The sequence below is a fragment of the Brevibacillus sedimenti genome (assembly GCF_020923495.1).
Taxonomy (GTDB): Bacteria; Bacillota; Bacilli; order Brevibacillales; family Brevibacillaceae; genus Brevibacillus; species Brevibacillus aydinogluensis.
This window is the reverse complement of sequence record NZ_CP064048.1, coordinates 2,890,588-2,946,207: the sequence shown is the minus strand read 5'-3', so window position 1 is coordinate 2,946,207 and position 55,620 is coordinate 2,890,588. Positions and strand designations below refer to the sequence as shown.

Annotated in this window: 61 protein-coding genes, 2 tRNA genes, 1 pseudogene and 1 other annotated feature (2 of these 65 cut by a window edge); of the genes and pseudogenes, 9 read left to right on the top strand and 55 right to left on the bottom strand. The window is 56.9% G+C overall.

Features of this window, described 5'->3' with window-relative positions:
* From trpE to IRT44_RS14390, 25 genes are all read right to left on the bottom strand, one after another.
* Window positions 1-1,322, bottom strand: partial view of an anthranilate synthase component I gene (trpE, locus tag IRT44_RS14510; RefSeq protein ID WP_171564975.1) — the 5' portion only. The gene continues 196 nt to the left of window position 1, outside the view; the window shows 1,322 of its 1,518 coding nt (coding positions 1-1,322); it begins with the start codon at window positions 1,320-1,322; its stop codon lies beyond the left edge, outside the window.
* Window positions 1,323-1,606: 284 nt separating this feature from the next.
* Entirely contained in the window at window positions 1,607-1,978 is a 372-nt protein-coding gene (gene aroH, locus IRT44_RS14505; RefSeq protein ID WP_171564976.1) for a chorismate mutase, read from the bottom strand.
* A gap of 4 nt (window positions 1,979-1,982) precedes the next feature.
* Entirely contained in the window at window positions 1,983-3,083 is a 1,101-nt protein-coding gene (aroB, locus tag IRT44_RS14500; protein ID WP_171564977.1) for a 3-dehydroquinate synthase, read from the bottom strand.
* The gene (gene aroC, locus IRT44_RS14495; protein ID WP_171564978.1) at window positions 3,083-4,243 is read right to left on the bottom strand and encodes a chorismate synthase; all 1,161 of its coding nucleotides are present in this window, start codon (window positions 4,241-4,243) and stop codon (window positions 3,083-3,085) included. The genes aroB and aroC overlap by 1 nt, the downstream gene beginning before the upstream one ends.
* A gap of 192 nt (window positions 4,244-4,435) precedes the next feature.
* Entirely contained in the window at window positions 4,436-4,600 is a 165-nt protein-coding gene (locus tag IRT44_RS14490) for a hypothetical protein (RefSeq protein WP_171564979.1), read from the bottom strand.
* A gap of 86 nt (window positions 4,601-4,686) precedes the next feature.
* Window positions 4,687-5,460: a CheR family methyltransferase gene (locus tag IRT44_RS14485; protein WP_212132014.1), complete on the bottom strand. Its 774-nt coding sequence runs from the start codon at window positions 5,458-5,460 to the stop codon at window positions 4,687-4,689.
* Window positions 5,461-5,692: 232 nt separating this feature from the next.
* Entirely contained in the window at window positions 5,693-6,136 is a 444-nt protein-coding gene (ndk, locus tag IRT44_RS14480) for a nucleoside-diphosphate kinase (RefSeq protein ID WP_029099606.1), read from the bottom strand.
* A gap of 103 nt (window positions 6,137-6,239) precedes the next feature.
* Complete coding sequence (locus IRT44_RS14475; protein WP_171564981.1) at window positions 6,240-7,205, bottom strand: polyprenyl synthetase family protein; 966 nt, start codon at window positions 7,203-7,205, stop codon at window positions 6,240-6,242.
* Between the two features lie 9 nt (window positions 7,206-7,214).
* Entirely contained in the window at window positions 7,215-8,078 is an 864-nt protein-coding gene (locus tag IRT44_RS14470; RefSeq protein ID WP_171564982.1) for a menaquinone biosynthetic enzyme MqnA/MqnD family protein, read from the bottom strand.
* Between the two features lie 3 nt (window positions 8,079-8,081).
* Window positions 8,082-8,678: a UbiX family flavin prenyltransferase gene (locus IRT44_RS14465; RefSeq protein ID WP_171564983.1), complete on the bottom strand. Its 597-nt coding sequence runs from the start codon at window positions 8,676-8,678 to the stop codon at window positions 8,082-8,084.
* Window positions 8,675-9,544: a UbiA-like polyprenyltransferase gene (locus IRT44_RS14460; RefSeq protein WP_171564984.1), complete on the bottom strand. Its 870-nt coding sequence runs from the start codon at window positions 9,542-9,544 to the stop codon at window positions 8,675-8,677. The genes IRT44_RS14465 and IRT44_RS14460 overlap by 4 nt, the downstream gene beginning before the upstream one ends.
* A 42-nt stretch (window positions 9,545-9,586) precedes the next feature.
* Window positions 9,587-10,306 (bottom strand): demethylmenaquinone methyltransferase, encoded by a 720-nt coding sequence (locus IRT44_RS14455; protein ID WP_326838919.1) that lies wholly within the window; start codon window positions 10,304-10,306, stop codon window positions 9,587-9,589.
* Between the two features lie 6 nt (window positions 10,307-10,312).
* Complete coding sequence (locus IRT44_RS14450) at window positions 10,313-11,146, bottom strand: heptaprenyl diphosphate synthase component 1 (RefSeq protein WP_171564985.1); 834 nt, start codon at window positions 11,144-11,146, stop codon at window positions 10,313-10,315.
* A 114-nt stretch (window positions 11,147-11,260) separates the two neighbouring features.
* Window positions 11,261-11,776 carry a hypothetical protein gene (locus IRT44_RS14445; protein WP_171564986.1) on the bottom strand — a complete coding sequence of 172 codons (516 nt, stop codon included), beginning with the start codon at window positions 11,774-11,776 and terminating at the stop codon, window positions 11,261-11,263.
* Window positions 11,777-11,832: 56 nt separating this feature from the next.
* Window positions 11,833-12,063: a trp RNA-binding attenuation protein MtrB gene (gene mtrB, locus IRT44_RS14440; protein ID WP_029099598.1), complete on the bottom strand. Its 231-nt coding sequence runs from the start codon at window positions 12,061-12,063 to the stop codon at window positions 11,833-11,835.
* A 34-nt stretch (window positions 12,064-12,097) separates the two neighbouring features.
* Window positions 12,098-12,781, bottom strand: coding sequence for a lytic transglycosylase domain-containing protein (locus tag IRT44_RS14435; protein ID WP_230076882.1), 684 nt, complete (start codon window positions 12,779-12,781; stop codon window positions 12,098-12,100).
* A gap of 133 nt (window positions 12,782-12,914) precedes the next feature.
* Window positions 12,915-12,991: transfer RNA gene (locus IRT44_RS14430), tRNA-Pro, on the bottom strand.
* 218 nt (window positions 12,992-13,209) lie between these two features.
* A tRNA-Pro gene (locus IRT44_RS14425) sits at window positions 13,210-13,286 on the bottom strand.
* Between the two features lie 80 nt (window positions 13,287-13,366).
* Window positions 13,367-13,933 (bottom strand): GTP cyclohydrolase I FolE, encoded by a 567-nt coding sequence (folE, locus tag IRT44_RS14420; RefSeq protein WP_171564988.1) that lies wholly within the window; start codon window positions 13,931-13,933, stop codon window positions 13,367-13,369.
* 164 nt (window positions 13,934-14,097) lie between these two features.
* Window positions 14,098-14,370 carry an HU family DNA-binding protein gene (locus IRT44_RS14415; RefSeq protein ID WP_029099595.1) on the bottom strand — a complete coding sequence of 91 codons (273 nt, stop codon included), beginning with the start codon at window positions 14,368-14,370 and terminating at the stop codon, window positions 14,098-14,100.
* A gap of 249 nt (window positions 14,371-14,619) precedes the next feature.
* Entirely contained in the window at window positions 14,620-16,098 is a 1,479-nt protein-coding gene (spoIVA, locus tag IRT44_RS14410; protein WP_171565025.1) for a stage IV sporulation protein A, read from the bottom strand.
* Between the two features lie 283 nt (window positions 16,099-16,381).
* Window positions 16,382-17,107 (bottom strand): hypothetical protein, encoded by a 726-nt coding sequence (locus IRT44_RS14405; protein ID WP_212132018.1) that lies wholly within the window; start codon window positions 17,105-17,107, stop codon window positions 16,382-16,384.
* Between the two features lie 18 nt (window positions 17,108-17,125).
* Window positions 17,126-17,470 (bottom strand): 2Fe-2S iron-sulfur cluster-binding protein, encoded by a 345-nt coding sequence (locus IRT44_RS14400; RefSeq protein WP_171564990.1) that lies wholly within the window; start codon window positions 17,468-17,470, stop codon window positions 17,126-17,128.
* Between the two features lie 15 nt (window positions 17,471-17,485).
* Window positions 17,486-17,782 carry a 2Fe-2S iron-sulfur cluster-binding protein gene (locus IRT44_RS14395; RefSeq protein ID WP_171564991.1) on the bottom strand — a complete coding sequence of 99 codons (297 nt, stop codon included), beginning with the start codon at window positions 17,780-17,782 and terminating at the stop codon, window positions 17,486-17,488.
* A gap of 13 nt (window positions 17,783-17,795) precedes the next feature.
* A complete protein-coding gene (locus IRT44_RS14390) occupies window positions 17,796-17,984 on the bottom strand; it encodes a DUF2768 family protein (RefSeq protein ID WP_171564992.1) in 189 nt (62 codons plus the stop codon).
* Window positions 17,985-18,120: 136 nt separating this feature from the next.
* On the opposite strand from IRT44_RS14390, the gene IRT44_RS14385 reads away from it, so the two are divergent.
* A complete protein-coding gene (locus tag IRT44_RS14385; RefSeq protein WP_171564993.1) occupies window positions 18,121-18,585 on the top strand; it encodes a hypothetical protein in 465 nt (154 codons plus the stop codon).
* A gap of 119 nt (window positions 18,586-18,704) precedes the next feature.
* Here IRT44_RS14385 and IRT44_RS14380 read toward each other — a convergent pair whose 3' ends face one another.
* From IRT44_RS14380 to prsW, 15 genes and pseudogenes are all read right to left on the bottom strand, one after another.
* Window positions 18,705-18,974, bottom strand: coding sequence for a stage VI sporulation protein F (locus IRT44_RS14380; RefSeq protein WP_212132019.1), 270 nt, complete (start codon window positions 18,972-18,974; stop codon window positions 18,705-18,707).
* A 90-nt stretch (window positions 18,975-19,064) separates the two neighbouring features.
* The gene (locus IRT44_RS14375) at window positions 19,065-20,093 is read right to left on the bottom strand and encodes an NAD(P)H-dependent glycerol-3-phosphate dehydrogenase (RefSeq protein WP_171564995.1); all 1,029 of its coding nucleotides are present in this window, start codon (window positions 20,091-20,093) and stop codon (window positions 19,065-19,067) included.
* Between the two features lie 20 nt (window positions 20,094-20,113).
* A complete protein-coding gene (gene plsY / locus IRT44_RS14370; RefSeq protein ID WP_171564996.1) occupies window positions 20,114-20,719 on the bottom strand; it encodes a glycerol-3-phosphate 1-O-acyltransferase PlsY in 606 nt (201 codons plus the stop codon).
* A gap of 14 nt (window positions 20,720-20,733) precedes the next feature.
* Window positions 20,734-22,047 (bottom strand): ribosome biogenesis GTPase Der, encoded by a 1,314-nt coding sequence (gene der / locus IRT44_RS14365; RefSeq protein ID WP_171564997.1) that lies wholly within the window; start codon window positions 22,045-22,047, stop codon window positions 20,734-20,736.
* 53 nt (window positions 22,048-22,100) lie between these two features.
* Complete coding sequence (locus tag IRT44_RS14360; RefSeq protein WP_171564998.1) at window positions 22,101-22,283, bottom strand: capping complex subunit for YIEGIA; 183 nt, start codon at window positions 22,281-22,283, stop codon at window positions 22,101-22,103.
* Window positions 22,284-22,286: 3 nt separating this feature from the next.
* The gene (locus tag IRT44_RS14355; RefSeq protein ID WP_171564999.1) at window positions 22,287-23,192 is read right to left on the bottom strand and encodes a YIEGIA family protein; all 906 of its coding nucleotides are present in this window, start codon (window positions 23,190-23,192) and stop codon (window positions 22,287-22,289) included.
* Between the two features lie 5 nt (window positions 23,193-23,197).
* Window positions 23,198-23,833, bottom strand: a complete 636-nt coding sequence (locus tag IRT44_RS14350) for a YphA family membrane protein (RefSeq protein ID WP_230076881.1) — start codon at window positions 23,831-23,833, stop codon at window positions 23,198-23,200.
* Between the two features lie 66 nt (window positions 23,834-23,899).
* Window positions 23,900-24,964 carry a type 2 isopentenyl-diphosphate Delta-isomerase gene (gene fni / locus IRT44_RS14345; protein ID WP_212132022.1) on the bottom strand — a complete coding sequence of 355 codons (1,065 nt, stop codon included), beginning with the start codon at window positions 24,962-24,964 and terminating at the stop codon, window positions 23,900-23,902.
* A gap of 115 nt (window positions 24,965-25,079) precedes the next feature.
* Window positions 25,080-26,252, bottom strand: a complete 1,173-nt coding sequence (rpsA, locus tag IRT44_RS14340) for a 30S ribosomal protein S1 (protein ID WP_171565002.1) — start codon at window positions 26,250-26,252, stop codon at window positions 25,080-25,082.
* 156 nt (window positions 26,253-26,408) lie between these two features.
* Window positions 26,409-27,005 (bottom strand): lysophospholipid acyltransferase family protein, encoded by a 597-nt coding sequence (locus tag IRT44_RS14335; protein ID WP_212132023.1) that lies wholly within the window; start codon window positions 27,003-27,005, stop codon window positions 26,409-26,411.
* Window positions 27,002-27,673, bottom strand: a complete 672-nt coding sequence (gene cmk / locus IRT44_RS14330) for a (d)CMP kinase (protein WP_171565004.1) — start codon at window positions 27,671-27,673, stop codon at window positions 27,002-27,004. The genes IRT44_RS14335 and cmk overlap by 4 nt, the downstream gene beginning before the upstream one ends.
* A 145-nt stretch (window positions 27,674-27,818) precedes the next feature.
* Complete coding sequence (locus IRT44_RS14325) at window positions 27,819-28,001, bottom strand: hypothetical protein (RefSeq protein WP_171565005.1); 183 nt, start codon at window positions 27,999-28,001, stop codon at window positions 27,819-27,821.
* Window positions 28,002-28,027: 26 nt separating this feature from the next.
* Window positions 28,028-28,711 carry a flagellar brake protein gene (locus tag IRT44_RS14320; protein WP_171565006.1) on the bottom strand — a complete coding sequence of 228 codons (684 nt, stop codon included), beginning with the start codon at window positions 28,709-28,711 and terminating at the stop codon, window positions 28,028-28,030.
* Between the two features lie 118 nt (window positions 28,712-28,829).
* A pseudogene (gene ypeB / locus IRT44_RS14310) lies at window positions 28,830-30,195 on the bottom strand (germination protein YpeB).
* 581 nt (window positions 30,196-30,776) lie between these two features.
* Entirely contained in the window at window positions 30,777-31,451 is a 675-nt protein-coding gene (prsW, locus tag IRT44_RS14305) for a glutamic-type intramembrane protease PrsW (RefSeq protein WP_171565009.1), read from the bottom strand.
* Between the two features lie 86 nt (window positions 31,452-31,537).
* Here prsW and IRT44_RS14300 point away from each other — a divergent pair, with 86 nt between their 5' ends.
* The gene (locus IRT44_RS14300; RefSeq protein ID WP_230076880.1) at window positions 31,538-32,506 is read left to right on the top strand and encodes an asparaginase; all 969 of its coding nucleotides are present in this window, start codon (window positions 31,538-31,540) and stop codon (window positions 32,504-32,506) included.
* 108 nt (window positions 32,507-32,614) lie between these two features.
* Here IRT44_RS14300 and IRT44_RS14295 read toward each other — a convergent pair whose 3' ends face one another.
* A complete protein-coding gene (locus tag IRT44_RS14295) occupies window positions 32,615-33,907 on the bottom strand; it encodes a Glu/Leu/Phe/Val family dehydrogenase (RefSeq protein WP_171565011.1) in 1,293 nt (430 codons plus the stop codon).
* 301 nt (window positions 33,908-34,208) lie between these two features.
* Here IRT44_RS14295 and IRT44_RS14290 point away from each other — a divergent pair, with 301 nt between their 5' ends.
* The gene (locus IRT44_RS14290) at window positions 34,209-34,955 is read left to right on the top strand and encodes a PIG-L deacetylase family protein (protein ID WP_212132028.1); all 747 of its coding nucleotides are present in this window, start codon (window positions 34,209-34,211) and stop codon (window positions 34,953-34,955) included.
* 66 nt (window positions 34,956-35,021) lie between these two features.
* Here the strand turns inward: IRT44_RS14290 and IRT44_RS14285 are convergent, their stop codons facing one another.
* From IRT44_RS14285 to IRT44_RS14255, 7 genes are all read right to left on the bottom strand, one after another.
* Window positions 35,022-35,624, bottom strand: a complete 603-nt coding sequence (locus IRT44_RS14285; RefSeq protein ID WP_171565523.1) for a genetic competence negative regulator — start codon at window positions 35,622-35,624, stop codon at window positions 35,022-35,024.
* 254 nt (window positions 35,625-35,878) lie between these two features.
* Window positions 35,879-36,346 (bottom strand): hypothetical protein, encoded by a 468-nt coding sequence (locus IRT44_RS14280; protein WP_230076879.1) that lies wholly within the window; start codon window positions 36,344-36,346, stop codon window positions 35,879-35,881.
* 115 nt (window positions 36,347-36,461) lie between these two features.
* Window positions 36,462-37,367, bottom strand: a complete 906-nt coding sequence (locus tag IRT44_RS14275; RefSeq protein WP_230076878.1) for an NAD(P)/FAD-dependent oxidoreductase — start codon at window positions 37,365-37,367, stop codon at window positions 36,462-36,464.
* Between the two features lie 61 nt (window positions 37,368-37,428).
* The gene (locus IRT44_RS14270) at window positions 37,429-38,130 is read right to left on the bottom strand and encodes a LysM peptidoglycan-binding domain-containing protein (protein ID WP_230076877.1); all 702 of its coding nucleotides are present in this window, start codon (window positions 38,128-38,130) and stop codon (window positions 37,429-37,431) included.
* Window positions 38,127-38,708, bottom strand: a complete 582-nt coding sequence (locus IRT44_RS14265) for a CPBP family intramembrane glutamic endopeptidase (RefSeq protein ID WP_171565527.1) — start codon at window positions 38,706-38,708, stop codon at window positions 38,127-38,129. The genes IRT44_RS14270 and IRT44_RS14265 overlap by 4 nt, the downstream gene beginning before the upstream one ends.
* Window positions 38,705-40,282, bottom strand: coding sequence for a RecQ family ATP-dependent DNA helicase (locus IRT44_RS14260; protein ID WP_230076876.1), 1,578 nt, complete (start codon window positions 40,280-40,282; stop codon window positions 38,705-38,707). Before IRT44_RS14260 ends, IRT44_RS14265 begins: the two co-directional genes overlap by 4 nt.
* Window positions 40,279-41,358, bottom strand: a complete 1,080-nt coding sequence (locus IRT44_RS14255) for a YpbB family protein (protein WP_230076875.1) — start codon at window positions 41,356-41,358, stop codon at window positions 40,279-40,281. Before IRT44_RS14255 ends, IRT44_RS14260 begins: the two co-directional genes overlap by 4 nt.
* 108 nt (window positions 41,359-41,466) lie before the next feature.
* Here IRT44_RS14255 and IRT44_RS14250 point away from each other — a divergent pair, with 108 nt between their 5' ends.
* The 6 genes from IRT44_RS14250 (at window position 41,467) to IRT44_RS14225 (ending at window position 48,082) form a co-directional block, all read left to right on the top strand.
* Complete coding sequence (locus IRT44_RS14250; protein WP_230076874.1) at window positions 41,467-42,384, top strand: hypothetical protein; 918 nt, start codon at window positions 41,467-41,469, stop codon at window positions 42,382-42,384.
* Between the two features lie 103 nt (window positions 42,385-42,487).
* Window positions 42,488-42,697 (top strand): ferredoxin, encoded by a 210-nt coding sequence (locus tag IRT44_RS14245; protein WP_171565530.1) that lies wholly within the window; start codon window positions 42,488-42,490, stop codon window positions 42,695-42,697.
* Between the two features lie 133 nt (window positions 42,698-42,830).
* Window positions 42,831-43,328: an inorganic diphosphatase gene (locus IRT44_RS14240; protein WP_171565531.1), complete on the top strand. Its 498-nt coding sequence runs from the start codon at window positions 42,831-42,833 to the stop codon at window positions 43,326-43,328.
* A 295-nt stretch (window positions 43,329-43,623) separates the two neighbouring features.
* Window positions 43,624-43,869: a binding site (T-box leader), on the top strand.
* Window positions 43,870-43,940: 71 nt separating this feature from the next.
* Window positions 43,941-45,095, top strand: coding sequence for a pyridoxal-phosphate-dependent aminotransferase family protein (locus IRT44_RS14235; protein WP_171565532.1), 1,155 nt, complete (start codon window positions 43,941-43,943; stop codon window positions 45,093-45,095).
* Window positions 45,088-46,671: a phosphoglycerate dehydrogenase gene (serA, locus tag IRT44_RS14230; protein WP_171565533.1), complete on the top strand. Its 1,584-nt coding sequence runs from the start codon at window positions 45,088-45,090 to the stop codon at window positions 46,669-46,671. The genes IRT44_RS14235 and serA overlap by 8 nt, the downstream gene beginning before the upstream one ends.
* Before the next feature lie 127 nt (window positions 46,672-46,798).
* Window positions 46,799-48,082: an ArsB/NhaD family transporter gene (locus IRT44_RS14225; protein ID WP_230076873.1), complete on the top strand. Its 1,284-nt coding sequence runs from the start codon at window positions 46,799-46,801 to the stop codon at window positions 48,080-48,082.
* A gap of 116 nt (window positions 48,083-48,198) precedes the next feature.
* Here the strand turns inward: IRT44_RS14225 and IRT44_RS14220 are convergent, their stop codons facing one another.
* The 7 genes from IRT44_RS14220 to IRT44_RS14190 all read right to left on the bottom strand — a co-directional run.
* Window positions 48,199-49,335, bottom strand: a complete 1,137-nt coding sequence (locus IRT44_RS14220; protein WP_230076872.1) for an HAD family hydrolase — start codon at window positions 49,333-49,335, stop codon at window positions 48,199-48,201.
* A gap of 20 nt (window positions 49,336-49,355) precedes the next feature.
* Entirely contained in the window at window positions 49,356-51,137 is a 1,782-nt protein-coding gene (locus IRT44_RS14215; protein WP_230076871.1) for an ATP-binding protein, read from the bottom strand.
* A gap of 1 nt (window position 51,138) precedes the next feature.
* A complete protein-coding gene (locus IRT44_RS14210; protein ID WP_171565537.1) occupies window positions 51,139-51,855 on the bottom strand; it encodes a response regulator transcription factor in 717 nt (238 codons plus the stop codon).
* Window positions 51,856-51,950: 95 nt separating this feature from the next.
* A complete protein-coding gene (ccsB, locus tag IRT44_RS14205) occupies window positions 51,951-53,180 on the bottom strand; it encodes a c-type cytochrome biogenesis protein CcsB (RefSeq protein WP_171565538.1) in 1,230 nt (409 codons plus the stop codon).
* A 25-nt stretch (window positions 53,181-53,205) separates the two neighbouring features.
* Window positions 53,206-54,861, bottom strand: a complete 1,656-nt coding sequence (locus tag IRT44_RS14200) for a cytochrome c biogenesis protein ResB (RefSeq protein WP_171565539.1) — start codon at window positions 54,859-54,861, stop codon at window positions 53,206-53,208.
* A 12-nt stretch (window positions 54,862-54,873) separates the two neighbouring features.
* Window positions 54,874-55,398: a thiol-disulfide oxidoreductase ResA gene (resA, locus tag IRT44_RS14195; protein ID WP_171565540.1), complete on the bottom strand. Its 525-nt coding sequence runs from the start codon at window positions 55,396-55,398 to the stop codon at window positions 54,874-54,876.
* A 115-nt stretch (window positions 55,399-55,513) separates the two neighbouring features.
* Window positions 55,514-55,620, bottom strand: the 3' portion of a protein-coding gene (locus IRT44_RS14190; protein WP_212132036.1) for a pseudouridine synthase. Its footprint extends 643 nt past the window's final position; the window shows 107 of its 750 coding nt (coding positions 644-750); its start codon lies beyond the right edge, outside the window; its stop codon occupies window positions 55,514-55,516.

Sequence of the window (55,620 nt, the reverse complement as noted above, 5' to 3'; positions counted from 1 at the left end):
GTCCCGTCAAAGCCGAAATAACCGATCGCCCCGGCGTACAGATGGCGCGCGTCCGGCTCCAGTTCGGCAATGATTTCCATCGCTCTCAGCTTGGGCGCGCCGGACACCGTTCCCGCCGGGAAAGCGGCGAGCAGCGCGTCGAACGGATGCAGTCCCTCGCGCAGCTCTCCGGTCACGTGGGAGACCATATGCATGACGTGGGAGTAATGTTCGATGACCAGTGCTTCCTCGACGCGAACGCTGCCGTACCGGGCGACACGTCCCACGTCGTTGCGTCCCAGGTCAAGCAGCATGTAATGCTCCGCCCGCTCCTTGGGATCAGCGAGGAGATCGGCGGCCAGGGCCTCGTCATCTTCCGCTGTGCGCCCTCGCCTGCGCGTGCCGGCGATCGGCCGCATCTCCACCCGGTTGTTTTCGACCCGGACCAGCAGTTCTGGCGACGTACCGACGACCGTCTCGCCTTCGTATTGCAGGTAGTACATGTACGGCGAAGGGTTCAGCGTGCGCAGCAGCCGATAGACGGCAAACGGATCGACGTCCGTGCGCACGCGGAAACGCTGGGAGATCACTACTTGAAAAATGTCACCGGCCGCGATGTACGCCTTGGCACGCTCCACCATCTGTTCAAACTGCTCCCGGCTCATGTTGGGCTCTGGCTTTAGCTCGCCTTGCGCGCCGGTGCCAACGGAAATTCGACTGCCGTCCGTCTCGACCGGAGCGGTCACCTGTGCGGCAAGTTGCTCCAGCCGGCTGCAGACCTGTTGGTATTTGCGGGCGATCGTCTCCGGCGAATCATCCGGGTCGACGTGCAGATTCACGATCACCTGGATCTCCTGCTTGAGATGGTCAAACGCGATCAATTCATCCACGAACCAAAATCGCATGTCCGGCACATCCAGGCTTTCCTGACGGTGGTAGGGCAGATTTTCAAAGTAGTGCAGGGTGTTGTATCCAAAGAACCCCACGGCCCCACCGCACAATCGGGGTGCTCCCTGCAGTTTGGGACTGGTGTAGCGGGACGTCTCTTCGCGTAAAAAGTGAACGGGATTGCCGTAAAACGTCAGCCTATCCCCTCCGCGGCGGCGGACAGTAATCTGCTCCCCGCGGGCCTCCACCGTTTGAAACGGATTCATGCCGATGAACGAGTATCGGGCCCAGCGTGTTCCGCCTTCCACGCTTTCCAGGAGAAACGAATCATGCGTGCGAATTTTCTGGTAGATTCGGATAGGCGTCTCCTCATCTGCCAGCACGGTCAAGCGTACGGGTATCAGGGAATGGTTGGCCGAAAGAGATTGGACTTCAGCCAGGGTAGGGGAATACATCTCTTTTCTCACCTCTCGCCGCGTGGTGCCCTGCACGCCTGAAAACACAGGCTTTACATGCACCCGCACGTTTGTCAGGTGAAGAGATAGGGGGAGAAAAAGAAAAAAATCCAGGAAGAGTCCTGGATTGGTCTGTACGAATCCATCCGGCTCGCTCTTCTCTCCTCTGCCCAACTCTTCTCAACTCTGCTCTGCTCACTCTCAACTCTCAGCCGGTATTTTGCATTACCGGTAAAACGAGGCGTTCTCGTTTCGTTTTATGGTAATCGAGAACGCCCACATTGTCAACCACGATTTGACAAATCGGGACGAAGCTGTACGGCATCGCGCATGAACACGTGATGGATTTCCGAGGCCGCCTTGCTCGTGTTGACGTGCATCATTACGCGGATACAGCGAGGCAGACTGCCCGGCACGGGAATTTCCCGGGCGCACATCAGCGGCACGTACTGCCACCCGTCCAAGAGGCGCGCCGCCTGCGCCGGAAATGCCGCCTTGATGTCCTCCGTCGTGGTGATGAAAACGCTGGCGATGTCGTCAGCCCGTACGCCGTTTCGACTGACCATCTCCTCCAGCAGCAGCTTGGTGGCGGAAACGATCTCTGCCTGTGTGTCGTTTTCAATCGTGATCGCTCCCCTGATTCCTCGCACTCCCATCTCTCTATGCCCCCGCTTCTTTTTTCATCGCTGTCAATATCTCTTGTTCATCCACGTCTTTGACCAGTTCCACCTTCCCGATGGCCCGCGGCAGCACCAGGGCCAGCTTGCCGCCGACGGCCTTTTTGTCCCGCTTCATGACATCCAGCACCGCTTCCGGCTCCAGGCCGTCTGGCCAGTCAGTGGGCAGGTGGAAGAGGTGAAGCAGCCGTTTTGTCCGTGCATAAACGCCTGCTTCAGCAAAACCGATGCGCTCAGCCACTTTGGCCGCCAGGCACATGCCGATGGAAATCGCCTCTCCGTGGTTCAACACGGCGTATTCGCACAACGCTTCGAACGCGTGGCCAAAGGTGTGCCCCAGGTTGAGCAGCGCGCGCTGTCCCTGCTCTGTCTCGTCAGCCGAGACGATCGCTGCCTTGATCGCGCAGCCCCGGCGTATGGCGCGGCCCACCCGTTCAGCATCAAGCTGCCACAGGCTCGCCGCATGTTCCTCCAGCCAGTCGACGAATGACGCGTCGGCGATCAGCCCGTGCTTGATCACCTCGGCAAAACCAGCCGCCACTTCCCGCTCGGGCAGCGTGCGCAGCGCGGCCGTATCATACAACACCAGCCGCGGCTGGTGAAAGGCGCCAATCAGATTTTTGCCCAGCGGATGATTGATGCCCACCTTGCCGCCTACCGAACTGTCGTGCGCCAACAGCGTGGTCGGCACCTGCACAAAGGCGATGCCCCGCATGTAGGTGGCGGCAACAAAGCCGGCCAAGTCACCGACCACGCCGCCTCCCAGCGCGAGAATGGCTGATTTTCGGTCCAGCCCCGCCTCGATGGCCCGGGTCAGCACCTGTTCATAGACCGCAAGACTTTTCGACTGCTCCCCCGGAGGAATTACGCAGTCCGCCACCCGATAGCCTGCCGTCTCCAGCGCCTGTTTCAGCGGCTGCAGATAGCGCGGGGCTACGTTCTCATCGGAGATGACAAACAACCGGCTCGTTGGAGATATGCCCGCATCCTGCACCAGGGCCGCCACCTGCTGCATGACACCATCGCCGATAACGATGGGATACGTGCGCTCTCCCAACTCTACGTAAAGGGTTTCAACCGCCATCAGAACCGCTCCGTGTATGCGCGATACTGGCGCACGTTTTCCAGCATGTCGTCCAGTGAGTCGGACGGGAATTTTTCGCACATGGCGCGAGCGATTTCCCAGGCGACCACCGCTTCGGCCACGACGCTGGCAGCAGGAACAGCGCAGCTGTCCGAACGTTCGATGCTGGCGGAGAACGGTTCCTTGGTGTCGATGTCCACGCTCATCAAAGGTTTGTACAGCGTCGGAATCGGCTTCATCACCCCGCGCACGACAATCGGCATGCCTGTGGTCATGCCGCCTTCCAGGCCGCCCGCGTTGTTCGTCTTGCGGCTGTATCCGGTGTCCTGGCTCCAGACGATCTCATCGTGCACCTGGGACCCTGGCAAGCCCGCGGCGCCAAAGCCAATCCCGATCTCCACACCTTTGAACGCCTGAATGCTCATGATCGCCTGAGCCAGCCTGCCGTCCAACTTTCGGTCCCACTGGACGTGGCTGCCCAGCCCGATCGGCACGCCTTCCACGATTACTTCGACGATGCCTCCAAGCGAATCGCCGTCCTGTTTGGCCTGGTCAATGGCCGCCATCATGCGCTGCTCCGCTTCCTTGTCCAGACAGCGCACGGGGGATTCCTCGGAACGCGCGATCAGTTCGTCCAGCGTGACATCCTGCCGGTTGGCCACCACATCGCCGATCTGCAGCACGTGACCGCCGATCCGAATGCCAAACGCGGCCAGGAGCTGCCGGGCGACAGCACCGACGGCGACGCGGATGGCTGTTTCCCGCGCGCTGGAACGTTCCAGAATATTTCGCATATCCCGTTGATGGTATTTGATCGCGCCGTTGAGATCGGCATGACCCGGACGGGGACGGGAGACGCGACGCTTCTCTTCCGCTCCTTCCACCGGCTCGGCACTCATGATACCCTGCCAGTGCGTCCAGTCTTTGTTTTCCACAACCAGCGTGATCGGCGCGCCTGTCGTGTACCCGTGCCGAACGCCGGAGAGCACTTTCACCTGGTCTTTTTCAATCTGCATCCGCCGGCCGCGTCCGTGTCCCTTTTGCCGTCTTGCCAGCTGTTCGTTGATGGCTTCGACAGAAAAGGGCAGGTTGCTCGGAACCCCTTCAATTATGGCAGTGAGCTGCGGCCCGTGAGATTCCCCTGCAGTCAAGTATCGCATCTCTCTCTTCCTCCATCCTCAGGCAGCATTTCCTTCTCTGACTACGGATGCTGTCCTTTATCACTTTTAAGCGTTATAATATCATACCTGTCAGTCCGTGCAAATACAAAAGTGACGAACTGTCCCGACGCCCTTGGCAGACAGGCAAAACGCTTCTCCCTCGCAGGAGAAGCGTCATCGAATTGGCGGAGCTCACATGTGAGAATCGACCGTCAGAAACGAGGAAAGCGGCCGCCGCAGGTGATTCGCGCGGACGAGTTTGTCCAACTGCTCCTTTTCCGCACCGAGGATTTGCCCGCACTCTTGCAGCGTGATCAAACCGCGTCGGTATGCTTCGATGACCTTTTGCTTGTCCATCTGCTTCCTCCCTTTTTGGTAGATAGCATGGTAGATAGCATTAGTGTTGGGAAAAAACAACAGGGATATACCAAGCTGCGTCCGCTTCAGCCCATTTTCCGATAAAAAAACGTGTCTTCCGACTCCAATTGATACTGCTGCGGCTGGAAAATCTGCTCCGTGCTTCCGACGAACAGCACCCCGCCCGGTTTTAGCGCCCGGCTGAACTTGTGGTACAGCTCGTGCTTCGCCTCCTCGGTGAAGTAGATCATGACGTTGCGGCAGATGATCAGGTCGAATTGGGAGTCGAACGGATCAGCCAGCAAGTTGTGCTTGCGGAACGTCACCCGGTTTTTCACCTCGTCGGCAATTCGGTAGCTCATCGTGTCCTTGACAAAGTACTTGGCCAGCAGATCCTTGGGACAATCCTGCAGCGACCGCTCCGTGTAGACCCCTTGTTTGGCCTTGGCCAGCGCCCCTTCGTCAATGTCGGTGGCGAGCAGTGACGCCTCCCAGCGGTTGCGCATCAGGATCAGAGTCAGCGTGTACGGCTCTTCGCCCGTGGAGCAGGCGGCGCTCCAGCACTTCAGCCGATGCGACTGCTTGACCAGACGGGGCAGAATTTTGTGTTCCAATACTTCCCAGCGGCCCGGGTTGCGGAAAAATTCGGACACGTTGATCGTCATCCGGTCGAGGAATTCGTAGAACAGGTCCTTGTTCTTGGAGATGGCCTCAAAGTACTGGGCAAACGTGGGATAGCCCCGCTTCAGCCGGAGCGAGGTCAACCGCCGCTTCATCTGGGCTTCTTTGTAAAGGGCGAGATCGATTCCTGTCAGTTTCTTTACATTGGCGATAAACTGGAGAAAGTCCTTGTCTTCCATGATTGCGAAAATACCCCTTTTACGTGTGGTGAGGCGTACCCGCCAGCAAGCGCTGTTCGATTGACCGCGACAAACGCCCCCTGAAAAGACCATGCTTCACGCAGCGGGGACGGCGCTTGTTGCCGCTTATCCATGCGATTCGCTCTTTTTCTGCAAAATCCTGCCGATTTTTGTTGACATTTGGCGAAAAAAAGAAAAAGACCCCGCATGCGGAGTCTTTCCCCTATCCCGCTTAGATCCAGCGTTGGATTGTTTTTTCGTAGGAGAGTACTTCCCCTTCGTTGAACCAGAGTGCGATTTCGCGCTCAGCGCTTTCCGGGGAATCGGAACCGTGGATGATGTTCATGCCCACGGACGTAGCGAAGTCACCGCGGATGGTGCCCGGTGCTGCATCTGCCGGGTTGGTTTTGCCCATCATGGCGCGTGCAGTCGCAATCACGTTGTTGCCCTGCCATACCATGGCAAAGACCGGACCGGACGTGATGAAGTCGACCAGTTCGCCGAAGAACGGGCGCTCTTTATGTTCAGCGTAGTGCTTCTCAGCCAGTTCGCGGCTAACGTTCATCAGTTTCGCCCCTACCAGTTGGAAGCCTTTTTTCTCAAAGCGGGAAACGATTTCCCCGATCAGGTTGCGCTGTACGCCGTCAGGTTTCACCATCAGAAACGTTTTTTCCATCGTAAGTATGCCTCCAGTACCGCTATGTATTGGTGCTTGCACACCAACGAAAATTTTATCAAAAGAAAGTGGGGCAAGCAACAGCCCCCTTGTGAAAAAACGATTAAAATTTCCGGTTCACCATGAAATTGGCGATGCCAAGCAGGGACTTTTTGGTCTGGTTGTTCGGCAGTCCGTCCAGCGCCTCCCGTGCACGGGCAATGTACCGCTCCGCCAGCCCCTGGGCATAGGCGATGCCGTCGTCGTTTCGCACCAGTTGAATCGCTTCATCTACGTGATGGTGGAGCGTATTGTCGCGTATCCACGCCTGAAAGCGGTCGCGCGACTTGCCGAACCGGGCGGTGTACATCGCCGGCAGCGTAATGTTTCCCTGACGCAGGTCGCTGCCTGCCGGTTTGCCCAGCTGCTTTTCCGTTCCGGTGAAGTCGAGGATATCGTCGGTAATTTGAAACGCCATCCCCACGTTGTAACCGTACCGGTACATTTTGCGGACCAGTTCGGGACCTGCACCGCTGGCAATCGCCCCCATCTGGCAGCTAATGGCGATCAAGAGCGCCGTCTTCCGCTTGATCCGGCGCAGGTAAGTGCGGAAGTTCTGCTCCCAGTTGTTCAGGTCGCGCACTTGTTCGATCTCGCCCTTGACCACTTCCACGATCGCGTTGGCGAGAATCCGGTGCAGCTCGGGAATGCGCAGCTCAGCCGCGATGGACAGTGCCCGGGCGAAAATGTAGTCCCCCGTGTACATCGCCACCTTGTTGTCCCATTGGGTGCGCACGGTGTCTCGCCCGCGCCGCTTGTCCGCATCGTCGATCACGTCGTCGTGCACCAGCGTCGCCATGTGGATCAGCTCCAGCGGTACTGCCACGTGCTTCAGCCGCTTCACGTCGTAGTTGCCCCACTTTCCGCCGAGCAGCACAAACACCGGGCGTATCCGTTTCCCCCCCGCCTTGAGCAAGTGTGTGGACGAGAGGTACAAGTCCCGCACACTGGTATCGATGGACTGTTCCAGTTCCTTTTCGATGTACTGGACGTCGTTTTTCAGTTGAAAGTAAATATCGACAAGGTTCATCCGCTCCACCTATTTCGTCAACGTAATGTGGGACTGACAACCGGGATGTTCCCAGACGGACACGGTCACTGGTGCGGGCAGCAGCCCCAGCTCAGCCGCGCACCGGTAGTAGTATTCCAGGCCTGTCCGATGCTCGTCCCGAAAATCGTGCATCAGCCCCCGGAAATACTGATACCACAGTTCCTTTCCTCCGCCTAACTGCCCGTTCACGTAGTCCACCAGCGGGATCAGGTTTTGGCGGGTCTTCTCCTTGCTGGCCAAAAAGGCCTCGTGAACCTCTCGCAGCAGGTCAGCGTGTTCGCCGATCACCTCTTTGCGCACGGCCCACAGGGCAAACGTCATGGTATAGCCGGTAAAGCGATGCCACAGCTCACCCAGATCGTAGACGTGATAAGGCCCGCCCTGGAGTTTGGCGAGAATGGCGTCGTCACCGATCAAGAGCGCCCCGTCCGCATCCCGCAGCATCTCCGCCAGCACGGGTTCCTGTGTAACGTACGTGACGTGCAGACCGTAAAACGTTTGCAGAATGATTTTCAGCAAATTGACTGACGTTGCGGACGTGTTGGTCAGGGCGATCCGGGCACCGTCCAGCGCCTCGATCGGCCGTTTGCTGAACAAGAAAATGGAGCCTACTCTCCCTTTGGCACTGACGGACAGGTCGGCCAGCGCCAGATAGCGGGAGGCATGCTCGGCGTAACTGAAGGACGAAATCACTCCGAGATCGATCTCGCCGCAGGCCAGCGCCTGATTCAGCTTGGCTGGCACCTGCCGGACGAACTCAATCCGGCCGTTGAAACGCTCCTTGTCAAAGTGAAAGTAGACAGGGAGTACGTTGGTGTAAAGGATTTGTCCAATGCGCAAGGACTTTTGCATGATCTATTCCCCCCAGCGCCGGAACAGCTCGTGCGGCACATCCAGCGCGTCCAGTGCTTTTCCCACGACAAAATTGACAAGGTCGTCCATCGTCTGCGGCTTGTGGTAGTACCCTGGCATGGCAGGCAAAATGGTGACGCCGAGGCGGCTCAGCTTCAACATGTTCTCAAGCTGGATGGCATTCAGCGGCGTCTCGCGCGGGACCAGCACCAACCGGCGCCGCTCCTTCAGCATCACGTCAGCCACCCGCTCCAGCAGGTTGCCCGACGCCCCGTGGGCAATGCCGGACAGCGTCCCCATCGAACAAGGGATGACCACCATCCCGTCGCACCGATATGAACCGCTGGCGGCCGGGCAGTTGAAGTCGCGCATGCCCCAGTAATGGAGCGCGCCGGGTGCATCCTGCTGCAGTTTTTCCCGGATCAGGGCCTCCCGGTCGTCGGTGTTCCAGTCCAGCTCGTCCCGAAATACCTGCCAGCCGGCCTCCGTGATCATCAAGTGTACGGTATGGCCGCCGCGCAGCAGTTCCCGGACAAGCCTGACGCCGTAGATGGCGCCGCTCGCCCCGGTAATGCCGACGGCCCATTTTTGTGCGCTCATGCTATCACCAGATCAATCATGGTAAACGTAAACATGACCATGCTTAATATGCCGTTCATATTGAAAAAGGCCACGTCCAGCTTGGACAGGTCTGTCGGTTTTACCAGCAGATGCTCGTAAACCAGGATGGCTCCGGAAATCAGCACGCCGACCAGGAACCAGACGGACAGGTTGGCGGTAACGTACAGGGCCAAAAGACCGATGAAAGTGATGACGTGGCAGACCCGTGCGACCAGCAGTGCGTTGGCGATGCCAAAGCGGCTTGGCATGGAATAGAGCCCTTCCTTGCGGTCAAACTCATAGTCCTGGCAGGCGTAAATAATGTCAAAGCCGGCGGTCCAAAACATCACGGACAAAAACAGCAGAAGTCCGGTGAAATTCACCTGCCCGGTCGTCGCCACAAAGCCCCCCAGCGGTCCGAACCCGATGGCCACGCCGAGCACGAAATGGCAAAGCCATGTAAAACGTTTCGTGTACGAGTACAGAATCAGGACAAACACCGCGAGCGGCAGCAGTTTGACGGCCAGTGCGTTCAATTGGAAGGCGGCGAAAAACAATAACGCGAAGGAAGCAATAATAAAGACGACAACCTCGGCCACGGAAATCAGTCCGGCCGGAATGGCCCGGTTGGCGGTACGCGGATTTTTCGCATCGATGTACCTGTCGATCAAACGATTCAGCGACATCGCCGCGCTGCGCGCTCCCACCATGGCCACGGTCACCCAGAAAATCTCGCTCCAAGTGGGCCAGGTGTGCTCTACTACAATGTTCCCCAAGACCGCTCCCATAAAAGCAAACGGAAGGGCAAAAATCGAGTGCTCAAACTTGATCATTTCCAAAATAATTTTCAATTTGCGAAGACTCACGTGAAAACACTTCCCATCCACAGAAGGATGCCTATTGGCAAGCTATGCTTTTGTGCCGATGTGCAAAGCGGCCACACCGCCCATAAACAGTTTTACCTGAACCGGCTCCAGTCCTGCCCGTTGAAACATGCGGGCTAGTTCTCGGCTGTCTGGAAAATGGGTCAGTGACTGCGGCAGCCAGGCATACTCCTCGTATTTGTTTACCGTCCATTTGGCGATCAACGGCAGAATCTTGTAAAAGTACAGGTAGAACAATTTGCGGTACGGTAAAAACGGCGGTTTGGACACCTCCAGCGAGACCACTTTCCCGCCGGGTTTGACCACGCGCGTCATTTCGTTCAGCACCGTCTGAATGTCGGGTACGTTGCGCAGCGCAAAACCGATGGTGACGAAGTCAAATGTGTTGTCTTCGTACGGGAGCTGCATCGCGTCGCCGTTCACCAGCGTGACCACGCTGTCAAGACCTTCCCGTTTCACCTTGAACGCGCCGACATCGAGCATGTTCAGGCTGAAGTCAAGACCGACGACCCGTCCTTTTTCCCCGACCGCCTTGGCCAGCGCAATCGTCCAGTCGCAGGTGCCGCAGGCCACGTCAAGCGCCGTGTCGCCGGGTCGTATGTTCATTTGCTTCATCGTGTAATTGCGCCAGGCGATGTGGCTGCCGAAACTGATGATGTTGTTCATCTTGTCGTACTCTGCCGCGATGCTTTCAAACACGGAATGGACGTACTTCGCTTTTTCTTTCATCTGGTTCTGATTCACCTGGATTTACAACTCCTCAATGACCCGTTTCAGCCGGTTGACGCGGTGCGAGTAACGGGATGTGATCCACGTCAGCACGTGACGGGTCTCCGGCGGATGCAGCGAACGAACCAGCTGTTCACAGATGCTCATCAGTTCCATCGCTTTTGCTTCCAGAGCCGCCGCCACCTGGGCGATCGTCGCTCCCGGTTTTTGCAACAGAAAGCGGGAGAAGCCAAAGGGAACCTGTTGTTGCCACTTTAACTGCTCCCACTCGCCCAGCATGTTCTCCACGGCCGCCGTCTCTGCAAACAGGGCCGTCCAAAACCGGCGCGTTTCTTCATTGTCCGCATACTTGTCCACGATAGCCACGTACAGCCCCGTATCGATTTCCGTCCGCAGCGTCAGGTACTCGTCGGACGACAACCGGCCGTCGCGTTCCGCCATGTACAGCTTCATTTTCGCTTCGTTTACCCGCTGGATGGCGCCCGACAGCACTTGTATCGCTTCCATTTCACCAGCTTCGGCAAGCATTTGGTAGTACCGGCTGCTGTAGTAGTCGCCGGCCAAAACGGTGAGCTGCCGGTTGCGCTCTGCCGCCAGCGAATTGTCATAGGAATTTTTCACGTTCTCGTGCATGTCAAGACCCAACTGAACAAGGGCTGTTGACATGGTGAACGTCCGCGCCCGTTCCTTGGTCATGCCCCGCTCCAGCAGAAACAGGTACAACAGCGCAAGCCGGTTTTCCGCTATGGCCGGAACATCGACATATTGTTCAACAAACGAATGGGTGATACTTTGGCAGATCTGGTCGATGATCGCTCGAACCTCGTCTACATATGTGGTCTGTTCTTTGTTCATGCGTCCTCCTCCACAAGCGGTTCAACCTGGTAGGTGCCTGTTTCCGTTCACTTTCACGTTCTCGCCGGGACCCGGCAAAAAGTCCGTCCCTACAATCATACCACACTTCTTTGGTCAGGGACTAACTCTCCGGTAAAAATAAGGGTCGATACGTACGGAAAAACGGGCTCTGATGTGCGATTCCAGATCGGCAATCTGCTCCGGCGGCGTTTCGTAGGCTGACTTGTCCTTGCGCTGGGCTTCGACGGCGATCAGGAGCTTGGGGGCAGGCGTATCGGGTTCAACTTCCAACAGGCGGATGTAGACCTGCTCCACATTTGCAGTCAACCGAAACAGATCGCGCACCAAGACGTAAAAATCGCGGTATACAAGCGGCAGTTCCGCACGCTGACCGGAGGAAACGGCCAAATCGACATGAACCGACGGATTTTCCCATTTTACACGCTTAATATTATAATGAGTCGACATGAAAGTAAATAAATCCACCACATTTTGCTCGCTCAGATCGACCGGGCGAGACGCCTGGAACGCGGGTATATCGGGTTGGTTCCAGGTCACCCCGGGAACAAGCGACAGCGTGAGAGCGAGCAGCGTGGAGACGGCAATGGCGGCCAGCAGCCTGCGAGGCATGAGACATCCCTCCTCACCACCATTGTACAAAACAAAAAAGCAGGCTATGCCTGCTTTTACTCCGACGTTTCGATCACGCCGTGGTGAGTGTAGATCACTGCTTTGCCGCGCACCTTGATGGCGGACGTGTGTTCCGTGAACTGGGCGATCATTACCTCGCCCTTGTCCAGCTTTTCCGTGTGGTGAAAACGCGTGTCGGAACCGCGTGTCAAGCCGATGACGTGAACGCCGTTTTCCTTTGCTTTGACGACAAAGTAGTCTTGCTGCGTATAGGGGGACTGTGCCACCTTGTTTCCTCCTTACCCTGCTGAACTGCTACCTCTATGATGTCCCGCCGCTGTTCAACCGTTGCATGATTTTCGCAACGTAGCGCTGGGTCTCACGAGGCAGTTGATCGTACCGGGCTTCCAGCTCTTCGTCGGTGTCGATGCCCAAGCGGTCAATCCGACCGGGACCCGCATTGTAGGCGGCCAGGGCGACCTTCACATTTCCGTCGTACTTATCGAGCAGGCTGCGCAGGTACCTGGTGCCCCCCGCCAGATTTTCATCGGGGTTGTATACGTTTCGCACGTGCATCGCCCGCGCCGTGCTGTCCATCAACTGCATCAGCCCTTTTGCCCCTGCACGGGAAACGGCATTGGGGTTAAAGTTGGACTCTGCCCGAACCACTTCCCTGACCAGATTTTCATCCACCCCGAGCGTGCGGGCGACATCGCTGATTTTGTTTAAGATAGACTGTCGGCTGACGGATGTGTTCGCCGTCTTCTCCGCGTCGCGCGGCATCGCCTCGCCGAAGGCCCGGTCAAACTCCCAGTCGGGAGAGCCGTCCAGTTCGGCCAGTATCTCTTCGGCGGCAATGACACGTTGACCGCTGGCCAGTTCCGCCTGCAGCAGGTCGGCAAACTGCGCGTCCCCGGCGAGCGGATCGAGAGACGTGCCCGTACCTGCGATCCGGGGCTGCGTTGTGATGGGGAGATATGGCTGAAACGATACGGACATCTTCATTCGGGAACAACCTTTCCTCGCTTGTCTTCATTTCTCATTATAGGAAAGAAAAATCAGGAAGCCAATAGCCAATTTGGCAGGAAAGCAAAAACGTCTCCGCCGGATGATTCCAGCAGAGACGTTTTGCTTGATATGGTCGGAATGCAGGGATTTGAACCCTGGACCTCACCCACCCCAAGGGTGCGCGCTACCGGACTGCGCCACATCCCGACGTAACATTCTTGTGCGGAACAACGACTATTGTAAGGGAAGCATACCCAATCTGGCAAGAGAATCATGGAAAAAAACGTGCAAAAATTTGCGTACATGCCGAGCCGTTCCGTTTCAGCGACATGCGCACACAGCTGAGGCTGTTTCAACCCGAAAACAACAACGCCTCTCGTGCCAAACTGCTTGGACAAGAGGCGTTCTTCCATGATAGAAGTAGATGGTCGGAATGCAGGGATTTGAACCCTGGACCTCACCCACCCCAAGGGTGCGCGCTACCGGGCTGCGCCACATCCCGACTGTACATCTGTACTATACAATATTTTAACCAGGGTGTCAATACCTTTCCGTCTTATTTCTACTTCCAAGTTATGCACGTTATGTACGTATGAGACTGAATACTTCTGCACGCGCTGCTGCGTCATGGGCAAAGATGCCGCGCACCGCAGAGGTCACCGTTTTGGAACCCGGCTTTTTCACTCCGCGCATGGTCATGCACATATGCTCCGCTTCCACGACTACAACCACGCCGTGCGGGTCCAGCTTGCGGACGATCGCGTCAGCTACGGTCGAGGTAATGCGCTCCTGCAGCTGCGGTCTGCGGGCTACCGCTTCGACGGCCCGAGCCAGCTTGCTCAAGCCCACCACGCGGCCGCCGCGAGGGATGTACGCAACATGAGCCTTGCCGAAGAAGGGCACGAGATGGTGTTCGCACATGGAGTAGAACGGTATGTCTTTTACCAGCACCATCTCTTCGTGGTCTTCGCTAAACACGGTTTCGAAAAACTCTTCTTCGTTTACCCTCATGCCTTCAAAGACTTCCGCGTACATCTTCGCCACCCGTTTGGGCGTATCCAGCAATCCGTCCCGATCCGGATTGTCACCGATTGCTTCGATGATCATGCGGACCGCTTGTTGAATTTTCTCCAGATCGACCTCTTTCAATGACAAAACCTCCCTCTCCAGCGGATGAAACAAGCCCATCTTATCACATTCCCCAGAAAAAAACAAAACGATCCACATATCGTGAAGCATCTGAGAACGTGAAAAAAATCCACATTTCATCAATGTGGATTTTTATGTAAGAGTTTCGTTAACCGATGTAACGATTACTTGATGGAGTCCTTGAGTTGTTTACCAGGCTTGAATGCCGGTACCTTGCTGGAAGCGATCTCGATCTCTTCGCCGGTTTGCGGGTTGCGACCTTTACGAGCCGCACGCTCGCGAACTTCGAAGTTACCGAAACCAATCAGTTGTACTTTCTCTCCGTTTTTCAGTGCTTCCGCAATTGCATCAAGAACTGCATCAACAGCTTTGGTAGCATCTTTCTTGGTGAGTTCGGTGGTCTCAGCCACTTTTGCAATCAGTTCAGTTTTATTCATTTCTTTTCACCTCCCCTCAATGTGCGCCACATCGTTGGTATTACTACTTTTCTTAACCGAAACCAATCGTTTTATACACATGATTGGGTGTTTTTACCGCTCTGACAAGCATATAGTAATACACTGTTCCCGCAAATTCAAGCCCCCTCCTGTCGAATTTAAGCGAAATCCAAGAAAAAAAGGCTTCCCGTCCCGCCGGGAGCCTCTGTTTGCCCTGCCTTTCGTAGGACTTCACGCCCGATTTTTCGCTTACAGAATGATTGCGATAAGTCCGCCCGATCCTTCGTTGATGATCCTCCCCAAGGTCTCCTGCAGCTTGTAGCGGGCGTTGTCCGGCATCATCGTGATCTTGGCCTGGATGCCTTCCCGCACGATGGAATGCAGTGAGCGGCCAAAAATGTCCGAGTTCCAGATCGACAGCGGGTCTCTGTCGAAGTCCTGCATCAGATAGCGGACCAGTTCTTCGCTCTGCTTTTCGGTGCCGATGATCGGCGCGAATTCCGACTCCACGTCGACGCGAATCATGTGAATCGACGGAGCCGTCGCTTTCAGGCGCACACCGAAACGCGGTCCTTGGCGAATCAATTCGGGTTCGTCCAAGGTCATCTCGTGCAGCGACGGTGCGGCGATGCCGTAGCCGGTCGTCCGGACCATGTGCAGCGCCTCCGCCACCTGATCGTACTCCCGCTTGGCATGGGCAAATTCCTGCATGATTTTCAGCAGGTGATCCTTTCCGTTGATTTCGACGCCGACGATTTCCATCAGGATACGGTCGTACAGTTCGTCCGGCGCGTACAGGTCGATTTCGGCAATCCCTTGCCCCATGTGCATTCCGGCCAGAGTTGCCCGTTCTACAAAATCGTACTCGTTGAAATAGCTGACGACCCGGTCCACGTCGCGCAGGCGGCGAATGTCCTTCACTGTCTCCCGTACCGCTTCTTCGTAGTTTTGGCGCAGCCAGTGTCCATTTTCCAGTACCATTACCCAACTGGGCAGATTCACGTTTACCTCGTGCACAGGGAATTCGAACAGCACTTCCCGCATCAAAAGCAGGATTTCATTTTCCGTCATGTGGTCCACAGACAGGGCCAGCACCGGTACGTCGTATTTCTCCTGCAGTTCCATCCGCAGGGCTTGCGTCTCTTCCGAACGGGGGCGGGTGGAGTTGACCAGGATGACAAACGGCTTGCCGACTTCCTTCAGTTCGGCCACGACCCGTTCTTCCGCTTCGATGTAACTGCTGCGTGGAATCTCCGCAACGCTCCCGTCCGTGGTGACGACAATTCCGATGGTGGAGTGTTCCTGAATGACCTTGCGCGTTCCCACTTCAGCCGCTTCCTCGAATGGAACCGGCTCCTCGTACCACGGCGTGTTGACCATGCGCGGGCCGTTTTCGTCTTCAAAACCCTTCGCGCCCTGCACAGTATAACCGACGCAGTCGACGAGCCGAACGTTGATGCTGAGCCCTTCCGTCACGTTTACCTGTACAGCCTGATTCGGAACAAATTTGGGTTCCGTCGTCATGATTGTTCGGCCGGACGCGCTCTGCGGCAGTTCATCCGTGGCGCGTATCCGCTCCGCCTCCGACTGGATGTTGGGAATGACGACCTGTTCCATGAATCGTTTGATAAACGTCGATTTTCCCGTCCGGACAGGTCCCACGACGCCCAGGTAAATATCCCCACCCGTCCGTTCGGCAATGTCTTTAAAGATGTCGACTCGTTCCACCATCGATGACCTCCTCCTATTTGTCTATTGATACACTATGACCATTTTTCCGAATTATCCCTGACCGTCAGTATTTTCCCGAGAATCTCGTACTAGAATCGTGGACAATACATGTATATGTGCGCCCCACCGCGCTAGAACAAAAAAATAACCGCCCGGACCTGCGAAAAACGACTCCCCTGCAGACAGCAGTCTGTGCAGCCGGGAATCATCCGCATCAAGGCGGGCGGGATTTATTCACATGAGAAAGGCGGCTGCAGGAGCAAGCCGCCTGTGCGCCTTTTTACAGTTTCTGCAGGCGGGGTTCGCCGTCCACCAGTTCGTAGGGAAACGACTTGGCCGGGACGAACATGGAATGACGCGCCATCACGTACCGCGGGTCGGTATTCTCCATGACCTCCGCTTTTTTGCTGCGCAGGATGTTGGCGATGTCGGCAGCGTAATCGATGCCAACTTCACCTTTGGCATTCATGACGAGCGGGAGCAGATAGTTGCCTTCCGTCGACATGACTTGCACGTCCTGCATGGACATCTTCTGAAAATCGATGGAGTAATAGCCGTTGCCGAGATCAGCTTTGATCGGCAGCTTGCCGTAATTCCGCACGAAGTTGTTGACGGCGCTCTGCACGTCGGCCACTTTGCTGACAGCGCCCAAATGAATCAGCCGAACGGTTGGCTTGGTTTCCACATCGATCAGCACGTACTTGTATACGCCGCCTTTTTCAAACGAGTTGCCCGGCGCATCCGGCAGGTATTTGGGCATCATTTTGCGAAAATCGAGCTCGTACTTCTCGAAGATCGGCGTATCCGCCGGTTTCGTCACAATCGGCAGCACGCCCGTGTCTTGTTGGTACTGTTCCACCGCTTTTTGCGTTGCCTCCAGATAAAATTCGCTGGGAATCTGGTTCTCCATTTTCCGTTCTTCCGGATACAGGCAACCGCCCAGCAGGACAGACAAGACCGCCAGCATTACCGGCAGCCGCAACGCAGTGTGCCATGTTTGCCACATCACCTGTTACACCTCTTGCTACCATTCTTCTTGCTGGGCGCGCTGCGACTCCAGCGCCGCCCGAACGACCGACTTCCATCGGCTCTCCGGGATACGCACCGTGCAGTCCTGCCCGGTGGTTTTCGCCTGACAGGCCAGCCGGATGCCTTTGCGGATATCATCTTCCGGCATCTTGCGCCGCTCCAACGGCGACGGTTCAGACAAGCGTCCGCTTTCCACGATGATGCGGCACATCAGGCAGGAAGCGTGTCCGCCGCACCGCTGCGGGATGACGACCCGCGCCGCCATGGCTGCACTTGTGACCAGTTGGCCCGGCCGCGTCTTTACGCTTTTTCCCGAGGGCAAAAACGTCAGTTTTCCCACGCTGTCAGCCCCCTGTCAATACGGACGGTGCGCCAATGTCACGCGCCCCTGTCTGACTATTTGGATTTGGCAGCCCAGACGGTACCCTTCCGCTCGCTCTGCCTTGCGAAGCCGCAGCTTCTCCTCCTTTGTCACTTCATTGAGGCAGTCGGCTCCTTCCTGCACCAGCGTCCGGCACTGGGCACATATTCCCCGCTCACAGGCGTATCCCCACCCCAGCTTGTGCCGTTTGGCGATGGACACGATTGTCACATCGGTTTCCACGGGCAGTTGATGGGTGCCGGTGCGGGAGATCAATGTCAGTTGCCCCATCGCGTACCCTCCTTCATGCAAAAATCACTATTAGAATCATTACGAATACAGCCAGCAGCATCAAAAATGCGACTGTCTTCAGCAGGAACGACACCAGGCCGTTTTTCGTCTTGCGCGCATAGAGCACCATGAAATTGCATACGAACATCAGCGCGATGGCGATCAGCGAGATGTTCATCTTGGTCATTGGATCGATAGGCATATGTACGACAGCATCCTTTTTTCCGTTTTTGAAATAGTATACCATACTTCTTGTTCTGCCGCTCCCGTCCGGTGAACCTCACTCTAGACGTTCGCATAGACTATCGTGATGAATCCGCCTATTGGAGGGATGGCTGATGACCACTCGGAAATGGCGTAATCCCTACGCTCCCATACCGAGCAGAAAACTGAGCGACAAGGTGCAGGAGGTGTCGCTCGCCGTCACGCCGCGAAAGACGGTGCCGGAAGTGACCGACCTGCGCTCGTCTGTTTCGCGGATGCGCAGCAACATCAAGGGGATCAGCAGCACGATCCGCCAGGTCGAAGAAACGATGGATACGCTGTACGGCGCGATGCAGCTCTTTGAAAGACTGGGAAAACGCTCGGCGGAGGCGGCGGATACGGAAAAGCCCGCCGGCAAACGGCAGTCTGCGGAGACAAGCAGCCCGGCCAACGAAGCGGCCGAAGGCAACAACGGGGGCGGCAATCTGCTGGGAAACATCGACATCAACCAGCTTCTCAGCCTGCTGCAATCCCCGCTGGTGCAAAGCCTGCTGAACCAGACGGCAAACGGTGCCGCGAAACGAAAAAAAGAGGGATGACATCCCTCTTTTTTTCTTGAATCTGTAGGCCAGCCATGTCCCTGTAGAGCCATGATTGTTCCTAGTCATACTGTATGACGTTTTGCGCAACAGGGAACGGGCATAATCGCCCAAATCGCTTACTTCAGCAATTTGCTGAGCGAGGACAGGTCGCTGAGGTTGATCTCCTGGTTGCGGAACATCTGCACGACCTTGTCTTCCTGCTCTTCGTTCAAGGTTTTGCCGTTCAATGCGGCGAGCGATCGGATTACGTGGCGCAGTTTGGCCTCGTCCTCAAAGTCGTCTCGCGTAAAATTGCTGGCCAGCGTGCGCAGCCTGCCCTCATCCACGTTTCCTCCTGCTTTTGCCAGCAACCGTTCCAATAAACGATACGACACGTTTTTGCTCATCCCTTCAGCTCCTCCTTACGGCTTAGGCAATACTGCCACATCAATAACGTATGTACAGGAGCCTAATATGGTGAGCGAACGTCCGTGACTTTACACGCCAAACGGCCCGAGGTATTCCATTTCGCGCGTGCGGCCGCGTCCCATCAGTTCTTCCACGCCCTGACGGGGCGACTTGCCTTCAAATAAAATCCCGTACAGCACCGAGGCGATCGGCATGTCCACCTGATTGCGGCTGGCCAGCGCGTACGCGGCTTTGGTCGTGCGCACGCCTTCCACCACCATGCCCATCTGCTCCAGCACCTCGTCCAGCGGTTTTCCCTGGCCAAGCAGATATCCGGCCCGCCAGTTGCGGCTGTGCTTGCTCGTGCAGGTGACGATCAGGTCGCCCACGCCGGCCAGTCCGGCAAACGTCAGCGGCATGGCGCCCAGTTTGATACCAAGCCGGGTAATTTCCGCCAGGCCGCGGGTGAGCAGCGCTGCTTTGGCGTTGTCGCCAAATCCCAGCCCGTCGGACATCCCCGCTCCCAGCGCGATGATGTTCTTCAGGGCCCCGGCAATCTCCGCTCCGACCAGGTCGGGGTTGGTATAGACGCGGAAATACGCGTTCATGAACAGGTCCTGTGCGCGCAGCATGCGGTCCTCGCAAGCGGAAGCGACGACTACCGTGGTCGGCGACCGGCGCACCACTTCCTCTGCATGGCTCGGTCCTGTCAGCACAACGACTCCTTTGCCGATCGGCTCGGGCACTTCCTCGCCGATCACCTCCGTCATGCGCTTCAAACTCTCCAGTTCAAAGCCTTTGGCGGCGTGAATCAGCAGCACATCCGGACGCAAAAATGGCGCAAGCTCGCGCGTCACCTGCCGCATCGCGTGCGAGGGGACGGCCAACAGCACAACCGGTTTGTCCGACACGACCTCCCGCAGATCGACCGAGGCACGAATCCCGGGTGACAGCATTACGCGCGGCAGGTATTTTTCATTGGTATGACGGGTATTGACCTCGTCGGCCAGTTTCGGATCGCGCACCCAGACGTTTACGCGATGGCCGTTATCCGCCAAGACCGAGGCCAGCGCCGTACCCCAACTGCCGGCGCCGATAACAGCAACATCCTGACTCACATGATTCCCTCCACGTTACCTTACTGCAGATTGCGCTGGGACGGTTCCCCCAGTTTGCGCTCTCTGCCTGCAAGAAGATTTTGGATATTGTTGTAATGGCGGACGTAGGCGAAGACAGCAAGGGCAATGCTGACCCAGACGAACGCCATGTCCTTGGCGAGAAAATACAGACACACCGGCAGTAGTGTCACAAACACGAGCGAACCCAGCGACACATATCGCGTCAGAGCAATGACCACAACGGTGACGATGACCGAGATGAGAAAGGCCAACGGAGAGAAGCCCAGTGCCACACCCAGCGTGGTGGCGATACCCTTCCCCCCGCGAAATCCGTAATAGACAGGCCAGTTATGCCCGACGATGGCAAACAGCCCGGACATCGCGTACGCCGTCGGATCGCCGTTTGTCAGCAGGTGCGTGATGCCCATCGCGGCCAGTCCCTTCAGCGCGTCCAGGACCAGCACGACGACGGCCGGTCCTTTTCCCAGAACGCGCAGGGTATTGGTCGCGCCTGCGTTTCCGCTGCCGTGGGCGCGAATGTCAATGCCCGCAATCTTTTTGGCAATAAGATAACTGAAGCTGATCGAGCCGATCAGGTAACTGATCACCCAGGACAAAAACAGCATGTTGTTTCCTCTCCCTATGTTTTTTTGCGCGTCCAAATCCGGATCGGCGTGCCTTCGAAGACAAACGCCTCCCGTATTTTGTTTTCAATGTAACGCTCATAGGAGAAATGCATCAGTTCCGGGTCGTTGACAAACAGAATGAAGGTTGGCGGTTTGACGGCCGCCTGGGTCGCGTAGTTGATTTTCAGCCGCTTGCCCCGGTCCGACGGCGGCGGTGTCATGATCGTCGCGTCCGTGATCAGATCGTTCAGCACCGATGTGGAGACGCGCATCGAATGCGCTTCCGCCACCTGGTTGACTTTCGGCAAAATCGTGTGAATCCGCTGCTTGGTTTTGGCCGAGACAAACAGAATCGGCGCGTAATCCAGATACTTGAACTCTTCCCGGATCAACTCGGTGAAGCGAAGCATCGTCTTGTCGTCCTTTTCGACCGCATCCCATTTGTTGACAACGATAATCACGGCGCGGCCTGCTTCGTGGGCGTACCCGGCGATCTTCTTGTCCTGCTCGATAATGCCTTCTTCCCCATTCAGGACGACCAGCACGACATCCGACTCTTCGATCGCCTTCATCGCCCGCATCACGCTGTATTTTTCCGTCGTTTCATATACTTTGCCCCGTTTGCGCATCCCGGCAGTGTCGATCAAAATGTAGTGCTGCCCGTCGCGCTCAAACGGCGTGTCGATGGCATCCCGCGTCGTGCCGGCCACATCGCTGACGATGACGCGCTCTTCACCAAGGATCGCGTTGGTGAGTGAAGATTTCCCTACGTTGGGCCGCCCAATGATGGCGATGCGGATTACGTCGTCGTCCCGCTCTTCTTCCTCTCCTCCCGGGAAGTGCTTCACCACCTCTTCGAGCACGTCGCCCAAGCCAAGCCCGTGACTGCCGGAAACAGGGAATGGATCGCCCAGTCCCAGCGTGTAAAAGTCGTAAATGTCAGCACGCATGTCCGGATTGTCGATCTTGTTGACGATCAAAACGATCGGCTTCCCGGTGCGGTTCAGCATGCGCGCCAGTTCCTGATCGGCATCGGTTACGCCGGCGCGGCCGTCGGTCACCATCAGGATGACGTCTGCCTCGTCGATGGCCAGTTCCGCCTGGTGGCGCATTTGTGTGAGAATTGCGTCGGTCTCACCAAATTCGATGCCGCCGGTATCGATGACGTGGAAGTAGCGGTTCAGCCATTCCCCCTTCCCGTACAGGCGGTCGCGGGTCACGCCCGGCTTGTCCTCCACGATGGCGATGCGCTCACCGACCAATCGGTTAAAAATCGTGGACTTGCCCACGTTGGGTCTACCCACAATGGCTACCACTGGCAATCCCATAGTTGACAACACTCTCTCTCATATCTGTTTTGACTAGCTAATCATACCACACTCTAGTTGTGACGAACAACGATCAGCGTCTCGTCATCCAACTCGTGCACCATCGCGTCCATCACTTTTTCCAGTGTAAAAGCCGTCTGCTGCATCCGCTCCCGGCTGGGAACGACAAAGACGGGAACGCCCCCGGCGACGTGCTCTTTGTTGGTGGTAACCACTGCTACGATTCTGGCGGACATGCACTACCCTCCTTGTTCGACCGGCTGTACCTCATTCGGCATGCGATAGACGCTCTCCAGAATCGGCACCGCTTCTATGACCGCTTTGGCCCGCTCGCGGCTAGGCACCTGCGGAAGCAAGAACACGCCCAAGCGACCTGTCTCCAGATCCCGTTTCACCAGCGGTGTGAGTGACGGCTCTCCCTCGTCGGTAAACACCCCCATCTGCGTCGCCACGTCGTGCAAAATCGCCTGCCGCTGACCCGGATGGGCAATGGAGACGGAGGCGTTGTCATCCTTGGGCACCAGAATGAAACCCATGCCCCGTTTTTGAATCAGTTCCTGGGCCTCCTTCAGGCCGACGTTCATGATGTATATGTCGCCTACGTACAGGTTTTTCCCCTCTACCCGCACGTCAGCCGGCTGCACCTCCACGATGCTGCCGAGGGTTTGGCCGGATTTGAGCAGGCGGGAGATGACCAGTGCCGCGATCCCCACCAGGCAGCCTCCCCACCAGTTGAACAGCACGGTGGCAAACGTCGTCAACAGTGAGGTGAAAATGACCAGGTAGTTGCGCCCTTCAAACACCATCGCAATTCCCTCGATGTACGGTCCGCCCCGGGGCACCAGCTCCCGCTTGTCGATCTCCGTCAGCGTCGTCCGCTCCATGTTGCGGACATCGCGAAACTGTTGGGCCGCTAAGGTCAGAAAGGTGACCGCAGTGTAGTCCTGCTTCAGCAGCGACGGCACGGCCAGCGCCCCCAGCGCAGACGCGATCACCCCCAGGGAGATGTGGATGATCTTGCCGTGGGGAAAGGTCGGATACTGCCGGTAATCTGTGCGAAGCAGATACAGCCGGCAGAGAATGCCAAAACTCAGCCCTATCGTGAGCGGAATGATGTACTCATTGGCAAGCAGTTCTCGAAACATCGGCATCACCTGTGCGTATCGGAATGGGACGTTTCTGTCTCCCGGTATCCAAACAGTCGTCTGACGGCTGCCAGTGTCGATCCGGTCAGACTCCAAAGCGAGACAGCGCTCCACAACAGATCTTGCGCATAGCCGCCGCCGATCTCACAGGTTCCCGACAGCTTCCACACATACAGTGCATACAGCACATCGGCACCGGGAAGGGAGACGGCGAGCAAATAGAGGCGGGCCAGTCCGCGGCGAGCGATGGCAAACACGGCCAGCACCGCCGCTGTTGGCAGGAGGACCGCTTCGTCCCACACCTGCAGAACCGGGTCGGTAAAAAAGAGCCAGCGCAACCAGAACAGTGCCAAGCCTGCAGCGGCACCAGCCAGCAAATAGAGGCGTCGTTTCTCTTTGGCCAACCGTCCGTACAACCAACCGCCGCAAAGAAGAGGCAGAATCGTTCCGCTGAGGCTGACCTGCACGGGCAGAAACGTGATCTGCCAGCTGACAAACGAGCATGCGAGAAACGCGGCGAGCACAGCCAGGGTGCCCGCGCGCGACACGCCCCAACGCTTCAGCGGCCGGTCGAAACTGCCCATCCAGACGAGACAGAGAAAACACCACTGGATGAGGATCGCAAGCGTTCCCTCGTTCATGTCCATCTCCTCACGTTGCGGATGTCTTCCAAAGTATGCCTCATCTGGCGATCTTTCATGAGCCAATCAAAACGGTTCCTCGTCCCGGCGGGCATAACGCTCCGGTTTGCAGCCGCGCAGCCGCGCCCGCTCCGCCGTCACGCCCGTGATCAATACCGGCACCCGCCGCAATTCAATCAGCTCCGACACACCCAGCGCCGTCATCGCCACCCGCAGTTGATGATGCCAGGCATCGACAGCGGCAAGGCACGCCTCCAACGGCACGTTCGTCACCAGGCGCAACAGGGCACCCGCCACGCCCACGGCGGAAGCTCCCAACGCCAGCGCCTTGGCCGCATCCAGCCCGTGCCGAATCCCGCCTGTTGCGATCAGACGGACCCCATCCAGGCGGCAGTTATCCGCTTCCAGCAGGCTCTCCGGCGCAGACAGCCCCCAGCTTTCAAACATGGTCAGCGGCGCAGAATGGCGCTGATTTTCCACTTTGGCAAAATTGGTGCCGCCCCTGCCGCCCACGTCGATGATCGAGACACCGGCGGAGGCCAGCTGCTCGATCGTGCGGCGGGACATGCCAAACCCCACTTCCTTGACAATCACCGGCACCCCGATCGCCTCGCGAATCGCGCGAATCCGTTCCAGATAGCCGGTAAAATCGCGGTCTCCTTCCGGCATCAAAAGTTCCTGCAAGACGTTGAGATGAATCTGCAGACCGTCGGCGCGAATCATCTCCACCGCACGCTGAGCCTCTTCCACCGTCGCTTCCGCCCCCAGATTGGCAAACACGATGCCGTCCGGATTTTCCCGACGCACCACCGCATAGCTCTCCACCACGGCCGGATCGCGCAGCGCCGCCATTTGCGAGCCTACGGCCATCGCCAGTCCCTTTTCCCGGGCGACGATCGCCAGCAGCCGGTTGATCTCGGTGACGGCAGCCGCTCCCCCAGTCATCGCATTGATCAGGAAAGGGGACGAGAGACGAAACGGAGGGATATCCGTTTCCACTTTCGTGTTACCATAACATATATTCGGTAAACTGTTTGGCACAAACGACAGGTCGTCCCAGGCGTTTCTGTGTGCTTCCGCCGTCGCCAATGCGTACTCGATATGCTCCACTTTTCGCTTCGATCGCTCCATGTCCGCCTCCCGTATAAAACTAGCCCTCCTCGTCCGTCATGGGCAATGCCCACGGCGGAATGGATCTATAAAGACCTATAAAAAAGGGATACGCCTGCGCGTATCCCCTCGGTATTTACTTCAATTTTTCTTTCAGATCGCCAAACAGTTCGCCCAGCGTAACGCCCAGCGGCTGGTTGTTTTCCTGCTGGAACTGCTGTTGTTCCCGTTTGCTGGCACGCTCCGCCTGCTCGGCGCGCTCCTCTTCGACGGCGCGAATGCTGAGGCTGACGCGCTGCTCGGAGGGAACGACATCCAGCACTTTCACCTGCACCTCTTGGCCTTCCTTCAGCACTTCACCCGGCGTTGCGACGCGGCGGTTGGCGATTTGCGAGATGTGCACCAGTCCCTCGATGCCCGGAGCGATTTCCACAAAAGCGCCGAAGGAGACGAGGCGTTTTACGGTGCCAGTCACAATATCTCCCCGCTTGAACTGTTCGCCCACCGTTGCCCAGGGACCAGGCTGGGTCTCCTTGATGCTCAGGCTGATTCGCTCGTTTTCCTTGTCAACTTTCAGCACTTTTACCTGTACCTTGTCGCCTTCCTTGACGACGTCGGACGGTTTTTCCACGCGGTGCCAAGCCAGTTCGGACACGTGCACCAGACCGTCTACACCACCGATGTCGACGAACACGCCGAAATCAGTCATGCGCTGTACGGTTCCCTCCAGCACCTGACCCGGCTGCAGGCGTTCCAGTACGGCTTGTTTTTGCTGTTTTGCTTCTTCTTCCAGCACCGCTTTGTGAGACAGGATCACTTTGTTCTTTTCCTTGTCCATCTCCACCACTTTCAGCCGCAGCGTCTTCCCTTTGTAATCGGAAAAGTCTTCCACGAAGTGGCGTTCCACCATGGAGGCCGGAATGAAGCCGCGCACGCCTACGTCTACGACGAGACCGCCTTTCACTACTTCCTTGATTTCGGCTTCAATGATTTCTCCGGATTCCATCTTTTTCTCCAGGTCCGCCCACGCTGCTTCCATGGCGACGGCTTTCTTGGATACGACCAGTTCTTCTTTCTCGTCGTTCAGCTTCAGCACCTTTACGTCAAAGGTGTCGCCAACCGAAACCACGTCGGACACCTTCTCCACGTGCAGCGGAGAGAGCTCGCTGATCGGAATCAGGCCGTCGTATTTGTAGCCTACGTCTACCAAAGCCTGTTTGTCTTCCACTTTGGTGACGGTAGCCTTCACTACATCCCCTACGGAAATGGTTGTTGCATCCGTCAGGCTTACGTTGCTTTCTTCCATCATGAATAAAACCTCCTTAAATACCATCCAGTCCCATGCTGTCTAAAAAGAAGCGGGAGCAGTATATTTTTAACTACCGCCGGTAGGCTAGCAGTTAGTTGACAAGCCAAGAAGTTCCAACAGATTTAGTATTCTACCCTTTGTTATTTCTATACCGACTCACGATGAACGGTGCTGATCGAGCAGTGACTGAATATGAGCCATGATCAGGTCGGTAGTCTCCTTGAGGGTATCGGACCCCGGTTTTGCTGCACGCTGCGCGGACAGGTCGATGGGCGGGCCGTACACGATTTTGATCGGGCGGAACCATTTGTAGTTGCCGATAATCGCCACCGGTATGACCACGGCCTCCGATTTCAGGGCAAACATGGCCGCTCCTGGCATGCCCGGTCCCAGTTTCCCCGTTTTGCTGCGGGTCCCTTCCGGAAAAATTCCAAAGATTTTTCCATCTTCCAGCAGCTTGAGGGCGGTGCGGATGGCAGCGCGGTCGCCAGCCCCCCGCTTGACGGGAAAAGCGCCAAACTTGGTGATGAAGTAGGAGAGGATCGGTATGCGGAACAGCTCCTCTTTTGCCATAAAGTGCACCGGTCGGTCAATTCCCGCACCCAAAAGGGGCGGGTCCCACAGCGAGATGTGATTGGCACAGAGAATAACAGGGCCTTTCTTAGGTATATGTTCAGCGCCGATTACTTGCCAACGAAAGATGATGGAAAATAAGGCGCGGAACAGGCTGTGAAAAAAACGATACGTCCTCACTGTATCGACTCACCCGACCGTTCGCAAATTTTCAAGATTTGCTCCACGACCTGTTCGATCGTCATCCCTGTCGTGTCCACCAGCACAGCGTCCGCCGCCTGGCGCAGGGGAGCCGCTTCCCGCTCCATATCCCGCTTGTCCCGTTCGGCGATCTCCGCTTCCAGCGTAGCCAGATCGGTTTGGAGCCCCTTCGCCAGCAGTTCTTTCAACCGCCGCTCGGCACGTTCCCGGGTAGAAGCAGTCAGGAAAATTTTTACATCGGCATCCGGCAGCACGTGGGTGCCGATGTCCCTCCCGTCCATGACGACGTTGCCGCCTGCTGCCATTTGACGCTGCAGCACCAGCATCTGCTCACGTACGGACGGGTAGCTGGCAACGATGGACGCGTACTGGCTCACTTCGGGCGTGCGGATCTGGTCGGTGATGTCCTGGCCGTTCCAGAATACGCGCTGGCTGTCGCGTTCCCGTTCGAGCCGGATGTCGCTTGACCGCAGCAGTTCGGATACCGCTGCTTCGTCGTCGATCGGAATGCGGTTGTTCAGCACTGCCCACGCCAGCGCCCTGTACATCGAGCCCGTGTCGATATACAAGTACGCCAGCCGTTTTGCCACCTGTTGAGCAACGGTGCTTTTCCCCGCCCCGGCCGGACCGTCGATTGCAATGTTCATTTTGTTCTCACCTGCTATGTATGAAAGTCCTGGAAGAAATGTAGAAAAATAGAAACAAGAAAAGCTTCTGTCGAAGCCCCATTCGCGTCGTCGCCACTCTATGTTATCTTTAATAGTACCATAGTATGGAAGCACGCGCAAACCTTTAGGGGCGTCCGGGCACCCCCTCCAGCCAATGGGTCTCCACGAAAAAGGCGCGAACCGGTTCGAACTCGATCAGCAATTCCCCGCACGCCAGCATGATAACGCTGATGACGATCAGCGCCATGATTCCCTTTTCCACGCGCCGCGAGAATCGGCAATAACGCGAGTCGAAGTCGTTGGCCATCGGGGATCATCCTTCTCTCGTTGCCATCAATCGAGTACACCTTTTTTCCGCCAATCAAGCTGCCGTTCGTAACAGGCGCGGACAATTTTCGCCCGGTCCGCTTCGCTGATCTGCACAAACTTTCCGGAGATCCACTGATGCAGACCCTTTTCCTCCGCGGGATTGCAGCGGACGATTTCCACCACGCCATAAGCGTGCTGTACTTGTCCGTTTTTTCCGGGCAGTGCCATCCACACCTGCAGACGATCTTTTACCTGCAGCCGATAGGATGCTTCGCACGTAAACGAGATGCCGCCCCCGCTCAGATTAATCGTCCGCGTAAGGAAATGATAGCGCCGAACAGGGTCTGTCGTTTTGACGGCAATTTCCACCGCCGTGTTGATGCGCAGGTAACTGCGCCGCTGTGTTCGTTTCACCGCGGTTTTTTCCGGCTTCCTGATCAACAGGACGGGAATGTTTTCGCTTTGCCTGCCGTTGATGACAGTGCGGAACTCATAGCGGGAACCGTCATCGCCTATGTACCACACGTTGCATTCGGTCCCTGCAGGAAAGGGGCCTGTTCTGCCCGTTGCCTCACTGATTGGAAGCTCGATGACGATGTGTTCCTCCGTCAGATCGGCGACCCGGGTCTTGAACGTCTGGCCGTTTCGCTCTTCGGAAGCGTGGACAAGGCTCAATCGGAGTGTTTGTCCAATTCGTGGCAGCTTCATGTACGGAATGTTCCCCCTTTTCTCCTCACCTGTTTATTATAACCTGTTTTCTTTGGAAACGGCAAATAGGGAAAGCCGGACATCCCCCGTCTTTCCCTATTTCGATGGGGCAGAGGATTTATCCCGCCTCTCCCTCTGCACCGGTGTCCATTTTGATGATGTCTTCCTCATCTCCGGTCAAGGCGTTGATGTAAACCGTGTAGGTGCTGTCCTCATACGTCCCGGTGATTTCCCAGCACAGCACGTCTCGGCCGTCGTCCTTGCTCTCGATCAAGGCCAAACGCTGACTTTTCACATTGACGGCGGGATTCACCCTGGCTCTTGCCTGTTCCTTGGTCACGCGCGGCGCGGGCAGCTTGCGCGGCTTGTGATTGAACAGGTATTCGGCCGCATTGAATGCGATGACGGAGCCGTTGTCCAGCGCCGTTTTGACCGTGACGGCATCGGGGTTGAGGCGCACCCCGTTTTGCTCCGGCACGAAGGTAAAGATGCCGATTCTGTCATAGGTGTCGCTTTCCGACACCACCATGTTGCCGAACCCGTGATCCCGCAAAAACTTGCGCGCGCTTTCCTCCGCTTCGTCCAGACTGATGCGTTCTTCGCCGACTTCCCGTTCGTTCATCATCCAGACAACTTTTCCGCTCCGTTTGGTCACATCCAGGTTGATCGGGGCGCCCGCTTTCTTGGAGGTTATCCGGACGCTGTAGGCGGTGTACCCTTCGGCCTTGCCGTTATCGTCCACTTCAACCGTCGCTTCCGCGGGATTCAATCCTGTGAATGCCAGCGCGATCCGCTTCGCCTCTTCCTTGTCAATCGGTTTGCCATCGATACCTTTGATCCGCTTCAGTTTTTTTGTTTCCAGGCTCCGAATGCCGACGCCCCAGTCGATCTCGGGGTTTTTCGACATGTTTTTTTTCAATCGTGCGGAACCCGTCAATAATCGTGTTGTCCGATTTTTTGTCGTCCGAGGCCAACGCCGTCTCCACGTCCATCCAGCGCAGTTGTTTGGCAAACACGTTGGCCTGCACGTTGCGCAACTGGTTCTGGATGTTTTTGGAGTGTTTGTGCAGCTCTTTCAGCGTCTGGTACTCCTTTGCTGTCAGCGGCTCCTTGTCCAGATCGCGCACCGCTACCCGGTATGAAAAGTCAGCGACGCGGGACAAAAACTCTTCCGTGTTGTTGAACGGCATCAAGGTCAGCGGCAGTTGACCGACCTCCGACCGGGCCTCGTTGGCAAGCCGCCAGACATTGGTGAGGCAGGGGGTCATCTGCCTGCGCGTGTTGATAACCAGCGATTTACCCAATTCGTCATGCAAGTTGTCGATGTGGTAGTTCAAATCGTGAAAGGCGCGCTGATACTGGTTTTCCGCCTTGATCAAAATGGAGTTTTTTTCGTTGTGCTCCTGATAGCCCCACACCCCGACACCGACAAGCGCAATCAAGGTGACGGGAAAGAGGACGCGCGCAACCGTTCCGTATCCCATTTTTATCCAATCCTCCCTTCACCAATTCCAGCCGCATTGCTGGCGGTCATCACTGTGCCAGTCGAACCGTTTATCCTGGGGCCCGTTGCTTCCTTTGCTGCCGGGGCGCTGTCCGCTTCAGTCCCGCCGGCCTTCCAAGGAAAACCGCCCCTGGCCGCCGTTACAGGCCTTATGGCAGTCAGCTTGGTTCGCACGGTTTACATCCCCCTTGGCACGTAATGAAATCTTTGCATAGTGTTGGTGGAGCGAGAGCGGATTATGCATATGCGTATGGAAAGGGCGAAGCGTGTTACCGACAAAAAAAGAACCGGCGCTTGCCGGTCCCACTGCTTGCGGCAGGGCTTTCCCCCGCCGCCATTCCATATGTTCGCCCCTGGCTGCTGCCGCACGCAGGGGATTCAGGGTTCTTCCTGAATGCTGAAATGCTTGTCGTTGTCGCACAGACACTGCTTGAAGCCGGTGTCCACACCGCCGCCGGGTTCCCTGCGGCCGCGAAGGGTGAAAGTTTCTCCACATACGTTGCAGCGTATCGTCACTTTTGCTCGTTGGCTTTTTGGCACGATGACCCTCCTCCTTACGTCCTAGTGTGGACGGGAGGTAAGCGTTTTAGAACCAAAATCGTGCGCGCGCTGCACTTTTTTCAGCCCCTGCCACCAGAGGACGGCCATGAACGGCACGATGAGCACAAGCCAGTGTTGGGTTGCAAGAAATATGGCGTTGTAGACCGCGTGCAGGCTGATCGGCAGCCCCACCGAGATCCACAGGTATCCGGCCTCTTTTCGCGCCGTGCCGGAAAATTTCGCCCGGCCGAGATAATACCCCATCCAGACGGCAAAGAGCGCATGGCTCGACACAGGCAACAACGCACGCCAAAACGCGATATCCAGCCCGTTGATGAGCAGATAGAACAAGTTTTCCAGCGTAGCAAAACCCAGTGAGACCGCCACCGCGTACACAATGCCATCGTACGGCTCATCGAACTCCACATGCTTGTATGCGGTAAAATAAACGACCATCCATTTGAAAAACTCTTCCACCACCGCGGACTGTACCACGTCGGCGACGAATTCGCTCCGCCAGTTCCACTCGGTCTGCATGATGTACTGCAGCACCATCACCGGAAAGACGAGCAAAACGCCAAAAATAAATGTCCGGATGACCATCGAGATGGGCTCCGGCTGAAGATTGTCGCGCAGGTAAAAATAGCTTAGAATGGCAATACCGGGGGCAATCGCCGCTCCGATGACAGCAATCATCTGCGTATTGCTCCTTTACACAAGACTATCACTCATCGTACCATGAATACGTCTTGATTGAAACCCCGCTACAGGAGAGACGGCACATGAAAAAAATTCTGGTGATCAATACAGGCGGTACCATCGCCATGTCTGTCGACGCATCCGAGGGTGTCAAACCGCTGGACGATCAGGCTGTGGTAAAAAATCTGCCCTTTTTGCAGCGGTATGCGGATGTGACGATGGTCAACTTTTTGAATCTGCCAAGCCCCCACATCACTCCTGCCGTAATGAACGACCTGCGTCTCTTTATCCAACAGGAACTGGACCAGCACGGCTACGACGGTGTAGTCGTGACGCACGGCACTGACACGTTGGAAGAAACGGCCTACTTCCTCGACATCACCCTGCCGGTGACGGTGCCCGTCGTGCTGACCGGCGCCATGCGAAGCAGCAACGAATTGGGCGCAGACGGCCCGGTCAACCTGATTTCCTCTGTACGTGTGGCAGCTGATCCGCAAAGCCGCGACAAGGGTGTTCTGGTCGTGTTCAACGACGAAATCCACGCTGCCCGCCACGTGACCAAAACGCATACCAGCAACGTGGCCACGTTCCAGTCGCCGGCGTACGGCCCGATTGGCACCATTTCCAAAAAAAGCGTCAACTACCACCATGCTCCCCTGGTTCGCGAGCACTATGCGATCGAACATGCCAACGCCAACGTGCCGCTGATAAAAGCGGTCGCCGGAATGGACCCAAACTGGCTGGATTTTCTCTTCACGCAGCAGGTGGACGGCCTGGTGGTGGAGGCGTTCGGCCTGGGCAACCTGCCCCCTGCTGTCGTGCCAGTGCTGGGTAAGCTCCTGGACAAGGGAATGCCAATCGTCCTGGTTTCCCGCTGTTACAATGGCCAGGTACAGGACGTGTACGACTACGAGGGAGGCGGCCGCAAGCTGAAAGAGCTGGGCATCGTCTTTTCCAACGGCCTGAACGGCCAGAAAGCACGCATCAAGCTGATGGTGGTGCTGCAGCAGACCCGCGACTTTGGCGAACTGCAGCGCTTGTTCGAGCAGTAAGCCCTGACTTCTGCAGGCGGTCAGCACTCACACCCTCACTCAAAACAAAAACCTCCTTGGACGAACCAAGGAGGTTTTGTTTTTCGCACTTGCGTTTGACCGATTCTCTTACACCCAACCGCGGAAGCGGGAGGCTTCGGCCATCTTGCGCACGCCCACCATGTAGGCAGCCAGACGCATGTCAACACGGCGCGTTTGAGCCAGCGTGTACACGTTCTCAAACGCTTTCACCATTACTTTTTCCAATTTCTCCTGAACTTCTTCTTCGGTCCAGTAGTAACCCTGGTTGTTTTGAACCCATTCGAAGTAGGAAACGGTTACACCGCCGGCGCTTGCCAGCACGTCAGGTACCAGCAGGATGCCGCGTTCGGTGAGAATTTTGGTCGCTTCGAGCGTGGTCGGGCCGTTGGCTGCCTCCACCACGATTTTCGCCTTGATGTTGTGAGCGTTGGCAGCAGTGATCTGGTTTTCGATCGCCGCCGGAACGAGAATGTCGCAATCCAGCTCAAGCAGTTCTTTATTTGTAATCGTATCGGTAAACAACTTGGTAACCGTGCCGAACGAGTCGCGGCGGTCCAGCAGGTAATCGATGTCCAATCCGTTCGGATCGTACAGGGCGCCGTAAGCGTCGGAGATGCCGATTACTTTCGCCCCTGCATCGTGCATGAACTTGGACAGGTAGCTGCCGGCGTTGCCGAAGCCCTGCACGACGACGCGAGCGCCTTTCAGGTCGATGTTACGACGTTTGGCTGCTTCACGGATGCAGATGGTTACACCTTTGGCCGTCGCTGTTTCGCGTCCGTGCGAACCGCCCAGCGCGATCGGCTTGCCCGTAATGAATCCCGGCGAGTCGAACTCGCGGATGCGGCTGTACTCGTCCATCATCCAGGCCATGATTTGAGAGTTGGTGAAGACGTCTGGTGCCGGAATATCTTTCGTCGGTCCCACGATTTGGCTGACCGCACGTACGTAACCGCGGCTGAGACGCTCAAGCTCGCGGAAAGACATTTCACGAGGATCGCAGATAATTCCGCCTTTCCCGCCGCCGTATGGCAGGTCGACGATGCCCGCTTTCAAACTCATCCAAATAGAAAGCGCTTTAACTTCTTCCTCTGTAACATCCGGGTGGAAACGAATGCCCCCCTTGGTCGGTCCAACTGCGTCGTTGTGCTGGGCGCGATAGCCTGTAAACACCTTTACCTCCCCGTTATCCATGCGGACAGGGATGCGTACAGTCAGCACGCGCAGCGGCTCCTTCAGGAGTTCATACATCGATTCCTGGTAACCTAGTTTCTCCAGTGCTTCCTTGATCACCGTCTGGGTAGATTCAAGCAAGTTCGCTTTCTCTTCCTTTTGTTCTTTCCCTCGGGTGTTTTCGGTTACCGTTTCTTGATTACCCATTACATATTCACCTCAAAATAGTTGTCGGTAGACCCACCGTTAAGTATACACGCTTGTATCAGGGATGAGAAGATGAAAATTCCCATTTGTCTCCGAAAAAGAGTTTGCAGGTATTTGTTCTGTCCCGGGCGCGTCCTGAAATCGTTCCGGAACGAGGCGCTTCACACGCAGGGCAGTACTGTTAGCGTGCCCGAAACGATAGAAGATTATATTGCCCCGACTTACACCCGCGCATGTCAAATCGTCCGTGTTGTGCGATAATAAACGGCAGAGCAGCATGTTGCAAGACGGAGGGGTTGTAATGGAACCAAAACATATCCTGTTTGTGTTTGCCCATCCAGATGATGAAACGTTCACGTCTGGAGTGACGATTTGCAAGTACGCGCAGCAACCGGACACGACCATTTCCCTGGTGTGCGCCACTCGCGGAGAGGCTGGCAAAGCGGGAGATCCGCCGCTGTGCACACAAGCCGAACTGCCGAGCTTCCGGGAGCGGGAACTGCGTGAGGCGGCAACCATCCTGGGCATCGACAACCTGCTTTTCCTCGACTACACTGACAAACGGCTCTCCTCCGTTCCCGAAGACGAATTGATCAGTCGCATCCAGGCCGTCATCGCCTCCTGTCAGCCTCAGGTCGTGGTCACCTTCGCGCCGCATGGCATCTCCGGCCATCCGGACCATCAGGCCATATCCGCAGCGACGACGCAGGCCGTCAAACAGCTTCCTCCCGGCTCTCCGGTGCGCAAGCTGTATCACGTGACGTACGCGGCGGGCGCACCCGCCGGGATGTTTGTGCCTCCCTGCACGGATCCCTACGAAGCGATCACGACGGAAATCCGCGCGCCGGAGTACGCCCTGCAGGTGGCCCGGGCGCTGGCGGCTCACCGGACACAGCACATGTCCGTGGAGCGTGTTTTCCCGGGGGTGCTGGCCGGCCGCCTCGACAACGTCCGCACCGTGAATCAGTTCATGCTCGTCTGGCACAACCTCAAGGGATACGTGCCCGATCGCGAAGGCAAGGAGAGCGACCTGTTCGCCGGGCTGTAAGAACAGCAAAAGCACCTAGCAACCGCTAGGTGCTGTTTTATTGTACAGGAATGTCCGCCAGACATTTTACTGAAAATGTCTGCAAATCTCCTTGACAGCGTCGTCAGCAACGACAACCTTGCCGTATTCCTCCAGGACGTAAACGGTAGTCGGCGTCGCTTCTCCGTATTCAGAGAGGATCGCAATCAGCTTCTGGTACTGCTCCTGATCCAAATCGAGCTCTCCCAGTACAAGGTAGTATTTGCCCTGGTAAAAATAAGCGGCTCCGCCATTGGTCAACATCGCGTTTATGCGATGAGCTGCTTCAACCAGATGCTCAAAGTCGCGGAAGGAATAGATGACGAGTTCACTCTCTTCCAGAGTGACTTCCAATTCATATACGTCATCGTCCTCGTACTCTTCCTCTTCCTTCTCAAGCATTGAGCCTGTTTTGCCGCGCGTTACGATTACGACCATTCCCTGTGCTGGCAAGGCAAACACTTCAACGGCGACAGGCCCGGACACTTCAAAGCCCAATTCGTGGTAGGCCTGTTCCATCATGTCGTTGAACAGTTCATGTACCTTTGGAATGTCACGCCACATGTCTTCTTTTTCAATTCCTCGCTCCGACAGATCGTCGAACGTTAGGAAGATCCGTATCTTGTCTTGACCAAGGCGTTCAACACGCATGACTGTCCCTCCTCGCCATCCAGTCGTATTACAAAGTATGAACCAGAGCCTGTAAGAGTTCTCCGCATTTCCGGCGGATACCCCTCGGCCATCCACCATTTTCACAATGTCGTGAAAAAAAGGGGACTGGCTCTATCATAACATAGTTGCGCGGAAGAATATAGCGCTCGGGTCCATTCGTGTGTGCTGAAGGGAGGAGCAACCGGGAATCCTGTCGACCGGACACGCAGAACGGTTGATTCTGTAAAGGTCTGTCAGATTCTGCGCTTTCCCGGGAAAGCCGTGGACAGGAACTGCTTCTGCGTGCTTTTCATCAATTCAATGATTTCCGCCTGCAGCGCCCGCCTGCGCCGCATCCGAACCAACAGGATCAAGATCGCAGCTCCGCCGAAAATGAGCGTCGGCATGGGCATTTTGAGATACTGAATGTACCCGAGGAAACCTGCGTATACGCACAGCAGAGCGTTCAGACAGCCCTCGCCAAACACCCCTCGCCGGATGGCCTCGGCCGCATGGGTGCGGATCAGTCCACCCAACAAGACCGACCCCAGCACAAACAAGATGGCCGCCATTACCAGTTCGACCGGCTTGAACAGCAAAAAGGCAACCCAGTCCCCCAGCCGATCAGGGTGAAGCGGCGTGACGGGAAACAGCCGAATCGCACCGTTTCCGCACCACCATGCCAAAAGTCCCAGCAACAAATCTCTCAGGTAGGTAATCATCTTGCCAATGTCCCTCCGTACTGCCCATGTTCGATCAAACAAAGCATACGGTGGACTGCGGTTGCTTGTGCCTGGTCACCAAATGAATACAAAATGCGATCCGTCCCGTGATATGCTATGTGATGCTTTCCTGCAGGCGCTTGTGAATCCAGATCGCGGCCTGCGCCCCATCTCCCATTGCGATCGCCACCTGCTGGGAATGGGGAATCACGTCGCCCACGGCCCATATATTCCGGTGGTCTGTTTCCTTGGTACGGGGATCGACCAGGACGTGCCCCTTTTCGTTGAAGCGGACGGCAAACGGACGCAGCAAGTCTGTGTTTACACGGGCGCCGGGAAACGCGAGAAAGGCCCGGCTGACTGACAACGTGGCGCCGCCGGACAAGACGATGCCGGTAAGCATTCCGTTTTGGTGTGCAAGCCGTTCTACCCGCTCGTTGATCACGTCGATCGAGAGCGATCGGATTGTTTCGCCTTCCTGCGCTCCGAGCGGCGATCCCGCGTGGTTGATCACCGTCAGGCGGTCGGTGTAATAACGAAGCTGGACGGCCATTTCTGCCGCTTGCGGAGCAGCTCCGATGACCGCTGCCGCCTGACCGACCGTCTCGTACCCGTCACAATCGGGGCAGATGAAGATTGATTTTCCGAGACAGTCGACAAGCCCCGGAATGTCCGGAAACGGGTCGCTGATTCCTGCTGCCAGCACCACTGTACGTCCCTCGAGCCGGTAACCGGAGACGCGGAGACGGGCAAAAAAACGTCCCTCGTGTTCCGAGAGCTCTGACACCTCGTCAGAAAAAAAGCGAACGCCCAGACGGAGCGCATGGGTTCGTCCGGCATCGCGCAGCGCCTTTCCGCTGACGCCGTCGGGAAATCCGAGGATGTTGCGGTACGCTTTGGCCACCGTTGACCTGCCATTGCTGGCATCTACCACGGCGACGTTTCGCAGGCATCGGGAAAGCTGAATGGCAGTCTGCAATCCTGCAATTCCCCCGCCAATGATAATCGTGTCAAAAACCATGCCATCGTCACCTGCCCGTCTCTCGGTTTTCCCTTAGCATGTCCGTTTGACTGCCGGCTCATCACGGCGACAGAGGAATCGACAATACGTCACCTGCTTTCAACTTGGCCTCCGGACTAATCCCATTGTATCTCGCAATCCGGGAGACCCCTCCGTTGTTTCCATAGTAGAGTCGGGACAGCATGAACAGCGTCTCCCCCTTTTGAACGACGTGGTGCTTTACCTTAGGCTTAGGCGCCGGCTTGGCGGCTTGGACTTTACCGGAAGACGAAGTATGCCCGAAGGAGGCAGGAGTGGTGGCGTTTGTCTGTTCTGTGGCAGGCTTTTCTGACGCCGTTCCCGCGACAGCATTCGCTTTTGTCTGCGCCGATTCATTAGGCAGCGATCCGCTGCTTGGGTTGTTCACGATGGCCGCTGCCTGTCCTCCCTCACCGCCACTAACAGCGGCCGAACCGACGGGGGAAGCAGACGGAGCCGAGCCGTCCGCTTGGGCGATAGCAGACGGCTGTCCGGCTGCGGCTTGCTCCGCTCGTGCTGTCTCATTAGCTGGGGGATTCGACAACGTTTGATGGGCCTGGTACAGTTCTGCGGCCACCAGCACGAGAAACAGCGAGCCGAAAATGGCCAGGCCGGAACTGAGAACAGCTTTGTATGAGAGCCGCCCCCTTTTGTGGCGCAACCGCCGCGGAGGCAGTTCGTGCACGTCCAATTCCGGACTCACCCGGAACGTTTCCGGCATCCGTTTGCTTCTGCCCTTTGTCACTCCTGATTCCTCCTCTCGCTTGCACATCCGTATTGAATGTAGAGAGCCAGCAGCAAATCGATCGCCATGTGGGCCAGTATCGGTGTGACGAGCTGCCCGCCCGATTCAAACAGCCAGCCCAAAAGCCAGCTGGTGCCATAGACGCTTGCGACAAGCAGCGGCTTTTGCAGGTACCGGACGTGAACCAGGGTAAAGACCAGACTTGTCCATCCATTGCCGATCAGCGGCAGAAGCACACCGCGAAACAGCCATTCTTCCCCGATTCCGATCACTGCGCACAGCAAAGCGGTGGTCCCAAAAGGCAGACCGCGAAAAATTCGTTCATTAATGTCGCCGTCATCCTGCCATCGTCGCGGCAGATACCGGTCCATCAGGATGCTGGCCAGAACGACCGCAAGCGCGACGGCTCCTGCACGCGCCAGTTCCGGCAGGGTCGGCAGCGCAAACAGCAGCAGGGTACCTTTCCAACCGTGCACCCATAAGCTGCCGATTGCAGCCACCGCCAGCACGATGAACTGGGTCAGCCACAAATTGAGCCTCAGAGCGGCCGGATCGAATTCTTCCCATCGACGCTTCACGGCCCCTTCCCTCCCTTACGATTCGGCAGCAGCCGGGCCAATGCCTCCCGCAAATTCCAGATCGTTTCTCTCTGAGGCGGACGAGCCAAGTGCGTCTCCTCCAGATAGGGGGACAGCTCCAGGCCGCAGCGGGAGCAGCAAGCCAGCGAATAGGATTGGTCATCCTCACCAAAGTACCGGTTCAACTCGCGGCGCAAACAGCCGCTACCCTCCAGCCAGCGCAGCATGTCCGACAGCTTTTGCCGCTTTTGCCGCCTGCTCCATTCCGTGGCCTGCCAAACCCGCTGCACGTGGTTTTGGAGCGCTTCACCGTCCGACGGCACATCGGACAAGGTGTAGTGGTACTGTTCGCGCGTGACCGCCACTTCCCTCAACAGGCCGCTCTGTTCAGCGTAAAAGAACAGCAGCCGGGCCATGTCTGCGTCGATCTCCGCCGCGGTGAGCACCTCTGCAGGCAGTGAACCCTCCCTGTTCAGCAGGCGAAGAAAGCGGGCCACCTCTTCTGCGGTCGGGTACTCGTTTTCCAGCATGTGCGCGTGAATGTGCAAATCATCCGCCACGTAATACAGCGCAGCATAACCGGGTGCCCCGTCCCTGCCGATCCGTCCGATTTCCTGGGCGTAGGCTTCCAGGCTGGCGGGAAAGTGGTAGTGGATCACGTAGCGGATGTCGGCCTTGTCGATTCCCATGCCAAATGCGTTGGTCGCCACGATCACTTCCAGCTCTCCGCGCAAAAACTGCGTCTGTACCAGCATCCGTTCCATGCTGTTCATGCCGCCGTGATATGCGTGAACCCGTTTTTTTCCGTCCAACTGGTAAGCGGCGACGAGCGTCTCCACAGCCTGCCGTGTGCTGCAGTAGACAATCCCCGGCCCGCGCAGGCGGTCCATCGCGGCCATCACCTGTTCCCGGCGCTCGGCTTCGCTGGCTGCGGCGATCACGTCGATCGCAATATTGGCTCGATTGAGCGGAAGCGCCACCACGTCCTCCGGTTCAATCTTCAACAAGCGGCATATCTCTTCTCTCACCGCTGTCGTGGCGGTGGCGGTTACAGCCAGTACCGGCGGACCGCCGAGCTTCTCTATCACGTCCGGCAGCCGCAGATAGTCCGTGCGGAAATCATGCCCCCACTGGGAGATGCAGTGGGCTTCGTCGACGGCGACCATCGAAACACCTGCGCTGCGCAGCGTCTCCTGCACGATCGGCTGCTGCAGCTTTTCCGGAGATACATAGAGCAGTTTGCAGGCGCCGCTTCTGATGTCGCGCATGATTTGCCGGGAATCTGCCGGGTCCAGGGTGCTGTTCAGGTAGGCAGCGGGAATTTTCCGCCTGGCGCGAAGCTGCTGCACCTGGTCCACCATCAAGGAAATCAACGGAGAGACCACGACGACCACTCCTGGCAAGAGAAGCGCGGGCAGTTGGTACGTCAGCGACTTTCCGCCGCCGGTCGCCAACAGCCCGAGCACGTTTTTTCCCTGCAGCAGGCGAGAAATAATCTCCTGCTGGCCGGGACGAAACGTTTCATAGCCAAAGTGACGGCGCAGCGCTTGGGTCAGCAGATCAACGTTTATCACGTCGTCGTCCCTCCCTTCCGCCGCGCCAGCGCCAAACGGATTTGCAGATAGGATACGTCTGGCCCCAGGTGGTCCTTCACGACGCGCAGCCGGTTCGTGCCCAACTGTTCACTAGCCTGCACGATCCTCTCTGCCAACGCGGGCGAGAGAAAGCGCGAGCAGTCCCACTCCGGGCAGCGCAGGGCGATTTCCGCCAGGTGATCCTCCACCGTGCTGGGTTTGATTCTTCGTCTCTGGGCGATCTCCGCGACTGAGAAGCCTTGTCGCAGGAGCGCGTACGTCTGCTCGGCGCTATCGCTCAGCCGCCGTTCCCCGCTGCCGGACGGACCGGCTAGCTCGGCCAGCAGCGGAAACCGTTCGCTCTCGCTTCGCAGCGCGTCCAACGCCCGCGCCAGCCCGTATCGAAATTGCAGCTGTATGTACGAAGGGGCTTCCCGCCTGTGCAGCGCCAGTTGGGTCAAGGTTTGCCCCGATTGGGCCGCACCGGAAAAGCGGGTGACGACTACTTCCTGGACAGAGGCGGGAAGCGGTTCCAGCAGGCGGTACAGCTCGTCCGCCAGATGTTCCTGCCAGCGTTCCCGCTGCTCCGGTCTTCCCAGACGCTGCTTCACCCACTGCTGCACCTGCTTGTCCTGTACGACAGGCTGAAAGGACAAGTCGTTTGCCAGCAGGTGGGAGACGGTCTGGACGAGCAGGTGCAGGCGGCGCCAAAAGAGGTCCAGCGGCTCAGCCACCTCGGTCCCGGCAAACGGCTGGAACCAGAATCCCAGCTGATACCTCTCCCGTCCGGCTGCGGCGCAGGTCTCCCCCGCTTCCGTCAGTTCATAGGACGGCTTGCGTCCTTCCCCCGGCGGGCTCACCAGGCGGATCAATCCCTGCTGCATGAGCGCGTCGACAATTTTCTCCCAATCCTCTTTCAAAAGGCGGGGAATCATCCGATAATACGGATAAAGGGCGAACAAATGCACATCCTGAAGCGTCTGGTTGGTCTTGCGGCCGCGCAGAATGTAATACAGCGCCTGGATGGTCCGTTCTCCCGCCAGCGGACGCAATCCGTTGAGGGTGACAGCCTGCATGAAATCATGCTCCAGTTCGGCTAAGGTAGGACTGCTCATGGGTACTCGATTTTTCACTCCCCACATACTACACACTTACTATCGTACAAAAGGATACTGGAGGATCGTATGAACAAACGTTTAACCAAATCTGAATTTCTCGTTGCGTACATGATCATCATAACACTTGCCTGCTTTGTTGGCGGATTTTTTTTCGGCGCCCGGTACATGAAAGCTGCGATGGAGGAACAGCAAGCGGCAGCTTCCCAGACAGAGAAGCAAATGCTGGAGCAGGAAAAGCTGCTGCGGGAACAAAAACTGTACAGTGAACAGGACTTTATCCGTTTTCATTACGCCGTGTACGCTCCGCTGCTGGAACTGAAGCAAGCCCACTTTGACAAGATGGCAGACTGGAGCCGCATGGACACACAGCAGCGGACCGATTCGCTCAACCAACTGGTGAAGGCAGCCAAAGAGACGATCAAGCAATTGGAGAAACCGGCGGCACTCACCACCGCTCCCCTGCTGAACCAGTCCCAAAGCATCTTCCTGGACAGCGTCCGGGCTTATTTGGATAGTATCGAGCAGTTGCTCTCCGATCAGAATAGTAATATACTCGAACCCGAGGAGATTGCCTCTCGCCTCACGTTGTCCCAGAACAGTTGGCTGAAGGGACAGGAACTGCTCTACCAGGCGCTGGCCTTGTGGGAGTCATCGTATGTCACCAAACAGCCAATGCCGAAAGAAGCGCCGAAGACACTCAGCATCGCCCAGTGGAAACAGTACCCGTTTCACTATCGCACGTACCTGGCCGCAACCGCGCTGACCCATCACAAACAATGGACGGCGTACAATCCGGAAGATTTGACGGCGCGGCTGGACATGCTGATGTCGTCCAACGAATGGCAGAGCCTCGGACTTCAAGACGTGAATGCAGCCCTCCGGCTGTTAACGACCGCCGACATGGTGAAAGTTGGCGATTTCAAGCAGCTTCAGCTCAAACTGTACCCGGCCGTGAAGACGCCGGAACTTCCCATATTCCGATAGGGGTCTATTTTTAGATGTGATTCATTCTTGAAATCTTTTCATACAACGAATAAAATGAGTTATGACAGTGGACGTACCATCGGGTATGGGAGGTGAAACCACGATGACCACATGGGTAGACAAAGAAACCTGTATTGCTTGCGGTGCTTGTGGCGCTACTGCTCCTGACGTCTTCGATTACGATGACGAGGGTCTGGCTTACAACAAGCTGGATGACAACACAAACACCGCTGAAATCCCGGACATCCTGCAGGACGACGTTCGCGACGCTGCAGAAGGATGCCCGACCGATTCCATTAAGGTGGAAGAATAATTTACCCACAAACAAAAAACCGCTCATGCCTCTCGAGACATGGGGGGTTTTTTCATTTCTTTCTTTTGCTGCCGGTTCCTGCTATAATGTGGACAGTCCGTACATAATCATCTTTTTGTGAGGAGGAGCAAAGATGTCTTTCGAAAACAAAGTCGTTGACGCGTTTATCGAAATTCCCGCGGGCAGCCAAAACAAATACGAGTATGACAAGGAAGCCGGCGTATTCCGCCTGGACCGCGTCCTCTACTCGCCGATGCACTATCCGACCGAATACGGATACCTGGACAAAACGCTGGCGCTGGACGGCGATCCGCTGGATATCCTCGTGCTGACCACGTTCCCGACCTTCCCGGGCTGCGTGATCAAATCCCGCGTAATCGGTGTGCTGATCATGTCTGACGACAAAGGGCAGGACGAAAAACTGCTCGGCGTTCCGGTGGACGATCCGCGCTTCGACCATGTGAAGTCCCTGGACGACGTGCCGCCACATGTGCTGAAGGAGATCTCCCACTTCTTCGAGCGCTACAAAGACCTGGAGAACAAAACCACCAAGATCGAGGGTTGGGAAGGCCCCGAAAAGGCAGCAGCCCTGATCGACGAGTGCCTGGCTCGCTACGCCGCCAACAACTGATCGCGTGGGGCCGATCTTCGATGAGCCCTGTGTCTTGCACCGAGACACAGGGCTTTTGCATACATCAGCTCCCGCTGCACGGAAAAACCGAACATTCCAACTGGAAATTTTCCATTTTTTATAAAACCAATTGGATAACGTTCGGTTTTTAACCCCAAAATACACCTTCCATCAGTGAAAACGCTACTATTTTACGAACAAAAAATCTAATTTGTTAAGTAATGTTCTTTTTTTGCTTGACGTCTGCAAACCCTCGTGATATTGTAAATTACAAATCTGAAACAGCTTCAATACTTCAACAACGATGACGAAGAGATGCCTGGCACGGGAAACCCTCAGAGAGCCGATGGTCGCTGCGAATCGGTGGTTCCCACCAAGGATGAGCACTTCCGAGTTGTTGCGCTGAACCGATGTCCCGGGCATCCAGTAGGCGCGAACGGTTGATCCGTTATCTCACAGGTCTCGTACCTGGCAAGGTTCTTCTTTGCGAGAAGAAGAACGAATGAGGGTGGCACCGCGAAGCAAGCCTCTCGTCCCTCACTGTTCCGCGAACAGGAGCAGTGTGGGAACGGGAGGTTTTTTATATGCACTTGTCAAGGAGGAGAGAAATCCATGTTTGCAGACAAAATGATCCTGCGCATACCAGGACCTACCCCCATCCCCCCTCGCGTCCAGCAGGCGATGAACCAGCCGATGATCGGCCATCGCAGCGGACAGTTTTCCGAGCTGTTCGCCCGCACTGCCAAACGGTTGAAGCCGTACTTCGGCACGAGCCAGGACGTGTTCATCCTCGCTGGCAGCGGCACCAGCGCATTGGAGATGAGCGTGGTCAACACGCTGCAGCCGGGCGAAGAGGCGGTGATTCTGGTAAGCGGCGCGTTTGGCGAACGGTTTGCCAAAATCTGCGAACGCTACGGCGTCATTGCCCACCGCCTGGAAGTTCCCTGGGGAAAGGCGGTCACTCCGGATCTGCTTCAGGCGTTTCTGGCTGACAAGCCGCAGGTAAAAGCCGTATTCGCCACTTACTGCGAAACGTCGACCGGCGTGCTCAACCCGATTCGCGAACTGGCACAGGTGGTGCGCCAGCATTCGGACGCCCTGTTCATCGTGGATGCGGTAAGCTGTCTGGGCGCGGTCGCCTGCGAGATGGACGCCTGGGGCGTGGACATCGTAGTAACCGGTTCGCAAAAGGCGTTTATGCTTCCGACCGGATTGGCCTTCCTGGCCGCGAGCGAACGAGCCTGGCAGGTGATTGACCAGAAGAAGCCGCTGGCCTTTTACCTCGACTTGAAGGCCTACCGCAAAAGCCTGGCCGAAAACACGACGCCTTACACGCCAGCCGTGTCGCTGGTATTCGGTCTGGACGAAGTCTGCTCCATGCTGGAGGAAGAGGGACTGCCGGCCATCATCAAGCGGCATGAACTGATGCGCGACATGACCCGCGCCGCGATGCGCGCGCTGAACGTGCCGCTGATGGCCGAGGACGCCTACGCTTCGCCGACGGTCACCTCGTGCGATCCCCAAGGAGCATTCGACGCAGAGGAGCTGCGAAAAGTACTCCGCACCCGCCACAACGTTGTTATCGCCGGCGGCCAGCAGCACCTCAAGGGCAAGATTTTCCGCATTGGCCACATGGGCTACTGCGAACCGCTCGACGTGCTGCAGGTGATTGCCGCCCTCGAACTGTCGCTTCGTCAAATTGGTGCTCCCGTTGAGCTGGGAGCAGGTGTCAAAGCTGCACAGGAGGTGCTTTTTGCTCATGTATAAAATCCTGATTACCGACCCGCTTAGCGAACACGGCATTCAGCAACTGCTTGACGCCCCCGACGTGGAAGTGGTGCGTCAAACCAACCTCTCCCCCACCGATCTGCTTTCCGTAATCGGGGACTATGACGCCCTGCTCGTCCGCAGTCAGACGCAGGTGACCGCTGAGGTGCTGGCTGCCGGCAAGAAACTGAAAGTGGTCGGCCGCGCCGGCGTGGGCGTGGACAACATCGACATCAATGCGGCCACCGAAGCCGGGGTTGTCGTCATCAACGCTCCCGACGGCAACACGATCTCCACGGCGGAGCACTCCTTCGCCATGCTGATGGCCGTCGCTCGGAACATCCCGCAGGCACACAAAAAACTGACGGATGGAACCTGGGACCGAAAAAGCTTTCAGGGCGTAGAGCTGAACAACAAAGTGCTCGGCATCATCGGCCTGGGCCGGATCGGCACAGAGGTGGCCAAGCGAGCCAAGGCGTTCGGCATGACCGTGCTGGCCTACGATCCGTTCCTGACGGAAGAACGGGCGAAAAAGCTGGGCGTCACCCACGCTACGATCGACGACATCTGCCGGCAGGCTGATTTCATCACCGTCCATACTCCGCTGACGAAGGAGACGCGCCATATTATCAGCTCCCGCGAGTTTATGAAGATGAAAGACGGCGTTCGCATCATCAACTGTGCCCGCGGCGGCATTATCGACGAAAAGGCGCTGTATGAAGCCATCTTGACCGGGAAAGTGGCAGGGGCTGCCCTGGACGTGTTTGAAATAGAACCGCCGGTAGACAACCCGCTGATCGGCCTGCCGCAGGTCGTGGTCACTCCCCACCTGGGCGCCTCCACACAGGAAGCACAGGAGAACGTGGCGGTTGACGTATCGGCCGAAATTCTCAAGGTGCTGCGCGGCGAGCCGTTCAAAAACGCGGTCAACCTCCCGTCCATTCCGGCGCACGTGATGGAACGCCTGCAGCCGTACTTTACCCTCGGCGAAAAGCTGGGGAACTTCCTGGCACAGGTGACGGTCGGCTCGATTCAGGAAATCGCGATCACGTACAGCGGCGAACTGGCCGATGTGGACACGGCACCGCTGACAAGAACCGTGCTGAGAGGTGTACTCTCCTTCCGCCTGGGCGAAGAAGTGAACTACGTCAATGCGCCGCTTCTGGCCAAAGTGCGCGACATTACGGTCACGGAGAAAAAATCGGCGCACAATCGCGGTTTTACCAACCTGCTGACAGTCACGTTGAAGACCACACAGCAGACGCGCACCGTCGCCGGTACCCGCCTCAACGGTTACGGAGCGCGAATTGTCAAGATCGACGACTTTGCCATCGACGTGGCTCCGGAAGGGTACCTGCTGTACATCCACCACAACGACCGTCCCGGCGTCATCGGCCGCGTCGGATCGATTCTCGGCAACAACGACGTCAACATCGCCACCATGCAGGTAGGACGGCGTGACATTGGCGGCGACGCGATCATGATGCTCTCTGTCGACAAGCCGGTCTCCGCCGAACTGCTGGACAGCATGGGCGAGCTGCCGGAAGTCAAAAGCGTGACGCAGATCGAACTGTAGGCAGAAATGGTTGCCGCATGGTCTCCTGTACACGGCCTGGTCCTCATGCACCAGGCCGTTTCTTTACCTATTGAAATGCTACAGGTATAATAGTACGAGACAAGCCACCACATGAGAGGAGATCGATATGGCAAACCAAGCACTACTCGCCATCGGCATTTTTTTGGTAACGTACGCGTTTATTATCAGTGAAAAGATTCACCGCACCATTGTCGCCATGGCCGGCGGCATCCTGATGGTCCTGTTTGGCATTGTCAACCAGGAGCAGGCAATCGAGCACATTGACTTCAACACGCTCGGTCTTTTGATCGGGATGATGATTCTCGTCGCAATTACCGCCAAGACGGGCGTCTTCAAGTACATGGCCATTCGCGCCGCGAAGTTGGCCAAGGGCAATCCCGTGCGCATTCTCGTCTACCTGAGTCTCGTCACGGCTGTGACCTCCGCTTTTCTCGACAACGTCACCACCGTGTTGTTGATCGTGCCGGTGACCTTCAGCATCGCCCGGCAGCTCCAGGTAAACCCGATGCCCTTTTTGATCAGCGAAATTATCTCGTCCAATGTGGGCGGCACGGCTACACTGATCGGGGATCCTCCCAACATCATGATTGGAAGCGCTGTCCCGGAATTGGACTTCATGTCGTTCCTGGTCAACCTGGCGCCTGTTGTCGTGATTATCATGGCCGCCACGATCGGCTGTTTTGTGCTGATCTACCGCAAGCAGCTCGTCACCTCGCCGGAACTGCAGGCCCAGATCATGAACCTGAACGAACGCGCCGAAATCACCGATGTCAAGCTGCTGAAAAAGTCGCTGGCCGTGCTGGCGTTGACGATCATCGGCTTCATACTGCACGGCGTGCTGCATCTGGAATCGGCAACCATCGCCCTGAGCGGGGCGTTCCTGCTGCTGCTGCTCACTGGTGAGCACTACCTGGAAGAGGCGATCAGCCAGGTGGAGTGGACCACCATCTTTTTCTTTGTCGGCCTGTTCGTCCTCGTTTCCGGTCTGGTTCACACCGGCGTGATCGCCAAACTGGCAGAAGAGGCGATCAATCTGACCGGCGGCAATACGCTGCACACCTCCCTGCTGATTCTCTGGCTGAGCGCGATCGCATCCGCGTTTGTCGACAACATCCCGTTCGTTGCCACGATGATCCCGATGATCAAGGAAATGGGCACACTGGGCATCACCAATCTGGAACCGCTGTGGTGGAGCCTGGCCCTGGGCGCATGCCTGGGCGGCAACGGCACGCTGATCGGCGCCAGCGCCAACGTAATCGTGGCCGGGCTGGCTGCGAAGGAAGGTCATCACATCAGCTTTCTGGGTTTTCTGAAAGTGGCGTTTCCTCTGATGATCATGTCCATTATCCTGTCGCATGTGTACGTCTATCTTCGTTATTTTGTGCTGTAGGAAACAGACTGTATGGACAGGCAGTAAAAAAACGGCTCCCGCGGGAGCCGTTTTTGTATTGGAGAGATCAGTCTTCGCCTGTCCCCCATGCCGGGGCGGCGAAACCGGTTGATGCGCTATTCGAGGATGGAGAGAACTTCGCGGACATCGTTCAGAATATAATCCGCCTGTTCGTCTTCAAACTTGCGGCGGGCTTCCTGTCCGGTCAAACCGGTCATTGTAGCAGCAAAGCGGCAGCCGATGGCGCGGGCCGCCATAAGATCGGCGAGCGAATCGCCGACGATCAGCACCTCGTCGCCGTTGGCAATCGGCAGCGATTGGTCAAGCACTTCGCGATTGGGCGTGGACAGACCCAGCAGCCCTTTCAGATAGGAAAACGGATGCGGCTTGGACAGCGGCGCGCTGGCCGGAATCTCCTCTTCCGCTTCCAACACGTGGCTGGCGGTCACCACCCGTTCCGGATCAAAAAATTCCAGCACCTTCAGTTCGCTGAGCGGAACATGCGTCTCAATAGTAGGACGGCCCGTGCCGATGCCAAGCGTATATCCCTTTTCCTTCAACGTGCGAAACAGCTTTTGCAGTTCCTCCGGGCTGACTATCGGGATTTCGTCGGTCAAAAACCCCTTTTTACCCGGCTGGTGTGTTTCTCGGCCGATGGACGCAGCCACACGTTCATCGCCCAGATACCATTCCTGGAACGTCTCCTGACACAGCCGCCACAAGTCGCTGTTGCGCGAGAAGGCATTGGTCACGACGCCGCAGCGCTCAAATGCAATCTGGTTCAGATAGAGCAGCATTTCCGCTTTCTGCGCGGAGCCTCGCGCAAAATCCTTGGTAAACTTGGCGTATTCAATGGAAAAGTCAGGGACGTACGCCTTTGCCCACTCCGACAGGCGGGCAAGCTGGGCGCGGTTCAGCTGGCCGGCTAGCAGATCGGTGGCCTGCTGACCCAGTGTCGGTTTCAGAGCTTCGCACAGCCGGATCACCTGGTAGGCGAAGGCCAGGAACACCATATCCCAGTTGGAGTTGATGCCGCGCGACTTGATAAAGGAGAGCACTTCATCGTCGGCAAAGACCAGCTTGCGGACGCGCCGAATTTCCGCTTCATCCGGACTGGGCGTGAACGTATCCCCGGCCAAGCCGAGATAGCGCGGGCTGTGGAGCATTTCCCAGACAGTCAGGGCGGATGCATCAAAATAGCGCTCTTCACTCAACATGACACCATCGACGTCAAACAGTATCGTCTTGATCATTTCTCTCCACTCCTATTGTGCTATTTGTTCTTGGGTTTGTCCGGCAAAGCGATAGTAAAGGTCGTGCCTTCTCCTAGTTTGCTCTGCACGCTGATCGTTCCGCCGTGGGCTTCCACCAAATTTTTGGCGATGGCCAATCCCAGTCCGGTGCCGCCCGCCTTGCCCCGCGTCCGTGCCTTGTCTGCCTTGTAAAAGCGCTCAAATACGAACGGCAGATCTTCCTGCGGAATGCCGCTGCCCGTGTCACACACCTCGAGCAGAAGCGTTTTGTCTCCCCGAGCGCGAAGGGTCACCGTCCCCTCGTTGGGGGTGTGGCGCAGCGCATTGTCGATCAGGTTGGTCAACACCTGCTCCATCTTGTCGGGATCGACGAGTGCCGTCGTCTGCTTCGTGTCGATTTCGAGCAGCAGATGAATCTCGCGTTCCTTCGCCAAGTTGGAAAATTTCCGTTGAATGCGCTCCAGGTAGGGGCGCAGTTCGATTTGCTCCAGATTCAATTCGACGTGGCCGGCTTCCATCCTGGCGATGCTCAGGAGTTCGTTGACCAGCCTGGTCATGCGGACCGACTCGTCGTAAATGATCCGGGCCAATTCCTTGTGTTCCTCTGGCGAGGCGGCCATATCGTCGACGATCGCTTCACTGTACCCCTGCAGCATGGACAGCGGCGTGCGCAGCTCGTGTGACACGTTGGCCACAAAGTCGCTGCGCATCTTGTCCAGCTTTCGCTCCCGGGTCATGTCGCGCAACACGGCCACGGCCCCGCGAATCTGCTCCCGGTCGTTCAGCGGCACCATCACCAGCGACCAGATCCGTCCCTGAACGGGAAGATCCTCGGTTACCTCCCGGCCGCTCTGCACCACCTGCTGGTAAAAGGCAAACAGCGGAACCGGTTCATCCGGGTGCTCGTACTCCCAGTCGCGCAAAAAATGTTTGGCCGGCGGGTTGGCGACGGCGATCTTCCCTTGCTCGTCGATCATCACCACGCCGTCCACCATGCTGCGCAGGACGCTGGCCAACTGCTCCTTTTCCTTGGAAAGGGCATCCACCAGTTGGTTCAACCGGCTGGCCATGGTGTTGAACGAAGCTGCCAGCTCGCCAATCTCGTCCGTCGTCCGGATCGGGATTTCGGCATGAAAATCCCCTTCCGCGATCCGGTGTGCAGTCTCTTTCATCTGCCGCAGCGGAGAAGTGATGCGCGATGACAGGAAAAAGGCGAAAACCGTGGTCAAGATGAACCCGATGACGCCAACGACGAAAATCAGCTTGCGCACTTCCCGCACCGTATCGTCAAAATCTTCAATCGCCTGGTACATGACAATCGCGCCCCGCATGCCCGGAGAAAGCTCGATCGGAACGGCAACGGCCATAATCTGCATGCGCGCGTTCCGGTCTGTGGGATTGTTGGTAAAGAGGATGCGTCCCGGCGCGGGGTGTTTGCCGGCCAGTGCCTCGGACAGCCTAAGCTCAGGTGCGGCAAGAAGTTGTTCCACCGGGACCATTGGCTTTCCAATGCCTTCGCTTTTGCCCACAAGCTTGCCCATTTGATCGACCATCACCAGACCGGTGCGGTGAATGGCGCCAAAACTGGAGGCGATGCCGAGCGCTGCCCGTTTGTCCGGATAGGCAGCCAGGCTTTCGGACAGGCCTTCTGCCAATTCCTGCAGGTTTTTCGTCTGCCGGTTAAAATAAAAGGAGTCAAACGACTGAACCAGCATCAGGCTAAACAGTGTCAGCACCAGGGCAAACAGTGCGATGATGGTCATCCACAGCTTGCCGACTACGCTTTTAAAGATGACGTCCACGTTACTTCGGCACCTCAAGCTTGTAGCCTACGCCCCAGACGGTGGCAATCATCTGCGCTGCAGCCGGTGAGACGCGGTTCAATTTTTCCCGCAGCCGTTTGATGTGCGTGTCGACGGTCCGCAGATCGCCGAAAAACTCGTAATGCCACACGTCTTTCAGGAGCTCCTCACGGGTAAAGACCTTGTCAGGCGACAGCGCCAGGTAATGGAGCAGCTCGTATTCCTTGGGCGTCAGGTTTACTTCCTGCCCGCTGGCGATCACCTTGTGAGCGTCGTGGTCAATCGTCAGATCAGGGAAAACGAGGACCGAGTGGCTGTTGAAGTTATCCGTCTTGAGGTACGCGGTAGCCGAAGAACGACGCAGAATCGCCTTGACGCGGTATACGACCTCACGCGGGCTGAACGGCTTGACGACGTAATCGTCCACCCCGGCCTCGAAGCCGTGCACGCGGTTGGTCTCTTCCCCTTTGGCGGTCAGCATGATGATCGGCGTCGCTTTGTGCTCGCGGATTTTTTGGCACACCTCAATCCCGTCCATGCCGGGCAGCATCAGGTCGAGCAAAATGATGTCGTAGTCGGTCGCCAGCGCCATCTCCAATGCCTGTTCCCCGTTGTCCGCTTCGTCGATGACAAACGCTTCTCGTTCCAGGTACATTTTCAGCAGACGGCGAATGCGTTCCTCATCATCCACCACTAGAATGCGTGCCGCTTTTTCCATACCATACACCCCTTGGGTCCATGTTTTCAATCAAAATGAATCAGATCGTCCCAAACGCTGGCGGACAGGCCAGCATTTTGCGGCGTCTGCCGGCACTACACCCCTGCGTAGGAATGCAGTCCGGCGATCACCAGGTTGACCACCACCAGCGTAATCAGGATGATGACAAACCCGATGACAGACATCCAGGCCGATTTGGCGCCGATCCAGCCGCGAGACAGGCGCAGGTGGAGATACGCGCTGTAAAACAGCCAGACGATCAGCGCCCACACCTCTTTCGGGTCCCAGCCCCAGAAGCGGCCCCACGCCTCTTCCGCCCAGATCATGGCGAAAATCAGCGCCCCCAGCGTAAACACGGGGTAACCGATACTAATGGCGCGATAGCTGATCTCATCCAGCAGTTCCGGTTCAATGCTGTTCAACGACGGCTGTATGACGGCTCCCAGCCGTTTGCGGAAAATCAGCCGCAAGCCGCCGTACAGGACCAGCCCGGAGATGACGGACCAGATCATCGTGTTCAGCTTCCGGGCCGCATCTTTGCCTTCCATCCAGGCGGGCGCCTCGAACAGCGGCGTTATCGGACCTGCTTGGACTACCGTGGAACCGTTCGGCGCAACGATGGCCGGCAGGGTATACTCTATCTTCGTGTTGCCCGCCTGGTTCTGAGTGTTCTCCTGATTTTGGTTCAGCTCAAAGACGGTCTTGGCATCCATGCGGGCGAACGTGGAGTCCATCCCGATGAAGCCGACCAGCATCAGCACCACGGCCAGAACCGTTTCCAGCCAGCGGGTGCTCTTCGTCGCCCTGTCTTGCGGGACGGTCCGCACCAGGTACATCAGCCCGGCGGCAAAACCGACCGCCAAAATCCCCTCGCCCAGAGCAGCCGTGGTGACGTGAATGTGCAGCCAGTAGCTCTGCAGTGCCGGGATCAGCGGCGTAATCTCTTTGGGGAAGACGTACGAGTACGCCAGCATGATGACCCCGAGCGGCAGCACGAACATGCCAATCACGGTCAGCTTGTAGATGCGGTAGATGATCAGGTAGGCCAGGATGATACAGTAATCGAGAAACGCGATAAATTCGAACATGTTGCTGGTCGGGCTGTGGCCGCCGGCAATCCATCGCGTCACCACGTAGCCGGTTTGGGCGAGAAAACCGACCACCGCCAGCCAGTAGGCGGTCCGGCCATACTTCAATTCGTGCTGTTTCGGATCGCGTCCCGCCCAGTTTTTCCCCGTCATCGCGACGACGAATACAATCGACGAGAGCACGTACAGCACAAAGGCAATATCCAGTAGCCAATCACTCAGTTGAATGAGCTGCACGTCAATTTACCCTCCTTGGAGCCGCTTACGCTTTCGATCTGTCCTGCAGCGCGATTTGCAGCCCCGTCTGTTCAATTAGCATCTGCATCTCTCTGCGCAACCCGTACCAGTTTTTGTTGGTGTGGCCAGCCAGGAGCAGCCGCCCCTCATGAAACTGCACCCATATCCGGCGGTGCTGCCAGAAAAAGCCCATCACCACGCCGATCATGAAGATGATCGAACCGAAGTAGATCACGGGTACCGCCTTGTCGATGCGCACCATCAGACCCGAAATGTCGATCAGGTCCGGCATCTTGATCTCCAGTGTGTAACGGGAGTCCGCTTTCTGCGTGATGATCGTGCCGCTCACGTACACCAATTTTTCCCGCACGTTGTCTTTTTCCGAGATCACTTCCAATGCGAACATCGGATTTTTCGGCAGGTTGGTCTTTGTCGCCGGTTTGTTGTCTTCTCCCATGACAAAGTCGGGAAAGTAATCCAGTACGCGAACCTTGATCCCGTCGCCCACCTGCAGTTCCGGATTGGGCTCGTAGAGATCCAGCCTGATCGGACCGATCGCTTTGCCGCCAGCCTGCTTGTCGATCAGCTCAAAGTTGAGTGCGCCCAACTGCATCTCCTGCACACCCGACTGGACCAAAGACAGGTCTTCATGGATCAAGGGGTGGTTTACCAGGATCGATCCCCGCTTCACTTCGACCAGTTCCGGCTTGGCGCCGGGCAGATCGGCGTTCTTGTTCAGATAGAGAATCGCGTCCGTCTGGTACTTTTTCGGGATTACGCCCCCGTTCAGATCAAGCGCTTGCGGCATCTCCTCTTCTGACCAGTACTCGGTATGGTACGCCACGTTTTTTATGTAATACGGCGTATCCGGCACCGCCACGGTCTGCCCCTCACGCACCCAGACGAACTGGTCCAGGTAAAAGCCGGGGATATTCCGCATCAGGACGCCAATCAGGAAGATAATCAGCCCAATGTGGTTGACATAGGGACCCCAGCGGCTGAACCGGCCTTTTTCCGCCATCAGCGCATCGCCGTCGCGGAAAATGCGGTAGCCTTTTTTCCGCAGGGCTTCGGCTGCCTTATCGGCAAGCGCACCCGGCTCGGTCTCGGCGGGATGCTCCGCTTCGCCGTACAGTTTTTGCCCTTGCAGGAACGAAACGTGTTGGTTGACGCGCGGTTTGTTCAGCGCCTTGTAGAGCGGGATCACCCTGTCCAGGCTGCAGATGATCAGAGATGTGCCCAAGGCTACCAGCAGCGTGACAAACCACCACGACGAGTACATGTTGTGGAACCCCAACGCGTAGTAGATCTGCCCCAGCGTACCGTACGTCTCGCTGTAAAACCTGGCGACGTCATCCTCCGTCGGAACCGGTACGGGAATGTACTGCTGCTGCGGAAAGATCGTACCGATGGCGGAGGCGATCAAAATCACAAGGATAATGGCAATGGCGACCTTGACGGATGAGAAGAAATTCCACACCCGGTCAATCAGGCTTTTCGTATTGGTCTGCGATCGACGGGCCATCCCTTCGTAACGCATGTCGGGAAAGGCGACCCGTCCATTCTGTGCAGCCTCTCCGGTTTGTGCGGTCAACTCCTGTTCCAGCGGCCTGCCGCACGATTCACACAGCAGCGTGCCAACCGGATTGGCGTGTCCGCATTCACATTTTCGCTGATCCATGTTGCTCCTCTCTTACGGCAAGATTTTGGCCACTTTTTCGGCGATCATGTCCTCGTTTAACGGCCCCAAGAAAATTTCCTTGACTTCTCCGTCCGGATCGATGAAAAACGTCGACGGAATTTTATCAATGCGATACAGTTTTGTGATTTGCGACTCGCGGTCCATCAAGATCGGGAAAGTCACGCCAAACTGCTTCAGAAACGGTTCCACAGCGACCGGTGTTTCGCCGATGTTCACTCCCACAATCACCAGTCCCTTGTCCTTGTACGCTTCGTACTGCTTCTGCAGGGCGGGCATTTCCTGTTTACAAGGGCCGCACCACGTCCCCCAGAAATTGAGCACGACGCCTTTTCCCCTCAAATCAGACAAGGCGATGGACGGGCCGTTCAGCTGTTCCAGGCTGAAATTTGGAGCGTCTCTGCCTACTTTCACCGCGTTGGGGTCCTTTACAAAGCTGGAATAAACGGCGAAGACCAGTGCCGCCAGCAAAACGCCCAGAATCGCCACTCTGATGTATGTACGATTGCTCTTGTTCATGATTGTCCTAACTCCCATCTGTGCCTGTTGCCGGCCTGTTTGCTTCCTTTATTTATTATAACGTTCCTTGATTTTCCGCCAGCGAACAAGATATGAACAGATTTTGAACGCTGATTCAGCGGCGGTGCGGCAAGTGCTTGCGGTCCCGGGTCAGGCCCCGTTTCAACCGCTCCACTTCCGACGTCGTCAGCGGCCGGTACTGTCCCGGCTCCAGTCCTTCCA

Excerpts from the sequence above, each read along its gene's own strand:
- aroC (WP_171564978.1), bottom strand. The coding sequence starts at position 4,243 with ATGCGATACTTGACTGCAGGGGAATCTCACGGGCCGCAGCTCACTGCC.
- IRT44_RS14235 (WP_171565532.1), top strand. The coding sequence starts at position 43,941 with ATGTTTGCAGACAAAATGATCCTGCGCATACCAGGACCTACCCCCATC.
- der (WP_171564997.1), bottom strand. The coding sequence starts at position 22,047 with ATGGGATTGCCAGTGGTAGCCATTGTGGGTAGACCCAACGTGGGCAAG.
- IRT44_RS14380 (WP_212132019.1), bottom strand. The coding sequence starts at position 18,974 with ATGAGCAAAAACGTGTCGTATCGTTTATTGGAACGGTTGCTGGCAAAA.
- IRT44_RS14320 (WP_171565006.1), bottom strand. The coding sequence starts at position 28,711 with ATGAAGCTGCCACGAATTGGACAAACACTCCGATTGAGCCTTGTCCAC.
- IRT44_RS14245 (WP_171565530.1), top strand. The coding sequence starts at position 42,488 with ATGACCACATGGGTAGACAAAGAAACCTGTATTGCTTGCGGTGCTTGT.
- IRT44_RS14280 (WP_230076879.1), bottom strand. The coding sequence starts at position 36,346 with ATGATTACCTACCTGAGAGATTTGTTGCTGGGACTTTTGGCATGGTGG.
- prsW (WP_171565009.1), bottom strand. The coding sequence starts at position 31,451 with ATGATTGCTGTCATCGGAGCGGCGATTGCCCCCGGTATTGCCATTCTA.
- IRT44_RS14490 (WP_171564979.1), bottom strand. The coding sequence starts at position 4,600 with ATGGACAAGCAAAAGGTCATCGAAGCATACCGACGCGGTTTGATCACG.
- IRT44_RS14290 (WP_212132028.1), top strand. The coding sequence starts at position 34,209 with ATGGAACCAAAACATATCCTGTTTGTGTTTGCCCATCCAGATGATGAA.
- IRT44_RS14275 (WP_230076878.1), bottom strand. The coding sequence starts at position 37,367 with ATGGTTTTTGACACGATTATCATTGGCGGGGGAATTGCAGGATTGCAG.
- IRT44_RS14465 (WP_171564983.1), bottom strand. The coding sequence starts at position 8,678 with ATGAGCGCACAAAAATGGGCCGTCGGCATTACCGGGGCGAGCGGCGCC.
- IRT44_RS14220 (WP_230076872.1), bottom strand. The coding sequence starts at position 49,335 with ATGATCAAGACGATACTGTTTGACGTCGATGGTGTCATGTTGAGTGAA.
- IRT44_RS14285 (WP_171565523.1), bottom strand. The coding sequence starts at position 35,624 with ATGCGTGTTGAACGCCTTGGTCAAGACAAGATACGGATCTTCCTAACG.
- ndk (WP_029099606.1), bottom strand. The coding sequence starts at position 6,136 with ATGGAAAAAACGTTTCTGATGGTGAAACCTGACGGCGTACAGCGCAAC.
- IRT44_RS14405 (WP_212132018.1), bottom strand. The coding sequence starts at position 17,107 with ATGTGGCAAACATGGCACACTGCGTTGCGGCTGCCGGTAATGCTGGCG.
- IRT44_RS14360 (WP_171564998.1), bottom strand. The coding sequence starts at position 22,283 with ATGTCCGCCAGAATCGTAGCAGTGGTTACCACCAACAAAGAGCACGTC.
- fni (WP_212132022.1), bottom strand. The coding sequence starts at position 24,964 with ATGGAGCGATCGAAGCGAAAAGTGGAGCATATCGAGTACGCATTGGCG.
- IRT44_RS14450 (WP_171564985.1), bottom strand. The coding sequence starts at position 11,146 with ATGAACAAAGAACAGACCACATATGTAGACGAGGTTCGAGCGATCATC.
- aroH (WP_171564976.1), bottom strand. The coding sequence starts at position 1,978 with ATGGGAGTGCGAGGAATCAGGGGAGCGATCACGATTGAAAACGACACA.
- IRT44_RS14350 (WP_230076881.1), bottom strand. The coding sequence starts at position 23,833 with ATGAACGAGGGAACGCTTGCGATCCTCATCCAGTGGTGTTTTCTCTGT.
- IRT44_RS14200 (WP_171565539.1), bottom strand. The coding sequence starts at position 54,861 with ATGGATCAGCGAAAATGTGAATGCGGACACGCCAATCCGGTTGGCACG.
- IRT44_RS14470 (WP_171564982.1), bottom strand. The coding sequence starts at position 8,078 with ATGCAAAAGTCCTTGCGCATTGGACAAATCCTTTACACCAACGTACTC.
- IRT44_RS14250 (WP_230076874.1), top strand. The coding sequence starts at position 41,467 with ATGAACAAACGTTTAACCAAATCTGAATTTCTCGTTGCGTACATGATC.
- rpsA (WP_171565002.1), bottom strand. The coding sequence starts at position 26,252 with ATGATGGAAGAAAGCAACGTAAGCCTGACGGATGCAACAACCATTTCC.
- IRT44_RS14295 (WP_171565011.1), bottom strand. The coding sequence starts at position 33,907 with ATGGGTAATCAAGAAACGGTAACCGAAAACACCCGAGGGAAAGAACAA.
- IRT44_RS14415 (WP_029099595.1), bottom strand. The coding sequence starts at position 14,370 with ATGAATAAAACTGAACTGATTGCAAAAGTGGCTGAGACCACCGAACTC.
- IRT44_RS14355 (WP_171564999.1), bottom strand. The coding sequence starts at position 23,192 with ATGTTTCGAGAACTGCTTGCCAATGAGTACATCATTCCGCTCACGATA.
- IRT44_RS14445 (WP_171564986.1), bottom strand. The coding sequence starts at position 11,776 with ATGCCTCGCAGGCTGCTGGCCGCCATTGCCGTCTCCACGCTGCTCGCT.
- IRT44_RS14390 (WP_171564992.1), bottom strand. The coding sequence starts at position 17,984 with ATGCCTATCGATCCAATGACCAAGATGAACATCTCGCTGATCGCCATC.
- IRT44_RS14395 (WP_171564991.1), bottom strand. The coding sequence starts at position 17,782 with ATGGGGCAACTGACATTGATCTCCCGCACCGGCACCCATCAACTGCCC.
- IRT44_RS14225 (WP_230076873.1), top strand. The coding sequence starts at position 46,799 with ATGGCAAACCAAGCACTACTCGCCATCGGCATTTTTTTGGTAACGTAC.
- IRT44_RS14300 (WP_230076880.1), top strand. The coding sequence starts at position 31,538 with ATGAAAAAAATTCTGGTGATCAATACAGGCGGTACCATCGCCATGTCT.
- IRT44_RS14485 (WP_212132014.1), bottom strand. The coding sequence starts at position 5,460 with ATGGAAGACAAGGACTTTCTCCAGTTTATCGCCAATGTAAAGAAACTG.
- resA (WP_171565540.1), bottom strand. The coding sequence starts at position 55,398 with ATGAACAAGAGCAATCGTACATACATCAGAGTGGCGATTCTGGGCGTT.
- IRT44_RS14385 (WP_171564993.1), top strand. The coding sequence starts at position 18,121 with ATGACCACTCGGAAATGGCGTAATCCCTACGCTCCCATACCGAGCAGA.
- IRT44_RS14240 (WP_171565531.1), top strand. The coding sequence starts at position 42,831 with ATGTCTTTCGAAAACAAAGTCGTTGACGCGTTTATCGAAATTCCCGCG.
- cmk (WP_171565004.1), bottom strand. The coding sequence starts at position 27,673 with ATGAACATTGCAATCGACGGTCCGGCCGGGGCGGGGAAAAGCACCGTT.
- aroB (WP_171564977.1), bottom strand. The coding sequence starts at position 3,083 with ATGGCGGTTGAAACCCTTTACGTAGAGTTGGGAGAGCGCACGTATCCC.
- IRT44_RS14210 (WP_171565537.1), bottom strand. The coding sequence starts at position 51,855 with ATGGAAAAAGCGGCACGCATTCTAGTGGTGGATGATGAGGAACGCATT.
- IRT44_RS14325 (WP_171565005.1), bottom strand. The coding sequence starts at position 28,001 with ATGGCCAACGACTTCGACTCGCGTTATTGCCGATTCTCGCGGCGCGTG.
- IRT44_RS14475 (WP_171564981.1), bottom strand. The coding sequence starts at position 7,205 with ATGAACCTTGTCGATATTTACTTTCAACTGAAAAACGACGTCCAGTAC.
- plsY (WP_171564996.1), bottom strand. The coding sequence starts at position 20,719 with ATGCTGTTTTTGTCCTGGGTGATCAGTTACCTGATCGGCTCGATCAGC.
- IRT44_RS14435 (WP_230076882.1), bottom strand. The coding sequence starts at position 12,781 with ATGAAGATGTCCGTATCGTTTCAGCCATATCTCCCCATCACAACGCAG.
- IRT44_RS14255 (WP_230076875.1), bottom strand. The coding sequence starts at position 41,358 with ATGCAGGCTGTCACCCTCAACGGATTGCGTCCGCTGGCGGGAGAACGG.
- serA (WP_171565533.1), top strand. The coding sequence starts at position 45,088 with ATGTATAAAATCCTGATTACCGACCCGCTTAGCGAACACGGCATTCAG.